Source organism: Streptomyces sp. NPDC051921 (assembly GCF_040680975.1).
Classification (GTDB): Bacteria; Actinomycetota; Actinomycetes; order Streptomycetales; family Streptomycetaceae; genus Streptomyces.
The window spans coordinates 1-57,025 of record NZ_JBFAXU010000036.1 but is presented as its reverse complement, the minus strand read 5'-3'; the positions used below and the strand labels follow the sequence as shown (position 1 = coordinate 57,025).

Sequence of the window (57,025 nt, the reverse complement as noted above, 5' to 3'; positions counted from 1 at the left end):
TTGCTGGGGGGTTAATGCTCGAGAGCTTCAAGCGGTGCAGTCGGTGCGGGGAGGCGAAGCCGCGAGAGGCTTTCGCGAGCAACCGGGCCATGCGGGACGGTCTGCAGTGCTACTGCAGGCCGTGCGCGGCCGAGTACCACCAAGAGCGCCAGAAGGCCAGAGGTAAGAACGTTCGCCCCAGGGTCGAGGTGCCGGCGGGGCACAAGTACTGCCGCCGCTGCGGAGAGATCAAGCCTCACTCCCTGTGGGACCGCAACAGGACCGCCTCGGACGGCCTCTCCACCCGCTGCAAAGTGCCGTGCCACGCAGGCGCGGGCCGACCATCTCAAGCGTCAATACGGACTCACCGAGGCCGAGCGTGACCAGATGATCGCCGCCCAGGGTGGTGTCTGCGTGATCTGCCAGGAGGGTCCTGCGGAACATGTGGATCACGATCATCGGACGGGTAAGGTCCGAGGCGTGCTGTGTTTCAGTTGCAACGCGGCGCTGGGGCAACTCAAGGATCGGCCGGACGCCATAAGGCGTGCAGCCGCATACGTGGAAGGAAACCTGTGGAACCCAACACTCGTAGCACAGGGCGTCTACCGGCAGCCTTCCTGACGCCGGGCTCGTCCTCCTTCATGGACTTCCTTGCCGACCACTCGCCGGAGATGCTCCCCGGCCACCGGAAGCTGCCGGAGGGGGTCGTCGAGGCGCCGCACGGCACCACCATCGTGGCCGCCACCTTCCCCGGCGGGGTCGTGCTCGCCGGTGACCGGCGGGCGACCATGGGGAACATGATCGCGCAGCGCGACATCGAGAAGGTGTTCCCGGCCGACGAGTACTCCGCGGTCGGCATCGCCGGCACGGCCGGCCTCGCCGTGGAGATGGTGAAGCTGTTCCAGCTGGAGCTGGAGCACTTCGAGAAGGTGGAGGGCGCGACGCTCTCCCTGGAGGGCAAGGCCAACCGCCTGTCCACGATGATCCGCAGCAACCTCGGCATGGCCATGCAGGGCCTGGCCGTCGTCCCGCTCTTCGCGGGCTGGGACGAGGGCAAGGAGAAGGGCCGGATCTTCTCCTACGACGTCACCGGCGGCCGCTCCGAGGAGCACGGCTACGCCGCCACCGGCTCGGGCTCGATCTTCGCGCGCGGGTCGATGAAGAAGCTCTACCGGGACGACCTGACCGAGCAGCAGGCCACCACGCTCGTCGTCCAGGCGCTGTACGACGCGGCCGACGACGACTCGGCGACCGGCGGTCCGGACCTGGCCCGGCGGATCTTCCCGATCGTCACCGTCATCACCGACGAGGGCTTCCGCAGGCTCACGGAGGCGGAGTCCTCCGAGCTGGCGCGGTCGGTCACCGAGCGGCGTCTGGAGCAGCCCGACGGGCCGCGCGCCGCCCTGCTCTGACCACGCGTCGACCCAAGAAGCCACTCCAGAGCCCTCCAGAGCCCTCCAGAGCCCTTCAGACCGGAAGAAAGGGACGGTAGCCGGTGTCCACGCCGTTCTATGTCTCACCTCAGCAGGCCATGGCGGACCGGGCCGAGTACGCCCGCAAGGGCATCGCCCGCGGCCGCAGCCTGGTCGTCCTCCAGTACGCCGACGGCATCGTCTTCGTCGGCGAGAACCCGTCCCGTGCGCTGCACAAGTTCAGCGAGATCTACGACCGGATCGGCTTCGCCGCCGCCGGCAAGTACAACGAGTACGAGAACCTGCGGATCGGCGGCGTGCGCTACGCCGATCTGCGCGGCTACACCTACGACCGTGACGACGTCACGGCCCGTGGTCTGGCCAATGTGTACGCCCAGACGCTGGGCACCATCTTCTCCAGCGCGGGCGAGAAGCCGTACGAGGTGGAGCTGGTCGTCGCCGAGGTGGGCGCGGAGCCCGAGGGCGACCAGATCTACCGGCTGCCGCACGACGGGTCGATCGTCGACGAGCACGGCTCCGTCGCGGTCGGCGGCAACGCGGAGCAGATCAGCTCCTTCCTGGACCAGCGGCACCGTGACGGGATGTCGCTGGCGGAGGCGCTGAAGCTGGCCGTGCAGGGGTTGTCGCGGGACACCAACGGCACGGAGCGGGAGATCCCCGCGGACCGGCTCGAGGTGGCGGTCCTGGACCGTACGCGTCCGCAGCAGCGCAAGTTCAAGCGGATCGTCGGGCGGCAGCTGAAGCGCCTTCTGGAGGCGGACGACGCCGCCGTGGCCAAGACGGACGATCCGTCGGACGAGGCCGCCGAGGAGTAGGGCGCGCAGGAGGCCGTGGCGAGGCCGGAGGGCCCCGGGACCGCAGTGGTGCGGTTCCGGGGCCCTCCCGTGTCGTGCGGGGGTGTCAGGCGGCGGGTGCCGGGCCCGAGGAGCCGCGGGGGACGAGGGTGACGGGGAGGTCGCCGCGTTCCGGCTCGCGGCCGTCGAGCACGGCGAGGAGGGCGGCCATGCCGCGCTCGCCGATGCGTTCGGCGGGCAGGCCGACGGTGGTGAGTTCGGGTTCGACGGCGGTGGCGAGGGCCAGGTCGTCGAAGCCGGTGACGGACAGGTCCTCGGGGATGCGCAGTCCGAGCCGGCGCGCGGCCTTGCAGGCTCCGGCGGCCAGGATGTCGTCGTCGCAGACGATGGCGGTGGGCCGGGGCCCGGGCCCGGTGAGGGCCCGCTCGGCGGCCTCGCGGGCGCTCTGGACGTCGAGGGGTGCGCGTACGGTCGTGACGTCGGCGGTGCGGAGGGCGCCGGTGAGGGCGGCGGCCCGGACGTCGAAGGTCCAGGAGGGCACGGCCGAGGCGAAGTGCAGGAAGCGCCGGTGGCCGAGGGCCAGGAGGTGGCCGGTGACCTGGCGCATGCCGTCGGCGATGTCGAGGTTGACGTGGGCGGCGGCGCCGGTGTCGGCGGGGTCGCTGTCGAGCATGACGAGCGGCAGGTCGGTGCCGCGGAAGGCCTTGAGGGCGTCGGAGGCCATGGAGGAGGCGATGACGCCGTCGAGGGCGGCGCGGGCGGAGGCGAAGGGGTCCTTGGCGGGGCCGACGCCGTCGGGGGAGGGGTAGAGCACGACGCCGAAGCCGTGCCGGGCGGCGACGGCGGCGGCGCCGGTGTAGACCCGGGCGAAGAATTCGTTGGTGAGTGCCGGGACGACGAGGAGTGCGGTGCGGGTGCGGCCGAGGCGCAGGTTGCGGGCGGCGAGGTTGGGGCGGTAGCCGAGTTCGGCGGCGGCCTCGCGGACGGAGGCGGCGGTGCGCTCGGAGACCCGGCCGCGCCACTTGTCGCCGAGGACGAGGGAGACCGTGGCCTGGGAGACCCCGGCCGCCTTGGCGACGTCCCTGCTGGTGGGGCGGCTTCCGCCGATGGGTTCCGGGCTGTGCACTCGTACCTCCGCGGCGGTTTGCTGCAGGACCGTTCCGACGCGCGGGGTGGACCGGCGCCTTGCGGTCATGGTACGTATGACTCCAGTAGTTATACGTAAAACCTCGGGCGCATGCCCCGGGAGGGGAGACGACATGGCCGGCGGGGCCACGCCCAAGGGCGGCTATCTGGACATTCTGCGCGCGCCCCACGCGGCGCGCCTGTTGGTCGGCACCCTCGTCGGGCGGCTCCCCAACGGCACCGGTCCCGTCGCCATCACCGTCTTCACCCGGGCCGAGGGCGGCAGCTACAGCCTCGCGGGCGGCCTCATCGCCGCGTACGGCCTGGCCACCGCCGTCGGCCAGCCCCTCCTCGGCCGCGCCGTCGACCTCAAGGGCCAGCCCCGCGTGCAGCTCCCCGCCGCCGTGGTCTCCGCCCTCGGCATGGCCGCCCTGGCCGTCACGGGCATCGGGAACCTGTTCCTCGCCTACGCCGCCGTCCTGGTCGCCGGCCTCTTCACCCCGCCCCTCGAAGGCGGCCTGCGCGCCCTGTGGCCGAGCGTTCTCGGCCGGGAGGACCGGGTGCACCGGGCGTACGCCCTGGACGCGGTCGCCCAGGAGGTCATGTTCACCGTCGGGCCGTTGCTGCTGACCCTGGTCGTGGCCCTCTGGTCGCCCGCCGCCGCCCTGGTCGTCATCAACGCGCTCGGCGTCCTCGGCGCGCTGTCCGTGGTCGTCTCCCAGCCCTCCCGGACCTGGCGCTCGGCGCCCCGTGAGGCCCATTGGCTGGGCGCGCTGCGCTCGCCCGGGCTGCTGGCCCTGCTCGCCTCGTTCTTCTTCGTGGGCCTGGCCCTGGGCTCCATCACGGTCGCCGCCGTCGCCTACGCCGACGACCGCGGCAACGAGGCCGTCTACGGCTGGCTGATGGCCGCCCTCGGCCTCGGCGCGCTCGTCGGCGGCGTCGCCTACGGCGCCCGCCAGTGGGCCGGCGCGCCCGAGCGGCGGCTGCGCGTCCTGGTGCTGCTGCTCGCCCTCGGCTACCTGCCTCTGATGCTGGTGCCCGGGCCGGCCGCCATGACCGCCCTCGCGGCTCTCGCGGGCGTGTTCCTGGCACCGGCGATCGCCTGTGCCTTCATCGTGGTCGACCGGCACGCGCCCGGTGGCACGGTCACCGAGGCGTTCTCCTGGCTCGTGACCACCTTCGGCGTCGGTGCCGCCCTGGGCTCCGCCGTCTCCGGACCGGCCGTCGAACTCGCCGGGACCCCCGCCGGTTTCGCGGTGGCCGGTGTCGGTGGCTTCGTCGCCTTCCTGGTCCTGCTCGGCACCGGCCGGGTCCTCGGGCCGGTGCCGCCGGTGCGACACGCCGTCGGTGGGGGCGCCGAAACCACCGGGCCCGCCACCGGGCAGGCCGAAAAGAACCCACGCTCATCGGAAAATGATCGAAACGGGGCCGCCGAACCCGGTTTCAGCGCAGGGCTTCAGGCGTAATGTTCAGACATGGACCGCCGCATTTTCGGGCTGGAGAACGAGTACGGCGTCACGTGCACGTTCAGGGGACAGCGCCGACTGTCTCCTGACGAAGTGGCGCGCTACCTCTTCCGCCGTGTCGTGTCATGGGGCCGCAGCAGCAATGTCTTCCTGCGGAACGGAGCCCGCCTGTACCTGGACGTGGGTTCGCATCCGGAATACGCAACTCCCGAATGCGACAACGTGGTCGAACTGGTCACGCACGACAAGGCAGGCGAGCGCATTCTCGAAGGACTGCTCGTCGACGCGGAACGCCGCCTGCACGAGGAGGGAATCGCGGGCGACGTCTATCTCTTCAAGAACAACACCGACTCCGCCGGAAACTCCTACGGTTGCCACGAGAACTATCTGGTGGCCCGCCACGGGGAGTTCTCCCGGCTCGCGGACATCCTCATTCCGTTCCTCGTCACCCGTCAGCTCATCTGCGGCGCCGGAAAGGTGCTGCAGACTCCGCGCGGCGCCGTCTACTGCGTCTCCCAGCGGGCCGAGCACATCTGGGAGGGCGTCAGCTCCGCCACGACCCGTTCGCGTCCCATCATCAACACCCGCGACGAGCCGCACGCGGACGCCGAGCGTTACCGCCGGCTCCATGTCATCGTCGGCGACTCCAACATGTCCGAGACGACCATGCTCCTCAAGGTCGGTGCCACCGACCTCGTGCTGCGCATGATCGAGGCGGGCACCGTGATGCGCGACCTCACCCTGGAGAACCCGATCCGGGCCATCCGCGAGGTCAGCCACGACATCACCGGCCAGCGCAAGGTCCGGCTCGCCAGCGGCCGTGAGGCCTCCGCCCTGGAGGTCCAGCGGGAGTACTACGAGAAGGCCGCCGACTTCGTCGACCGCCGTGGCATCCGCAGCGGCATCGTCGCCCAGGTCCTCGAACTGTGGGGCCGCACCCTCGACGCCATCGAGGAGGAGCAGCTCGACCGGATCGAGACCGAGATCGACTGGGTCATGAAGTACAAGCTCATCGAGCGGTACCGGGCCAAGCACAACATGACCATGTCGCACCCGAGGGTCGCTCAGATAGACCTCGCGTACCACGACATCCACCGCCGCCGCGGTCTGTACTACCTGCTCCAGAAGAACGGCCAGGCGGCCCGGGTGTGCAACGACGTGAAGATCTTCGAGGGCAAGTCCGTGCCCCCGCAGACCACCCGGGCCCGGCTCCGCGGCGACTTCATCCGCCGTGCCCAGGAGCAGCGCAGGGACTTCACCGTCGACTGGGTCCACCTCAAGCTCAACGACCAGGCGCAGCGCACCGTGTTGTGCAAGGACCCGTTCCGTTCGGTCGACGACCGGGTGGAGAAGCTGATCGCCGGTATGTAGGACCGGTACAGCGGCGGTGCAGAAGGTCCGGTCGGCCCCGCACGTTTCACGTGCGGGGCCGACGGCATCTCAGGGTGGTCCCCTAGAGTGTCCGGACAACTACTGTGCCGTCTGAGATCTGAGGAACTAGTGCGCCGACTTGCCGGCCTGCTCGTCGTCCCGCTGCTGCTGCTCACCACAGCGGCCTGCGGCGGCGATGACAAGGGCTCCGATTCCGGTTCGATGAAGAACGGTCTTCCCGCCATCACCGCAGGCGAGAAGTTCGGGGAGAAGCCGACCCTCGCCAAGGGTGTGGGCGACCCGCCGAAGGACCTCAAGGTCAACGTCATCAGCGAGGGCGACGGCGCGGTCACCAAGAAGGGCGACGCCCTCTCGGTGAACTACCTGGGTCAGGAGTGGGACGAGACCACCCCCTTCGACAACAGCTTCGACCGGAAGCAGCCCTTCTCGCTGACCCTGGGCGAGGGCCAGGTCATCCAGGGCTGGGAGAAGGGCCTGGAGGGGCAGAAGGTCGGCAGCCGCGTCGAGATCGGCATCCCGCCGGCGCTCGGTTACGGCGCGCAGGGCCAGGGCGACATCAAGCCGAACGCGACCCTGGTGTTCGTGGTCGACATCCTGAAGGCCGTCACCATCCCGAAGTCCGCCGAAGGCACCCCGGTCGCCCAGGACAACAAGGACCTGCCGAAGGTCGGCACCAACACCGACGGCAAGCAGCCCTCGCTGACCGTTCCCAAGGTCGACCCGCCGACGAAGCTGGTCTCCAACTACATCCTGGAGTCCAAGGGTGAGGTCGTGGCGGCCACCGACACGGTCGTCGTGAACTACGTCGCCGCCCTGTGGAAGGACGGCAAGGTCTTCGACTCGACCTACACCACCGGCAAGCCGGCCAACTTCCCGCTGTCCCAGCTGACCCTGAAGGGTCTGAAGGACGGCATCGCCGGCAAGAAGGTCGGCAGCCGCGTCCTCATCGTCGCCCCGCCGTCCGAGGCTTTCGGCGACAAGGAGCAGCAGGGAATTCCGAAGAACTCGACCCTCGTGTTCTCCGTCGACATCCTGGCGAAGGTGTAAGACTGTCCTGGTCGCGCAGACCATCGTCTGGGCGGTTCATAGTTTTTTGAGGAGCGCACTGCAGTGAGCATCGAGAAGCCCGAGGTCGACTTCCCCGGTGGCGAGCCGCCGAAGGACCTGGAGATCAAGGACATCTGGCAGGGCGACGGCGCGGTCGCCGAGGCCGGCGACATGGTCAAGGTCCACTACGTGGGTGTGTCCTTCGACTCCGGCGAGGAGTTCGACGCGTCCTGGAACCGCGGCGCCCCGCTGGACTTCCAGCTCGGTGTCGGCATGGTCATCCAGGGCTGGGACAAGGGTGTCCAGGGTATGAAGGTCGGCGGTCGTCGCCAGCTGGTCATCCCCGCGGACCTCGCCTACGGCGACCGCGGTGCCGGCGGCAAGATCGGCCCCGGCGAGACGCTGATCTTCGTCTGCGACCTGGTGGACGTCACCAAGCGCTGACCCGGCCCGTTCGTGCCCCCGAGGGCCCCCGCCTCCCCGGCGGGGGCCCTCGGCGTTCGTCCCGGCTTTTGTCCGGACACCCCGGGGCGGTACGGTCGGACGTCTCAAGAAGTCAATCCGGCAGAAGAGGGTGCGGGGCGTCGATGGCGATTGCCAAGGCCGAGCGGCTGATGAATCTTGCGCTGTGCCTGCTCGGAACCCGCCGTCCGTTGAGCAAGCGAGAGCTCCGCGGCTCCATCGAGGCCTATATGGAGGCGACCGGCGAGGACGCCTTCAACCGGATGTTCGAGCGCGACAAGGACGATCTGCGCGAGCTCGGCCTGGTGATCGAGACGGTCGAGAACCTCGACGGCGAGATCGGCTACCTGGCCCGGCGCGACTCCAACCGCCTGCCGCCCATCACGCTCGACGCGGAGGAGGCCGCCGCCCTCGGGCTGGCCGCCAAGGTCTGGCAGCAGGCCCGGCTCGCCGGTGCCGCGAGCGGTGCCCTGCAGAAGCTGCGCGCCGCCGGGATGCCCGAGGCGGAGGACTCGTACGACGCCCAGCACAGCGCCCTGGAACCGCGCATCCCGGTGCACGAGGCCGCCTTCGAGCCGCTGATGCTGGCCTGCCGTGACCGGCGGCCGGTCGTCTTCGACTACCGCAAGGCCAACGCCGCCCGCCCCGAGCCACGGCACGTCGAGCCGTGGACCCTGGAGTGCTGGCGCGGCCACTGGTACCTGGCGGGCTGGGACCGGGACCGCGGCGCCGAGCGGGTCTTCCGGCTGTCCCGTATCACCGGCAAGGTCCGGTCCCGGGCGGGTGCCTTCACCGCGCCCGTCCCGGACGTGGTCACCGTCCGGGAGACCGTCGAGAGCTGGGCCGGCGAGACCGCCACCCGCTCGGCCCGGATCCGGCTGCGGGCGGGCTGCGGCTATCCGCTGCGCGCCCGCGCCCAGTCGGTGGCCGAGGGCGCCGACGGCTGGGACGAGCTGGAGATCCCGTACGGGCACGGCCTGGACGCCTGGCTCGTGGAGTTCGGCCCCGACGTGGTCGTGCTCGAGCCCGCCGATCTGCGGGCCGACGTGGTGGAGCGGCTGCGCGCCGTGGCCAAGGGCTGAGGGGGAGAGGAACGACCATGGCTGCCAACGCCATCGACCAGACGAGGCGGATGCTCTCCCTCGTCACCTACCTCCGCGAGCGCCCGGGCGCGCACGTCGCCGACGTCGCCCGCGCCTTCGGGATCACCGAGGACGAGCTGATCTCGGACCTCGACGTGCTGCCGATGTGCGGCACAAGCTTCCGCGGCGGCGACCTGCTCGACATCGACACCGACGGCGACCGGATCTGGTGGCACAACCCGGACGATGTCGCGGCGCCGCTGCGGCTCGCCGCCGACGAGGCCACCGCCCTCCTGGTGGCCGCCCGCGCGGTGGCGACCCTGCCGGGGCTGCGCGAGAGCGACCGCGAGGCGCTGCTGCGGGCCACCGCCAAGCTGGAGGCGGCGGCCGGTGAGGCGGCCGGGGCCAGCTCCCGCCTGTCGGTGACCTTCGAGTCCGAGGGCGGGGTCTTCGCCGAGGTCGACCGGGCGATCTCCGAGCGCCGGCGGCTGTGGCTGCGCTACTACTCGCCCGCCCGGGACGAGCTCACCGAGCGCGAGGTGGACCCGATCCGCCTGTTCGCCGTGGGGCACACGTACATGGAGGCGTGGTGCCGGCTCTCCGAGGCGCGCCGCACCTTCCGGCTCGACCGGGTCGCCGAGATCCGGCTCCTCGACGCACCCGCCGCGCCGCCGGAGATCGAGCTGCGGGACCTGTCGGAGGGGCTCGTGCAGCCGTCCGCCGAGGACCCGGAGGTCGTGGTGGAGGTCGGGCCCGGCGGTCGCTGGGTCGCCGAGTACTACCCGCACGACCGGGCGGAGGAGCTGCCCGACGGGGGCCTGCGGATCACGCTGCGCACCCCGGCGCCCGCCTCGCTGCGCCGGCTCGCGCTGCGGCTCGGCAGCGACGGGCGGATCGTCGCCCCGCAGGAGCTCGCGGACAGCGCCCGGGAGGCCGCCGCCGCGGCGCTCGCCGCCTACGAGGGCTGAGGGCGCAGGCCGAGGTGGGCCGAGCGGCGCCGCCCGGGGTCCGGGCGGCGGCGCAGCAGGGGGGAACGTGACGTTCCGGGAGACCGGGCGCCGTTCCCGGTGACGTACCGAACCGCAGTGGGGAGAGTTGAGGGAAATGTCCGTGATGCCCGGTCTGACGGCGTCGGTCGCCCCGGTCCACTTCAAGGCCGCCTGCCCCGACTGCCGCTCCCGCTTCGAACTCTCCGCGGGCGCCCTCCGTCTCGCCATCGGAGCCAGCCGCCGCACCACCTTCTACTCCTTCACCTGCCCCGAGTGCGGCAGCGCCGTCCGCAAGCCCGCGGGAGAGCGGATCGTCGAACTCCTCACCGGCGGCGGCGTCCGCACCCTGCGCCTGCACACCACCGGCTGACGTCCCCGCCCCCGGAAACGTCTAGGCTCGCTCCATGTTCTGGCCCATGCTCGCCATCGCCCTCGGCTTCCTCGGCATCGCCGTCCTCGGCGTCCTCGGCATCAAGGTCTTCCTGGAGGCCCAGCGCCTCGGCCGTCAAGTGGCCCGCACCACACAGCGCATCAACCAGGCCGCGGAGGAGCTCGAGAAGGCCGCCGGAGACCTGGCGCGAACGGGCGAGACGCTGCGCTGAATTCGGGCCCTACGCTGCAAGGAGACCGGACGGCACACGCGTGCCGGACGAAATCGTGAGTATGCACGGCCATTGCCGCCCGTTTACTCCTGCGGGTTACGATCGCTGCTAGCGCGGTGGCCGGACGCATGTCCGACCGGCCGGGCACGCACTCCAATGTCGCCTCGGTGAAGAAGGTAAACAGCTATGGGTAGGCTCGGCCCCACCGAGATCATTCTGATCCTCGTCGTGATCATCCTGCTGTTCGGCGCCAAGAAGCTCCCGGACATGGCTCGTTCGCTGGGCAAGTCCGCCCGCATCCTCAAGAGCGAGGCCAAGGCGATGAAGAGCGACGACCAGCAGAGCGCGCCCGCCGACCCGCCGCACGCCGGCCAGCAGGACCAGGCCGCGCCGCGGACCATCCAGGCCGCTCCGGGTGACGTGACGAGCTCGCGTCCCGTGACCGAGCCCACCGACACCACCAAGCGCTGACCCGGTCCGCCGCGGCCGTCGCACAGGGCGGCGGCCGCCGCACGAGATGAGGACGTGGGTTGCCCAAGTCTGCCCGCAAGCAGGAGAAGGATCCCGAGGGTCGGATGCCCCTCGTGGAGCACCTGCGTGAGCTCCGCAACCGCCTGGCGAAGGGCCTCATGGCCATCGCCGCGGTCACCGTCGTGGCCCTCGTGTACAGCGAGCAGCTGATGGTGTTCCTGACGAAGTCGGTGCCCAAGTGCGAGCCCGGCATCACGAGCGACGGCGGAAACTGCGCCATCGTCTCCTTCAACACCCTGATGGCGCCCTTCAGCACGACGATCCAGCTCTCGCTGACGGCGGGTCTGGTCGTCGCGAGCCCCGTCTGGCTGTACCAGCTCTGGGCCTTCATCGCGCCCGGACTGCACAAGCACGAGAAGAAGTACACGTACGCCTTCGTCGGCGCCGCGGTCCCGCTCTTCGCGGCCGGCGCCTACCTCGCGTACCTCATCCTCCCCATCAGCGTGCAGGTGCTCATCAGCCTCACGCCGGAGGGCTCCGCCAACATCCTCTCGCTCAACGACGTCCTCGACTTCACCCTGCGCATGGTGCTGGTCTTCGGCCTCGCCTTCGAGCTCCCGCTCGTCCTGGTGATGCTGAACCTCACCGGAGTGCTGAGCGGCAGGCGGATGGCCCGCTGGTGGCGCGGCGTGATCATGGGCGTCTTCGTCTTCGGCGCCGTCATCACCCCCACCACCGACCCGGTGGGCATGCTCGCCCTGGCCGGACCGATCACCATCCTCTACCTGGGTGCCGTCGGCTTCGCGCTCCTCAACGACAAGCGGCGCCGACGCCGCAACCCGGACGCCGAGCTGGACGACGACGAGGCGTCGAGCCTCGACCTCACCCCGGAGGCCGTCGGCCCCGTCGAGACCGTCGGCGCCGCCCGGGCCCTGCCCGAGCAGGCCACCGGAGAGGCGGACGCCAGGTCGCACCGGCTCAACGGTTACGACGACGTCACCTGATCTTGTAGGGTCCCCCCAGACTCCGTCCGGGGGGACCCGCCATGACCAGCGAGATCACTCTCTTCGTCAATCCCACCGCGGGACGCGGCCGGGGCGCGCACGCCGCGCAGCCGGCCGTTCGCGCTTTCCGGGAGGCCGGATTCTCCGTCCGTACCGTCCTCGGCCGTGACGCCGACGACGCCCTGCGCCAGGCCCGAGAGGCCGTGCGGGGCGGCACCGGGGCCCTCGTCGTCGTCGGCGGCGACGGCATGGTCTCGCTCGCCCTCCAGGCCGTCGCCGGGACCGGCACCCCGCTCGGCCTGATCCCCGTCGGTACGGGCAACGACTTCGCCCGCTGCCTCGGACTGCCCCTCCGTGACCCGGCGGCGGCCGCCCGGACCGCGGTCGAGGCGCTCACGGGGGACGGGGGCCGGGCCATCGACCTCGGGCGGGTCGAGTGGGGCGGGGGTGACGGCGGTGGCGGTGGCTCCGCGCAAGGGCGGGAGCCCGGTGGGGCAGGGGGATCCCGTCGTAGGGCCGCGGACCCGGCGCGGGCCGGAGCCTCCGGCGCCTCCGTGGACGCGGGCGGGGCGGTGGAAGCGGACGGGGCAGCGTGCTCCGGCCGGGCCGTGGACTCCGGCGGGGCCGTCGACTCCGGCGGGACCGTGGACGCCTACGGGGCCTTGGACTCCGGCGGGACCGTGGACGCCTACGGGGCCTTCGACTCCGGCGGGACCGTGGACGCCGGCCGGGCGGCCGGCGGGCCGGGGGCCGGCCGCGCGCACCGCTGGTTCGGGACCGTGCTCGCCTCCGGCTTCGACTCCCGCGTCAACGACCGCGGCAACCGCATGCGGCTGCCCGCCGGACGCTTCACGTACGACCTCGCGATCCTCGCCGAGCTCGCCGCCTTCCGGCCCGTCCCGTACCGGCTCACCCTCGACGAAGGCGCCGAGACCCGGATCGAGGCCACCCTCGTCGCCGTCGGCAACGGCACCTCGTACGGCGGCGGCATGCGCATCTGCGCCGACGCCCGTCTCGACGACGGGCTCTTCGACGTCACCGTCGTCGGCGACTGCTCCCGTACCGAGCTCGTCAGAGTCTTCCCGAGGGTCTACCGGGGCACCCACCTCGACCACCCCAAGGTCACCGTCCACCGGGTCCGCTCCCTCACCGTCGAGGCGCCCGGCATCACCGCCTACGCCGACGGCGAGCCCCTCGGCCCCCTGCCCCTCACCACCCGCTGCGTCCCCGGCGCACTCCGGGTGCTCGCCCCGGAGGCGCCGCCCCAGGCACCCCGATAAAGATCGCGTCAGTGTCAGAGGTGGCGGGTAGGCTCGACAACAAGATGACAGAGGACCTCACACCAGCCGAAGCGTACGCAGCCGCCCGCGCCCGCAACGCGGAGCAGGCCACGGCGCTGGCCCCCTTCCGCGAGATGTACGACTTCGGTCTGGACCCCTTCCAGATCGAGGCATGCCAGGCCCTCGAAGCGGGCAAGGGTGTGCTCGTCGCCGCGCCCACGGGCTCCGGCAAGACGATCGTCGGCGAGTTCGCCGTGCACCTCGCGCTCCGGCAGGGCCGCAAGTGCTTCTACACCACGCCCATCAAGGCGCTCTCCAACCAGAAGTACGCCGACCTCGTCAAGCGGTACGGCCACGACAAGGTCGGCCTGCTCACCGGCGACAACAGCGTCAACGGCGACGCGCCGGTCGTCGTCATGACCACCGAGGTCCTCCGCAACATGCTCTACGCGGGGTCCCAGGCGCTCTCCGGCCTCGGCTACGTCGTCATGGACGAGGTGCACTACCTCTCCGACCGCTTCCGCGGCGCCGTCTGGGAGGAAGTGATCATCCACCTCCCCGAGTCCGTGACCCTCGTGTCGCTCTCCGCGACCGTGTCGAACGCCGAGGAGTTCGGCGACTGGCTCGACACCGTCCGCGGCGACACCGAGGTGATCGTCTCCGAGAGCAGGCCCGTGCCGCTGTGGCAGCACGTCCTGGCCGGCCGCCGGATGTACGACCTCTTCGAAGAGGAGACCGACCACGGCGGCCGCGGCGCCTCCCGCCGCGAGGTCAACCCCGACCTGCTCCGCCTCGCCCGCACCGAGAACTCGCGCACGTACAACCCGCGCGAGCGGCGCCGCGGCAAGATGGTCCGCGAGGCCGACCGCGAGCGCGAGCGCCGCCAGCGCTCCCGCATCTGGACCCCCGGACGGCCCGAGGTCATCGAGCGGCTCGACGCCGAGGGGCTGCTCCCCGCCATCACCTTCATCTTCAGCCGCGCCGGCTGCGAGTCCGCCGTCCAGCAGTGCCTCTACGCGGGCCTGCGGCTCAACGACGACGAGGGACGCCGCCGCGTCCGCGAGATCGTCGAGGAGCGCACGGCCGCCATCCCCGACGAGGACCTCCACGTCCTCGGCTACTACGAGTGGCTCGAAGCCCTGGAGCGGGGCATCGCCGCGCACCACGCCGGCATGCTCCCGACCTTCAAGGAGGTCGTCGAGGAGCTCTTCGTCCGCGGCCTCGTCAAGGCCGTGTTCGCCACCGAGACCCTCGCCCTCGGCATCAACATGCCCGCCAGGTCGGTGATCCTGGAGAAGCTCGTCAAGTGGAACGGCGAGCAGCACGCCGACATCACGCCCGGCGAGTACACCCAGCTCACCGGTCGGGCCGGCCGCCGTGGCATCGACGTCGAGGGACACGCCGTCGTGCTGTGGCAGCGCGGCATGGACCCCGGCCACCTCGCCGGCCTGGCCGGCACCCGCACGTATCCGCTGCGCTCCAGCTTCAAGCCGTCGTACAACATGGCGGTCAACCTGGTCGACCAGTTCGGCCGGCACCGCTCGCGCGAGCTCCTGGAGACCTCCTTCGCCCAGTTCCAGGCCGACCGCTCGGTCGTCGGGATCTCCCGGCAGGTCCAGAAGAACGAAGAGGGCCTGCAGGGCTACCGCGAGGGCATGACCTGCCACCTCGGCGACTTCGAGGAGTACGCGCGGCTCCGCCGCGACCTCAAGGACCGCGAGACCGAACTGGCCCGGCAGGGCGCCGCCCACCGCCGCGCCGAGGCAGCGGCCTCCCTGGAGCGCCTCAAGCCCGGCGACGTCATCCACGTGCCGACGGGCAAGTTCGCCGGTCTCGCCCTCGTCCTCGACCCGGGCGTCCCGGCCGGCCGCACCAACGGCCACCGCGGCTTCGAGTACCACGACGGGCCGCGCCCGCTGGTGCTCACCGCCGAGCGGCAGGTCAAGCGGCTCGCCTCCATCGACTTCCCGGTGCCGGTCGAGCCGCTGGAGCGGATGCGGATCCCGCGCTCCTTCAACCCGAAGTCCCCGCAGTCCCGCCGCGACCTGGCCTCCGCGCTGCGCAGCAAGGCCGGGCACATCAACCCGGAGCGGCACCGCAGGCAGCGCTCGGCCGCGGCCGACGACCGTGAGATCGCCCGGCTGCGCACCGAGATCAGGGCCCACCCCTGCCACGGCTGCGACGAGCGGGAGGACCACGCCCGCTGGGCCGAGCGCTTCCACCGGCTGCAGCGCGACACCAAGCAGCTGGAGCGGCGCATCGAGGGCCGGACGAACACCATCGCCCGCACCTTCGACCGGATCGTCGCGCTCCTCACCGAGCTCGACTACCTGCGCGGGAACGAGGTCACCGCCAACGGCAAGCGGCTCGCCCGGCTCTACGGCGAACTCGACCTGCTCGCCAGCGAGTGCCTGCGCGAAGGCGTGTGGGAGGGGCTGAACCCCGCCGAACTGGCCGCCTGCGTCTCCGCGCTCGTCTTCGAGGCCCGGCAGTCGGACGACGCCGTCGCACCGAAGCTGCCCACCGGCCGGGCCAAGGCCGCGATGGGCGAGATGGTGCGGATCTGGGGCCGCCTGGACGCGCTGGAGGAGGAGTTCAAGCTCCATCAGACGGAGGGCGTCGGCCAGCGCGAGCCGGACCTCGGTTTCGCCTGGGCCGCCTACCAGTGGGCCTCCGACAAGGGACTCGACGAGGTGCTGCGCGAGGCGGAGATGCCGGCCGGCGACTTCGTCCGCTGGTGCAAGCAGGTCATCGACGTGCTCGGCCAGATCGCGGCCGCCGCGCCGAGGGAGGACAGCACGGTCGCGAAGAACGCCCGCAAGGCGGTGGACGCGCTGCTGAGGGGTGTCGTGGCCTACAGCTCGGTGGGCTGACGTACAGCCCCGGTGGGGCGGACGTACAGCTCGGGGGCTGACGGCTTCGGAGGGCGCGCATCCCGGCGCGTCCTCCGAGATCTTGTCCACAGGGGGTTTTCCACAGGGGTGGCGGAGTGTCGGTTCCTTCCGCTTCCATGAACTCGTACAGCAGAACGAGTACTTGGGGCGCTCGGCACTGGGGCCAACACCACGCACCTCCTGCGGAAGGAAACGCACGTGACCACGCAAGCCGGTCCGTCCGCCGTCGGCAGCACGACGGCGGACGGGCGGAAGACCGTACCGGGACCCCGGGGTGTCCCGGGGCTGGGGAATCTGCCGGAGTTCGGCAAGGACCCGCTCGCCTTCTTCGAACGGCTGCGTGAGCGCGGGGACTTCGTCCGCTGGCGCTTCGGCCGCAGCCCCGCGCTCTTCATCGCCCACCCCGAGACCATCGGCGAACTCCTCACCGAGGTCGAGCGGACCTTCGACCAGCCGGACCTCGGCATCGCCTTCCGGACCCTGCTCGGCGACGGCGTCGTGGTCTCCAAAGGCGCCGACTGGCGGCGCAAGCGCTCCCTGGTGCAGCCCTCGGTCCGGCCCCGGCAGGTCAAGTCCTACGCCGCCACGATGACCGAGTGCGCGGTCGACCTGGCCGGGCGGTGGGCCGACGGCGATCGGGTCGACGTCAAGAAGGAGATGGCCGCACTCACCCAACTCATCGCGGTCCGCACCATTTTCGGCGTCGACACGGCGGCCGACGCCGAGGCCATCGGCCGCGCCATGGACGTCGCCCAGCACGAGATCGGCGCCGAGTTCAGCGGCATCGGCGCGATCCTGCCCGACTGGATCCCCACCCCCGGACGTGCCCGCATCAAACGGGCCACGGCCGTCATCGACGCCGAGGTCTCCCGGGTCGTCGCCCGTCACCGCGACGGCGACGGCGAGCGGCCCGACCTCCTCAGCCGCCTCCTCGCCGCCCAGGACGAGACCGGCACCCACCTGTCCGACCGGGAGATCCGTGACGAGACCGTCACGCTCTACATCGGCGGGCACGAGACGACGAGTTCCACCCTCGTCTGGGCCTGGTATCTCCTCTCGCACCATCCACGCGTCGCCGACGCGCTCGGGGCCGAGCTCGACCGGGTGCTCGGCGAGCGCGACCCCGGATTCGACGACTACGCCGAACTGGCCTACACCCAGGCCGTGGTGAAGGAGACGCTGCGCCTCTATCCGACGATCTGGCTGCTCACCGGCATAGCGAAGGAGGGTGCCACGCTCGGTGGTGCCCCCGTCCCGCCGGGCACGCGGGTCTGGAGCAGCCAGTGGGCCACCCACCGGGACGGGCGCTGGTACCGGGACCCGCTGGAGTTCCGCCCGGAGCGCTGGCTCTCGGCGAAGGACGGGGGGACGGAGGGCGAGGCCGAGGAGATACCGGAGTACGCGTGGTACCCCTTCGGCGGCGGCCCCCGGGTGTGCCTGGGCACCCGTTTCGCCATGGTGGAGGCGGTGCTGATCCTGGCGGTCGTCGCCCGGCGCTTCCGTCTCGACCTCGACGCGGAGGAGATACGCCCGGTCCCGGGCCTGACGCTGCAGCCGGACCGGGACGTCCTGGCGACGGTGCGGGCGCGGTAACCGGGGCGACCGGCCGGGCGGTCGCGGCCTCCTTCCCGCCGCCCTGGGGGAAACCCCGGAGTGGTGAGGGAGGGGCCCGGGAGGGGCCCGGGAAAGGTGGGGCAGGGACGGGCAAGGGACGGGCCCAGCCCGCTCGGTCGACCGGCCGCCTGTGGCTCGCCCGTGCCGGTCAGACGTTTCTCCTTCAGCCTTCCGCGGCGGCGTCCTGGCCCGACCGGGCCAGGGCCAGCGCGAGCCGGCGCAGGTCGTCGGCCCGCAGCACCCGGCCGTCGAAGCCCGGCAGCGGCACGTGCAGGGCGGCCGTCCAGCGGGCCGGGATCGCGCCGCGGCCGTGGACGGCCCCGGCGAGGATGCCCGCGACGGCGGCGACGGTATCGGTGTCGCCGCCCAGGTCGATCGCGGCGGCGAGGGCCGCCTCGAAGGAGGAAGTGGTGCGCAGCGCCCACAGGGCGGAGCCGAGGCACGGCCAGACGGCGCCGTTGAACTCGGTGGCGTCCTCCGGGCGCCAGTCGGGCGCGAGGACGACGGCCCACCGCTCCCGGTGTGCCGCCGCCCCCTCGCCGAGCACGGCGGGAACGGCGGCGAGCGGGTCGTCGCGGAGCAGGGCGACACGTACGAGCTCGTGGAGGACGGCCGTGCCCTCCCAGGCGGCGGCGTCCCCGTGGGTGAGCGCGGCGATCCGCCGGGCCGCGGCCATGGTGGCCACGCGGCCGACGGGGGCGTAGTACACGGCCGAGGTGGCAGCCCGCATCAGCGAACCGTTCCCCGCGCCGCGGCCGTTGAGCTGGAAGTGCAAGGCGGAGGCCAGGTTCCAGGGGTCGCCGCCGAGCAGCACGGCCTCGGTCGTGAGCCCGATGTCCTTGGGGTCCGCCGCGGCCCAGCGCCGGAACCGGGCGAAGACGTCCGGCAGATCGAGCCCGCCGCGTTCGAGGAGCGACTCCCCGACGAGCACACCCATCTGCGTGTCGTCCGTGGCCTCACCGGGATCCCACCCGCCGCCCCCGCACATCTCGCCGGCCCCGTCCGCGAACCGCTCCCGGAACGCCCCCGGCAGCCCGAACTCGAACGGCGCCCCGAGCGCGTCCCCGACGGCGGATCCCAGCACGGCACCGACGGCGCGGTCTTCGAAGGGGCTCAGCACTTTCCGTCCACCCGTCGCTCGAAGGATTCCCTGCCCATGGTCCGGCCGTCGGCCCGGGCGGGCCCGGGCCGGGCCGGGCCGAGAAGGGAAGGCTCCCCCTTCGCGACCCTAGGACTCGACCGGTGCGGGACGCACGCCCTTTGCGGAGCGGGCCGCGCGGATCGGCAGGAACACGAGCAGGGCGAAGGGGGAGAGGAGGATCGTGAGGACGAGCAGGGGGCCCATGAGGAAGGGGGAGAGGGCCAGGCGGCGGGACTCGCGGTACATCCACTGGCCGAGCAGCAGGTCCCAGGCGATGACTTGGGCCCAGACCGCCCCCGCGCCGTTCGCGAGCGCGGTGAGGTCGCGGAAGGTGTCGATGTCCGGAGCGCTGACGGCCGTCCAGAGTTCCGGCAGGACCGGGACCGCGAGGACCAGGTAGACCGCCAGGACCGGCAGGACGGTCAGGGGCGAGGCGGCCACGCGGTCCGTGATGCCGCGACCCGGCGCGAAGATCATCAGGAGCCAGACCGGCGCCGCGAGGAAGAAGGTGAACTCGAAGAGGAAGCCGGTCATGCGGCGAGCTCCTGTCGTGCGGTGGGTGCGGGGGTGCGGAGGGCCAGCGCCGTGGCCGTGACCGTGACGATCGCGAGGGCACCGGCGGCGGCGAGGGTGAGGGCGTCCGGGGAGAGGAGCGGCTGGCCGCGCAGGGCCTGCCAGGCGACGAGGACGAAGGTCGCGGCGTACGAGGCGGACGCGGTCAGGACCAGGCGGAGCCGGACGCGGTCGTCGGCGAGCCGGGCGTAGCGCGGGGCGAGGGCGGCGAGGACGAGCAGGAGCAGCGGGACGAGCTGGAGCGCGTGCATGCCGAAGAAGTGCGCGATGCGCAGGTCGCCGCCGGTCGTGGACCAGCCGAGGAGCGGGATGCCCGGCCCGCCGTCGGGGACGCCGACGCTGTGTGCGCCGACCACGGCCGGGTCCTCCACCGCGAGCTGCTCCGGGGTGGGCGGCACCATGACGAAACCGACCGCCGCGCCGGCCAGTGCGATGACCGACGAGAGCCGTACCGCCCAGGCCGTCGCCCGGTCCAGGATGCGGGCCCGCAGCAGCAGGACGGCGATCGCCAGGGCCGCCAGCCAGAGGACGACGACCGTCGCACCCATGACCTGGAAGACGGCCGCGTCGAAGGGCGTCCCGTTGTTGAAGTGGCTCTGCTCGCCCCGGATCACCTGCAGGGTGATCAGCGCCATCTCGATGAGGCTGGCCACCGTGAGGATCGTTCCGGCCCACCAGCCGACGCGGCGGCCGCGGGCGGTCGGGAGCAGGGAGAGCATCCAGGCGAGCGTGAGCCCGTACGCGATGAACGAGACCGAGAACTTGAAGGGCTTGGCCCAGATCGGCGCGCCGACCAGGATCCGGTCGTCGAGGACGAGCCCGCCGATGGAGACGAGCGCCAGGGCCCCCATCGAGGCGACGAACCAGACCAGGGGCCGGTGGAGCGTGCGGAGCTGTGGTGCCGAGAGCGCCGCGGGCACCGAGGCCGTGGAGGGCGCTGAGGGTGCCGTGTGTGCCGAGGACATGAGTGATCCCCCCGTGGGATGCGCATGAGCGCGGAATGGATAGTGGCACTTCCTGCTATCTGATAGTGCCACTATCTATGATGGAGGGGCGGTCGGCAAGACCGAAGCGAGGTCGGATGGTGACCGGGAAGGTGAACAAGCGGTGCGCATCGGAGAGTTGAGTCGCAGGACCGGAGTGTCCGTGCCGACGATCAAGTACTACGTACGCGAAGGGCTGCTGCCGGCAGGCCGGTTGACGAGCCCGAACCAGGCCTCGTACGAGGAGGCGCACGTACGGCGGCTCCGCCTCATCCGCGCCCTGCTCGATGTCGGCGGCCTCTCCGTCGCGGGCCTCCGCGAGGTCGTCGCGGCGGTCGACGACAGCGAGCGCCCGCTGCACGGCATGCTCGGCGCGGTCGCCGACAACGTGGTGCCGCGCTACGAGGGTGCGGGCGACGAGCCGGGGGAGGCCCTCGTCGCCGCCCGCGCGGCGGTCGCCGACCTGATCGACCGCCGCGGCTGGCACACCGACTCCCGCGGCCCGGCCGCCGAGGCCCTCGCGGTCGCCCTCTCCGCCCTGGAGAACGTCGGCCACGGCGGCTTCGTCGAGGTGCTGGACGCCTACGCCGAAGCGGCGGAGAGCGTGGCGCGCACAGACCTCGAGTACGTGGCCCGCAATGTCGTCCGCGAGGAGCTCGTCGAGAGCGTCGTCGTCGGCATCGTCCTCGGCGACGCGATGCTCGGCGCCCTCCGCCGCCTCGCCCACGCCGACGCCTCGGTCAAGATCTTCGGCGAGGAGCGCTGACCCCGGATCGCCCTTGACCGTCGAGGCGCTGCCCTGGAACGCGCAAGACCGAGGCGCGGACCTGGTGGTGCGCCGGGCCGTTGCCGGGCCCTCGGTGCGACGGACCGTTGCCGGGGCGGTGGTGTGCCGGACCGCTGGGGCGGTGGTGCGCCGGGCGGTCGGTGCGCCGGACCGCCGGGGCGGCGGACCGTCAGGGCGGCGACGTGCCCGGCCGTCAGGGCGTCGAGGGCGTGGGCGGCGTGGTGGGTGTGTGCCGGGACGGCGGCGCGCCCAGGGCGGCGGTGGATGCGGGGGCAGGGGGGTGTCGAGCCGTCAGGCGTCTGGGGGCGGGCCTGCTCTGGAGCGGGGCCCGGGAGCCGCTGGGTGCCGGGGGCCGGACGTCTGAGTTCGGGGCGGCGGCGCTCCGGCAGGTCGACGGTGGGCCGGTCGGTCGGGCGTCACGGGCCGGGTTTGGTCGCCGTGCGGCGGCGCTCCGGCAGGTCGACGGTGGCCCGGTCGGGCGGGCGCCACGGGCCTTGGCCCGCCTCCGTGCGGCGGGGCGGCGGGGGAGTCGGGTGGCCGGTTGTCGGGTCGTCAGGTCGGGGGTGGTCCCGCGTGACGGGGTCCGTGGTCCCGGGGGCCGGAACGCCCGAGGGGCGGGAGTCGGTCGGCTCCCGCCCCTCGGCGTCGTCGTGCTGCGCGCGTCAGGCCTCCTGCTCGCGCTCCACCTGCTCGTTCCACTCGCGCTTGATCGCGCGCCAGGCCTCGTCCGTCTTGCCCAGGCGCCAGTAGCCCGAGATCGAGAGGCGCTCGCGCGGGATCGCGCGGTCCAGGCGCAGGTGGCTGCGGAGCTCCTTCACGAAGCCGGCCTCGCCGTGGACGAAGGCGTGCACGTCCCCGGCCGGGAAGTCGAGGGCGCGGACCGCCTCGACCAGCGCCTCGCCCACCGGGCGGGCGCCGCGGTGCAGCCAGGTGACGTCCACCCCGGGCGCCGTCGCGAACTTCTGCTCCTCGGACGTGTCCGGGACCTCCACGAAGGCGCGCACCGTCGCGCCCGCCGGCAGCCGCTCCAGCGCGGCCGCGACGGCCGGCAGCGCGCTCTCGTCGCCGACCAGGAGGTGCCAGTCCGCGGCCTCGTCCGGGGCGTAGCCGCCACCCGGGCCGAGGAAGCGCACGGTGTCGCCCGCCTGCGCCCGCGCCGCCCACGGGCCGGCCAGGCCCTCGTCGCCGTGGACCACGAAGTCGACCGTCAGCTCGCGGTGCACCGGGTCCCAGGCGCGCACCGTGTACGTCCGGGTCGTCGGCCACTGCTCGCGCGGGAACTCGGCCCGGATCCGCTCCATGTCGAAGGGCTCCGGATAGCTCACGCCCTCCGCCGCGAAGAGCAGCTTCACGTAGTGGTCGGTGTACGTGCCGACCTCGAAGGCGTCGAGCCCGGGGCCGCCGAGCACCAGACGCACCATGTGCGGGGTGATCCGCTCCGTGCGTACCACCTGGGCCTCGTGGGCCCTCGGTGCCTTGCGTGCGGGCTGTTCTGCCACGACGGTCTCCCGTTCCGGGTGATTACTTAGGTTTGCCTAAGTTAGCATCCCCGAAGGTCCCGGGCCCAGAGGGATCGTGGACGCACAGGGACCGTGTACGCACAGGGACGTCGGGGCCGGAGGGAGCGTCGGCCCAGAGGGACCTTCGGCCCGGAGGAGGGACCGTGGGGTCCGGACGGCAGGGCGGCCCGGCCGCCCCGCCCTCGGCCCCGCCTCAGCCCCGCAGCACCGGCAGCAGTCGTCCCACCGCTCCGCCCAGGCCCCACCGCTCCACCAGGCCCGCCAGCGCCTCCGGGTCCCGCGGTGCCGACGGCAGCGCTGCGGAGAAGTCCGGCAGCGGCGCGTCCCGGGCCACCCGCACCACCGTCGGCGCCACGTCCAGGTACTCCGCCGCCTCCACGATCCCGCGCCGCTTGGCCGGGGTCAGCTTCGACGTCCGGTCGACCGCCGCCGCCCGCACGCCCGCCAGGTCCCCGTACTCCGTGATCAGCTGCGCCGCCGTCTTCTCGCCGATGCCCTTCACGCCGGGCAGCCCGTCGCTCGTGTCCCCGCGCAGCGCCGCGAAGTCCGCGTACTGGTCGGCCCGCACCCCGTACTTCTCCCGGATCAGCTTCTCGTCCACCAGGTCGCAGTCGCCCACGCCCTTGCGCGGATACAGCACCCGCACCCCGCGCCCGTCGTCCACCAGCTGGAAGAGGTCCCGGTCGCCGGTGACGATGTCCACCGGACCCGCCGCCCGCTCCGTCAGCGTGCCGATCACGTCGTCCGCCTCGAACCCGGCCGCCCCGACGCGGGCGACCCCCAGCGCGTCCAGCACCTCCACGATCACCGGGACCTGCGGCGACAGCGTGTCCGGGACCTCCTCCACGTCCGGACCCACCGGCGTCTCCACGGCCACCCGGTGCGCCTTGTACGAGGGGATCAGGTCCACCCGCCACTGCGGGCGCCAGTCGTCGTCCCAGCAGGCCACCAGGTCGTCCGGCCGGTGGTCCTGGACCAGCCGGCCGATGAAGTCGAGCAGCCCGCGCACGGCGTTCACCGGCGTCCCGTCCGGCGCCCGGACCGAGTCCGGCACGCCGAAGTACGCGCGGAAGTAGAGGCTGGCGGTGTCGAGGAGCATCAGGCGTCGCGTCACACCCCGATCATGCCGCACCGCACCGACAACACCCCCCACCAGGCGTGACACCGGTCACCTTCGCGTTTGCACCCCAGGGGCCAGGGCAGGCGCGAGCCCGGAGCGGACCCGGTACGGGATCCGACGGGCCGGGCGCAGATCCGGACCCCGACGGGTCACGTACGCGACGGGCGCGCGGGCAGATCCCGCCCCGCTCCACGGCCCGGCTGCTGCGGGGGTGGCGGGCCGTTTTTCGTTGCTACCCGTGAGGTGTATGTGTCCAGGCTCCAGGCCGACCACTTGTACAAGGTGTTCGGCAGACGACCCGACGAAGCAGTCCGTGAACTCGCCGCGGAGGGCGAGAACGCGGTCGACCGCGAGGCCCTGCGCGCCGAAGGCACCACGGCGGCCGTGATCGACGCGTCCTTCACCGTCGAACCCGGCCAGATCTTCGTCGTCATGGGTCTGTCCGGGTCGGGCAAGTCCACCCTCCTGCGCATGCTCAACGGCCTCCTCGCCCCCACCGCGGGCCGGGTCCTCTTCGACGGCCGCGACCTCACCGCCCTCGCCCCGCGCGAGCTGCGCGACGTCCGGTCGAAGAAGATCAGCATGGTCTTCCAGCACTTCGCGCTCTTCCCGCACCGCAGCGTCCTCGAGAACGCCGCCTACGGCCTGGAGGTCCAGGGCGTCCCGCGCGCCGAGCGCGAGCAGCGCGCCGCCGAGGCCCTGGAGCTGTGCGGGCTCGCCGGCTGGGAGAAGTCCTGGCCGGACGAGCTCTCCGGTGGCATGCAGCAGCGCGTCGGCCTCGCCCGCGCGCTCGCCACCGACGCCGACCTGCTCCTCATGGACGAGTCGTTCAGCGCACTCGACCCGCTGATCCGCCGTGACATGCAGGACCAGCTGCTCGTGCTGCAGCAGAAGCTGAAGAAGACCATCGTCTTCATCACCCACGACCTCAACGAGGCCATGCGCCTCGGCGACCGCATCGCCGTCATGCGCGACGGCCGGATCGTCCAGCTCGGCACCGCCGAGGACATCCTGGTGCGCCCCGCCAACGACTACGTCGCCTCCTTCATCCAGGACGTCGACCGCACCCGGGTGCTCACCGCCGAGGCCGTCATGACGGCCGGCGCGGTCGCCCCCGAGGACTGCCCGCCGGGCTGCGGCTGCGAGACCGTCGCTCCGCAGACGCCGCTGGCCGAGCTGTGCGCCGTCTCCGCGCGCTCCCTCCATCCGGTGACCGTCGCCGATGCCGCCGGCCGGGTCCTGGGCGTCGTCGCCCAGGACCGCCTGCTCGGCGTCATGGGCGGACTCGACGCGGACGTCAGCCCGGGCGGGAAGAGCCGTGCCGTCGCCCCCGGCGAGAGGGCCGGAGCCGTCGCCCCCGGCGAGAAGGCCGAAGCCGTCGCCCCCGGCGAGAGGGCCGGAGCCGTCGCCCCCGGCGAGAAGGCCGAAGTCGTCGCTCGCGGCGAGAAGGCCGGAACCGTCGGCGCGGAAGGCGAGGCCGGGGCCGTCGCCCCGAACGAGAACGACGGGACCGCCGCGGCCGTCGGTGACGACCGCTCCGGTGCCGAGGAGGTGACCGCCCGTGCCTAGGATCCCCCTCGGCCAGTGGGTCGACAGCAGCGTCGACTGGCTGCAGAGCGAGCTGTCGTGGCTCTTCGACGCCGTCAGCACCGTCGTCACCGGCCTCTACGACGGCATCGACGCCGTCCTCTCCGCTCCGCAGCCGCTGCTCTTCGCCGGCATCCTCGCCGTGCTCGCCTGGTGGCTGCGCGGCCTCGCCACCGGCGTCGTCGCCTTCGCCGCGTTCGCGCTGGTCGACTCCGTCGAACTGTGGGACGAGGCCATGGCGACCCTGTCGCTGGTGCTGGTCGCCACCCTCGTCACGCTCGTGATCGCCGTACCGCTCGGCATCTGGGCGGCCCGCTCCAAGACCGTCAGCGCCGTGCTGCGACCGGTCCTGGACTTCATGCAGACCATGCCGGCGATGGTCTACCTCATCCCCGGCATCATCTTCTTCGGCGTGGGCGTGGTCCCCGGCATCATCGCGACCATCGTCTTCGCCCTGCCGCCCGGCGTCCGCATGACCGAGCTCGGCATCCGGCAGGTCGACGGCGAACTCGTCGAGGCCGCCGAGGCCTTCGGCACCACCCCGCGCAACACCCTGCTGCGCGTCCAGCTGCCGCTCGCCCTGCCCACGATCATGGCCGGCGTCAACCAGGTGATCATGCTCGGCCTGTCCATGGTCGTCATCGCCGGCATGGTCGGCGGCGGCGGGCTCGGCGGCGCCGTCTACCGTGCCATCGGCAACGTCGACATCGGCCTCGGCTTCGAGGCGGGCATCTCCATCGTCATCCTCGCCATGTACCTCGACCGGATGACCGGTGCCCTGGGCCGTCAGGTCTCGCCGCTCGGCCGCCGCGCCGCCGCCAAGGCGCGCGCCGCGAGCGTCGCGCGAACCGGCGCGAAGATCTGGGGCCACCGCCCGCAGCCCGTCACCGCGCTCGTCGGCGTTGTCGTCCTGGCGCTGGTCGCCGGCGGCATGGGTTTCCTCGGCGGCACCGGCGGCGCCTCCACCACGGCCTCCGGGCCGAACACCGGCCACGGCAAGAAGATCAGCCTCGGCTACATCCCGTGGGACGAGGGCATCGCCTCCACCTTCCTCTGGAAGGAGCTCCTGGAGCGCCGCGGCTACGAGGTCGACACCAAGCAGCTGGAGGCCGGCGCCCTCTACACCGGACTCGCCGGCGGCCAGATCGACTTCCAGACGGATTCCTGGCTGCCCGTCACCCACGCCCAGTACTGGGAGAAGTACCGCAACAAGCTGGAGGACCTCGGTTCCTGGTACGGCCCCACCTCCCTGGAGCTCTCCGTCCCGTCCTACATGAAGGACGTGAACACCCTCGCCGACCTCAAGGGGAAGGCGGGGAAGGTCAAGGGCCGCATCGTCGGCATCGAGCCGAGCGCCGGAATGATGGGCATCCTCAAGGACAAGGTCCTCAAGGACTACGGCCTGGAGGGCGAGTACCAGGTCGTCGACGGCTCCACGCCCGGCATGCTGGCCGAACTCAAGCGCGCGTACGACAAGAAGGAGCCGATCGTCGTCACCCTCTGGTCGCCGCACTGGGCCTACTCCACGTACGACCTCAAGAAGCTCCAGGACCCGAAGGGCAGCTGGGGCAAGGGCGACGGCGTGCACACGCTGGCCCGCAAGGGCTTCGCCGCGGAGAACCCCGAGGTCGGCGCCTGGCTGAAGAACTTCAAGCTGAGCGAGCAGGAGCTCACCGGCCTGGAGGCGGTCATCCAGGAGACCGGAAAGGGCAAGGAGCAGGAGGCCGTCCGCACCTGGCTCGACCGGAACCCGGGCGTCGCGGAGCGGCTCGCCCCGCAGTAGACCCGTGTGCGGAGCCGCGGCGGTCCGTCGCCGGCTCCGCGGGGCGATCGACGCCCCGCACATCGACTGCTGTCCGAAAAGGGGTGGTCGCCGAACGTGTTCGGCGACCACCCCTTTTCGCCACGACGCGAAACCCCGACCCAAAGCTGCGTAAGGTTCAGGTAACCGACCAGTACGAGACCGCGAGTGACACGAGGGAGGGGGCCGACATGGACGACAAGGAGTCGCTGCGCGTGGGCGCGGCCGTCAAGAGGCGCCGCCGGGCGCTGCAGCTCACCCTGGCCGTCGTCGCCCAGCGCAGCGGCCTGTCCGTGCCCTTCCTCAGCCAGATCGAGAACGAGCGGGCCCGCCCCAGCGACCGCTCCCTCCAGCTCGTCGCCGGAGCCCTGGAGACCACCGCCGCCGAGCTGCTCGCCGCGGCCGAGGCCGCACGGACCGTCGACGTCGTGCGCTCCGACGAGGAGCTGTGGGACATGCCCCCGGGCGTACGGCCGCTGGTCCGCGGCCGGCACCAGCTGCAGGCCCTGGAGGCCACCGGCGAGCAGGACGCCGGACGGGAATTCCTGCACCGCAACGACGAGTTGCTGTACGTCGCCGACGGCGCCGCCGAGGTCGAGGCCGAGGGGCGCGCCTACCGTCTCGAACGCGGCGACACGCTGTACCTCTCCGGTGGGGTGCGGCACCGCTGGCGGGCCACCGCGGCCGGGACACGGCTCGTGTTCGTGTCCGTCGCGGACCACATCGAGGCCGCCGAGACGTGAGGGCGGCGGCATGAGGGTCGTCTCGCTGGTGCCGTCGCTGACCGAGGCCGTCGCCGTCACCGCCCCCGGTGTGCTGGTCGGGGTCACCGACTGGTGCACCCACCCCGCCGATCCCGGCGAGGTCGTACGGATCGGCGGGACCAAGAACCCCGACGTCGACGCCGTGGCCGGGCTGTGCCCCGATCTGGTGATCGCCAATGAGGAGGAGAACCGGGGGCCCGACCTGGACGCGCTGCGGGCCGCCGGACTCGACGTGCTCGTCACCGAGATCCGCACCCTCGACCAGGCCTTCGCCGAGCTCGACCGGGTCCTCGCGGCCTGCGGCGTACGGAGCCGGCCGGCGTGGCTCGACGCGGCCGAGGCCGCGTGGGGCGCGGTGAGCACCGACGGGCCGCCGCGCACCGCCGTCGTCCCGATCTGGCGCCGCCCCTGGATGGTGCTCGGGCGCGACACCTTCGCCGGCGACCTGCTCGCGAGGCTCGGGGTGCGCAACGTGTACGCCGCCCACCCCGAGCGCTACCCGCGCATCCCGCTCGACGAGCTCCGGGCCGCCGGGCCCGACCTGGTCGTGCTGCCGGACGAGCCGTACCGCTTCACGCCCGACGACGGCCCCGAGGCGTTCCCCGGGGCCGCCGTGGCGCTCGTCGACGGACGTCACCTCACCTGGTACGGGCCGTCCCTGGCCGAGGCGCCCCGGGTGCTGCGAGCAGCACTCCGCTGAACAGTCCGCGCAGTGTGTGACCGGCCGCCACCAGCCAGGCCGCGACGAGCAGCGCGTACAGCCCGACCGCCAGCCAGCGGAAGGCCGTGAGACCGGTGTGCTGGGCCAGGCCCTCGGCGCCGGTGACGCAGGTGCCGACCGGGAAGGTGAAGGCCCAGAAGGTCATCGCGAAGCCCATGCCCCGGCGGCGCGCCCGGACGACGAGGGCGCCGGCGAACGCCAGCCACAGGAGGGCGAAGCCGATCACGGGGACCCCGTAGAGCACCGCGAAGGCGGCGAAGGCATGGGCGTACGGGGCCGGCAGCACACCAGGTGCGGCGTCGGCGAACTTGTTCGCGGCGGTCGTCGACTGGCCGAGCGGGCCGAGCACCAGGAACAGGGTGGGAGTGAGGGCCAGGGGCAACGGGCCGTGGGTGACCAGGCGGCCGAAGACCAGGGGCAGCATCACCAGGGTCGCGAGCAGGCTGACGCCGAACATCGCGTAGCAGGCGATCAGGAGGGTCTCCTGGGGCTGGCCCGCGGGGAGATGGGGGACGAGCAGCGGGCCCAGCGCGGCGGAGACCATCGGAGCGACGACCGGCAGCAGCCAGACGGGGGTCGCGCCCTCGATGCGGTGGCGGGCCACCATCAGGTACGGGATCGCCACCGCGGCCGTCAGACCGATCAGCGTGCCGGCGGTGAACAGGACGGTGTCGAGGGCGAGCGCGGCGGGGAGGCCGATCCAGTCCTGGCCGACCACCAGCGCGCCGCCGCCCACGGCGAGCAGGGCCATGGACAGGCAGCCGTAGAAGGGGGCGACCGCGGGGTCGAGGAGGTGGGCACGGGCCTGGTCGCGGTGGTGCGTCCAGTGCAGGGCGCGGGCGGTGAGCAGCGCCAGCAGCATCGCGAGGGACAGGACCCAGAGGACGGTGCAGGCGGCGCGCAGCCCCGGGACGTCGACCGGGAGCGTCGCACCCGCGGTGCCGACGATCGCGGTGCCCATCACCGACGCGTACCAGTTGGGTCCGAGGTGTCGGACCGAGGTCCACCGGGCGTCGGGGGTGGTGACGCCGGGGACCGACCGAGAAGGTGCGAGGGTTGCCATGACCTCAGAGTCGCGCGCGATCAGTGCCCCCACCAGGGACGACGTTGCTATGAGGTCATAAGCTGGCGTTATGAGTTCTCGTCCGACCGAGCTTCCCGGCCTGCTCTCGCACCGGGTCCCCGACCTCGGCGCGCTCGAACTGCTCCTCGCCGTCGCCCGGCACGGCAGTCTCGGCCGCGCCGCACGCGAGGTCGGCATCACCCAGCCCGCCGCGAGCAGCCGCATCCGCTCCATGGAACGCCAGCTGGGGGTGGCCCTGGTGGACCGGTCCCCGCGCGGGTCCCGGCTCACCGACGCGGGGGCGCTCGTCACCGACTGGGCGCGGCGGATCGTGGAGGCGGCGGAGGCCTTCGACGCCGGTGTGCAGGCGCTGCGCGGACGGCGGGACTCCCGGCTGCGGGTGGCGGCTTCCATGACGATCGCCGAGTACCTGCTGCCCGGGTGGCTCATCGCGCTGCGCGCGGAGCGCCCCGACACCGCCGTCTCCCTCCAGGCCGGCAACTCCGCGGCCGTCGCCGAGCGGCTGCTCGCGGGCGAGGCGGACCTGGGCTTCGTGGAGGGCCTCGCCGTCCCGGACGGCCTCGACGGGGCGGTCGTCGCCCACGACCGCCTCGCGGTCGTCACCGCCCCCTCGCACCCGTGGGCCCGGCGCGGCCGCCCGGTCGACCCGGCTGAGCTCGCGGTCACGCCGCTGGTCCTGCGCGAGCGGGGGTCGGGCACCCGCCAGGTGCTCGACGCGGCGCTGGCGGCCTACGGCGGACTGGCCCGCCCCCTCCTCGAACTCGCCTCCACCACGGCCGTGAAGGCGGCCGCGGTCAGCGGCGCCGGCCCGGCGGTCCTGAGCGAGCTCGCCGTCGCCGAGGAACTCGCCTCGCGACGGCTGGTCGCCGTCCCGGTGGACGGCGTACCGCTCCGCCGGGACCTGCGAGCCGTCTGGCCGACGGGCCACCGTCCGACCGGCCCCGCACGCGACCTGCTGACGCTGACCCGGGCGCGGCCGACGGGGTGAGGGGGCGCTCCCTTCCGGCGTGAGTCCCCCGCCCGGCACCGGGCCCGCGGGGCCCCGGCACCGGGCCCCGATACCGGCCCGGCACCGGTCGAGGGCCCCCGGCGCCCGGCCTCAGGCGCCGACCCGCGATGCCTGGTCTCCGGCCTTCGCCCTGCGATGCCCGGTATCCAGTCTCAGCCCTGCGACGCCCGGTATCCGGTCTCGCCCTGCGGCCTGCGTTGCGGGACCCCCGAAGTACGGTCTTCGGCTTTCGATCTGCCGTCTGCGTCGCCGGACCCCCGAAACACGCCCTTCGGCTTTCGGCCCGTGGCCCCCGGCCGTCGGCCCTCGGCCCCGCCCGCGCCCGGTGGGCAGGGGCCCGCTCCGCCCCGGAGTGTCGTGCCCCTCGCCGGTCCCGGGGCCCGGTCGCCGGGCGGGCCGTCAGCCGGTCTGCGTGCTCCGGAACGTCACGCGCCCGTCGACCGTCGTCAGGACCACCGGCAGGTGCGGCAGGTCCGTCGCGGAGGTGGTGAGCGGGTCGTCCGCCAGGACCGTGAGGTCCGCGCGGTGGCCGCTCGCGAGGCGGCCCGCCTCGCGCTCCTCGGCCGCCGCGTAGGCCGCGTTGACCGTCATGCCGCGCAGCGCCTCCAGTGCGGTCAGGGCCTGCTCGGGGCCGTGCGGGGGCTGGGTCAGGTCGCGGGTGGGGCGGCGGTGCCGGGCGCCCGCCATGACGCCGAGCGGCGGGAAGGGGGCGATCGGCCAGTCGGAGCCCAGGACGACGGTGGCGCCCGAGTCCCACAGGTCCCGACAGCGCCAGGCCCGCGAGGCGCGCTCCTCGCCGAGGCGGCGCGACCAGTTGTCGGTGTGGTCGGCGCGCGTGAAGTCGCAGCAGTGGGTGGGCTGCATGGAGGCGACGACGCCGAGCTCCGAGAAGCGGTGCAGGGTGTCGTCGGGGACCGTCTCGATGTGCTCGATCCGGTGGCGGACCCCGTGGCCGGCCTTCTCGATCGCGTCCAGGGCGTGCCGTACGGCCGCGTCGCCGATGGCGTGGGTGGCGGTGGGCACTCCGGCCCGGTGCAGTTCGCCGATGACGTGGGTGTAGGCCGCCGGGTCGGGCCAGAAGGCGTGCGTGGACTCGCCGTGGCAGTCCGGCCGCTCCAGCCACGCCGTGCCGTTGTCGATGGTCCCGTCCATGAACAGCTTCACGCCGTCGACCCGCCACAGGGCGCCGCCGCGGCGCTGCAGGTCGATCAGCTCGCGAACGCCCTCACCGTCGGTGCCCGGCTGGCACCAGGGCGCGACCCGCAGCCGGAGGGGGAGTTCGCCGTCCGCGTCGAGTTCGGCGAGCAGGTCGAGGCTCTCGCCGTTGGCGTCCATGACGTGGCCGCCGGTGAGGCCGACCGCGGCCATGGAGCGGAGGGCGGCGGCGAGCCGCTCACGGCGTTCCGCGTGGGTGGGCCGGGGGGCGACGCGCTCGACGAGTTCGCAGGCGGCGTCCTCCTGGAGCAGGCCGGTGGGGCGCCCGTGCGCGTCGCAGACGACCTCGGCCGAAGCCTGGTCGAAAGTGCGGGGGCCGTCGACGCCCGCGAGTTCGAGGGCTCGGCGGCTGGCCAGCGCCGAGTGGGCGTCGAAGAGCAGCAGGAAAGCCGGGACGTCGGTGAGGACCGTGTCGAAGGGAGCGATGCCCACGGGCTGGTCACCGAAGACGTTCGGGTCGAGGCCCCAGCCGAACAGCCAGTCGCCGCGCCGGAGTTCGCGCACGGCGTCGGCCAGCGCCGCGCGCACGTCGGCGACGTCGGCGCAGTGGGAGAGGTCGAGGCCGTGGGTGAGCTCGGCGCCGGTGACGGGGTGGAGGTGCCCGTCGACGAGTCCCGAGGTCACCACGGCGCCCTTGAGATCGATCACCTCGGTCCGGGCGTCGGCCAGGGCGCGGATCTCCCGGTCGTCGCCGAGCGCGGCGATCCGCCCGCTCTCGGACACGGCGAGCGCGGTCTCCGGCAGGAAGGAGCCGGTGCCGGGGTCGAGCAGCCGGGCGGAGGACAGGACGAGTCGGGTACGCACACGAGCTCCAGGAAGGAACGAGGGATACGGGGGAGGGGTGACGTGAATCAGGGCTGCGGGCTGACGTGAGTCAGGGCGGTGGGGGATGAGCGTTCTCGGAGGCCTCGGCGCTCCGAGGTCTCAGCGCTCTCAGCCGTCTCGGAGCGCCCGGGTCTCGGCACACTCGACGAGCTCGGAGCGCCCAGGTCTCGGAGCGCCCAGGCACCCGAGCGCCCGGGCATCGGAGCGCCCGGGCATCGGAGCGCCCGGGCATCGGAGCGCCTAGGCACCCGAGCGCCCAGGCATCGGAGCGCTCGGCGAGCTCGGAGCCCCAGGCCTCGGAGCGCGAGGTCCCGGAGACCTCAGGCCTCGGAGGCCCGAGCGGGTCCCGGCGGCTCCGACGGGGATTCGGCCGCCTCGGGCGCCGCGGTCGTGGGCGCGGCGGCGGGCAGCGTCGCCGGCAGCGCCGTCGCCTCGCGTTCGAGCGTGCCCGGCGTCAGTCCGAGCTCGCGTTCGGCGGTGGTCACGGCCATCCGCGCCACCGGCTCCGGGCGGTCGGCGCGGTCGGTGTTGGCATGGGCGCCGAGGCCGTCGAGGACGACGAGGATCTGGATCGCGGTGGCCCGGGGGTCGGGGGTCCGGAACTCCCCGCGGGCGATGCCGTCGCGGATCACGCCTTCGAGCCGTTCGTCGTTGGCGAGCTCCTGCTCCTCGACCCGTTCGCGCAGGACGGGGCGGTAGCGGCTGAGATGGCGGGCGTTGATCCACAGGCGGCTGATGTCGTCGTACGCGTCCCCCGAGGAGAGCGCGAAGTAGCGCGCGAGGTACTGGGTGGGGGTCCCGTCCGGACGGTCGGCGGGCAGCAGGGCGTCGAGCTCGCCGGTGGCCGCGGTGCCGAAGGCCTCGGCGACGAGGTTCTCCGCCGAGGGGAAGTAGTGGCTGATCAGTCCCGGGCGTACGTCGAGCTCCTCGGCGATCCGCCGGAGGGTCACGCACTCCAGGCCCTCGGTCAGGGCGACGGCCGCGGCGGCGTCGACGATCTCCGCGCGCCGGGCCTCGGGGGACTTGCGAACTCGTTTGCGCTGGACGCTTGACGTCATACGGGTGATGCTATTGAGTGTGCGACCAATAAGCAACCAGGTGGGCAACGACACATGACCGGAGGGTCGCCCCATGGCTTCCAGCACCCCTGCCCCGAGCACGTCTGGGCACCCCGCCACCGATCGGCCCACGCGGATCGAGTCGCACGGCATCGACCACATTCCCGACGAGGAGCGGCACGGCCGGCCGCGCGAGCTGTTCTCGATCTGGGCGGCCGCGAACGTCAACTACCTCAGCCTCGTCGTCGGCGGCGCGCTCGTGCTCATGGGCCTCGGGCTCGCGCAGGCGATCGCGGTGATCGTCGTGGGGAACCTGTTCTGGCTGCTCACGGGCGTGCTCGCGGTGTCGGGGCCCGCGGCCGGAGCGCCGAGCGAGGTGATCACCCGGGCGATGTACGGCGTGCTCGGGAACCGCGTGAACAACGCGGTGACCGGGTGGGTCATCTCGGTCTGCTACTTCGCGCTCAACCTGGCGGCGGCGGCCGGCGCCGCCTTCACCCTGGTGGAGAAGGCCGGCCTGACCGCGTCCACCGCGGTGAAGGTCGTCGTCGTCCTCCTCATCGCCGGGATCACGCTCACCATCGGCGTGTACGGGCACGCCCTGATCGTCCGGCTCTACCTGCCGATCACGATCGCGCTCACCGCGGCTTTCGGTGTCGTCGCGTACACGGTCCTGCTGCACGCGGACTTCCAGTACGCCCCGGACCGCCCGCTCACCGGCACCGACCTCTGGGCGACCCTGATCGCGGGCGTCACCCTCATCGCGGCCGGCCCGCTCTCGTACACCACCAGCGCCGACTTCTCGCGCTACCTGCCCGCGACGGCCTCCCCGAAGGCGGTCGCCGGGTGGACCGCCCTGGGCGGCTTCGTGCCGAGCGTCGTGGTCTGCTCGCTCGGCGCCCTCGCGGCCACCGTCGTCGACATGACCGATCCGCAGGCCGCCCTGGAGTCGATGCTGCCGGGCTGGTTCACGCCGGTCTTCCTGCTCGCGCTCGTCCTCGGCACGATCGCGATCAACGCGATGACCGCCTACAGCGCCGGCCTCGCCCTCCAGGCCGTGGGCATCCGGATCCGCCGCTCGCGCAGCGTCCTCGTCGACGGCACGGTCGCCGTCGCCCTCACGCTCTACGCGCTGCTCGTCTCCAACTTCCTGGACACCGTGAGCAACGTCCTCCAGCTCACCGTCGTCCTGCTCGGCCCGGCCATGACCGTCTACGCGGTCGACATCCTGCTGCGCCGCAACGCCTACGACGGCCGCGCCCTCATGGACGAGACCCCGGCCGGCCCCTTCTGGTACACGGCCGGCGTCAACCCGGCCGGCGCCGCCGCCGTCCTCGTCGGCGCCGCCCTGGCCGCCCTCTGCGTGAACACCGCCTACACCGGGCCCCTCGCCCACGCGCTGGGCGGCCTGGACCTCGCCCTCCCTGTCGGCATGGGCGTGTCGGGCCTGCTGTACGCCCTCCTGATGCGCGGGCGGGTCACCCGCTAGCGCGCCCCGCGGCCGCCTCCACCAACCCGCGCATCACCCGCAGGTCCTCGCCCATCTCCGGGTGCCACTGGACGCCGAGGGCCCAGGTGGGGGAGGGGAGTTCGACGGCCTCGATCGTGCCGTCGTCCGCGTGGGCGGAGGCGAGGAGGTTCTTGCCGAGGACGTCGACGCACTGGTGGTGGTAGGTCGGGACCCGGGTGCGCTCCGGGGCGAGCGCGGCGTAGCGCGTGCCCGGGACCGGCGTGACCGGGTGGCGGCCCATGACGCCGACCGCTTCCGTGTGGCCGTCGAGGTGCTGGACGAGGGTGCCGCCGAGGGCCACGTTCAGGAGTTGCATGCCGCGGCAGATGCCGAGGAGCGGGGTGTCGCTGTCGAGGGCGGCCTCGATCAGGGCCAGTTCCCAGCTGTCCCGGGCCCGGGCCGGCGGTCCGGTACGGGGGTCGGGCTCGGCCCCGTACCGGACCGGCTCGACGTCCGCGCCGCCCGCGACGACCAGACCGTCCAGCCGGGCGAGGGTCTGCGCCGCCGCGGACGGGTCGTCCGGGGGCAGCATGACCGCGAGCCCGCCGCTCGCCCGGACCAGGCGCGGGTAGGCCGCCGGCAGCAGCGCCGCGGGCAGGTCCCACACCCCCCAGCGGGCCTGGTCCAGGTAGGTCGTCACGCCGATGAGCGGCTTGGGCACGGGGTCCTCCGGGGTCGGGATCGGGTGGGTCGGTCAGCGTTCGAGTTCCGCCTCGGCCGCGGCCAGCGCCGCGAACTCCTCCTCCGGCGCCTTCGCCACCAGATGGTGGCGACTGTAGAACGCGAAGTACGCCAGGGCGACCACGTACACCCCGAGCGCGATGAAGGCGGCGTCCTTGTCCACCAGGAAGGTCGCCACGAGGGCCGAGAGGGCGAGCACGAAGGCGATCGAGGAGGTGACCACGCCGCCGGGGGTGCGGTACGGGCGGGCGAGGCCCGGTTCGCGGCGCCGCAGGACGATGTGCGAGAGCGCCATGAGGGCGTACGAGATGGTGGCGCCGAACACCGCGATGTTCAGCATCCGGGCGCCGTTGCCCGTGCCCGCGGCGAGCGCGAAGCCGAGGGCGCCCGGGATCAGCAGGCCCAGGTACGGCGACTTGCGGCGGCTGGTGAGGGAGAGGAAGCGCGGCAGGTAGCCGGCCCGGGACAGCGCGAAGAGCTGGCGCGAGCCCGCGTAGATCAGCGAGAAGAAGGAGGCGACCAGGCCCGCGAGGCCCGCGTAGTTGACGAAGCGGCTCAGCACGGTCGGCTCCCCGTCGCCCTGGAGCGCCACCACGAGCGGGTTGCCGGCCTCCTGGATGGCCGCCGAGCCGCGGGCACCGGTCGCCGCGAAGAAGGTCACCACCGCGAGCACCACCAGGATGCCCATGGACAGCGCGAGCGCCCGCGGCATCGAGCGCACCGGGTCCTTCGCCTCCTCGGCCGCGAGCGGCACGCCCTCGACGCCCAGGAAGAACCACATGCCGAAGGGGAACGCCGCCCAGATGCCGAGCAGACCGAACGGCAGCCAGGAGTTGGAGCCCAGCGCGCTCCTGTCGACCGGGATGTCGTCCAGGCCGTTCACGTGGAAGTCGCTGAGCGCGCCGAGCGCGAAGACCAGCAGGGCGGCCACCGCGACAGCGGTGACGATCAGACTGAAGCGCAGGGCCTCGCCCACGCCCCACAGGTGGATGCCGAGGAAGAGCGCGAAGCAGACCAGGTAGACCGGCCAGCCCGATTCCAGGCCGAACAGGCCGAGGGACTCCACGTAGTCGCCGATGAAGATGGAGATCGCGGCGGGCGCGAGCACGTACTCGATCAGGATCGCGGTTCCGGTGAGGAAACCGCCCCAGGTGCCGAGCGCCCGCCGGGCGAAGCCGTAGCCGCCGCCCGCGGTGGGCAGGATCGCGGACAGTTCGGCCAGCGAGAAGACCAGGCACGCGTACATCGCGCCCATGAGGACCGTCGCGATGGCCAGGCCGCCGAAGCCGCCCTTGGACAGGCCGATGTTCCAGCCGGAGAAGTCGCCGGAGACGACGTACGCGACGCCGAGCCCGGTGAGCAGCAGCCAGCCGGCGCTGCCCCGGCGCAGGGTGCGCCGTTCCAGATAGTCGTCTGCGGCGACCGTGTTTCCTGTGGTGCCTGAGGTGTCTTCCAGCGTCATGGCTGCGCTCAGCTCCCCGCAACGGGCCCAATGGATTGGTGCCATACCTTTGCGTCGGGCATACGGGGAGCGCAAGTCCCCTGCGTTACTTTCGGGTTACGCCACGGCGCGCCCCGCCCTCAGGCCGGTCCGCCCTCAGGCCGGTCCGCCCCTCAGGCCGCCCTGCCCCTCAGGCCGGTTCGCCCCTCAGCCGCCCCGCCCCCTCAGGCCGGTCCGCCCCTCAGGTCAGGAAGCCGCGCAGCAGCGCGGCCGTCCCCGCGCAGTGCTCCCGCATCACCTCGCGCGCCGCGTCCGCGTCCCCGTCGAGCACCGCCTCCACCAGTGCCGTGTGCTGGTGCTGCGAGTGCTCCAGGTTGCGCACCAGCAGGGGGATGCAGTCCAGCAGGTCGTTGACGGTGGCCCGGACGGCCGCGTACTGCGCGGTCAGCGTCGCCGAACCGGACAGCTCCGCCAGCGTGAGGTGCAGCAGCGTGTCCTGCCGCCGGTAGTCGCCCAGCGGCGCGTCGTGCGTCGCCGCGAGCGCCGCCCGCAACCGCTCCGCGCCCTCCTCGTCCAGGCCGTGAGCGGCGCACAGCCCGGCCGCGCCGACCTCCAGGACCTCGCGGAAGCGCAGCGTGTCCTCCATGTCGACGGCCGCGATCCGGCGCCGCAACTCCGCCTCGTCCGCGGTCTGCGGACGCTGCAGGACGAACGTCCCGCCGTACCGTCCGCGCCGGCTCTCCACCAGGCCCTGCTCCTGCAGCACCTTCAGGACCTCGCGCAGCGTGACCCGGCTGATCCCCATCCGGTCGGCGAGCTCCCGCTCGGCCGGCAGGCGGTCCCCGCCGGGCACCAGCCCGAGCCGTACGACCTGCAGGATCTGCTCCAGGGCCTCCTCGAAACCGTTGCCCGCGCGCACCGGCCGCAGCACGGGCGTCAGCCGGTCCGGCGATTCACTCGAACTGGCCACCTCGTCGTTTCCCCTTCCCAAGCAATGGTCCTGAGCAATACCTTATGGCTCCCGGCAGGCCGAAGGAGGAGTAATCCCGTGGCAGACCGCACACCCCCGCTCACCGTCGACGAGCTCCGTGCGCTCGTCGCGAGCGGCGAGATCGACACCGTCGTCCTGGCCTTCCCCGACATGCAGGGCCGGCTCCAGGGCAAGCGGTTCGCCGCCCCGTTCTTCCTGGACGACGTACTCGACCACGGCACCGAGGGCTGCAACTATCTTCTGGCCGTCGACACCGAGATGAACACCGTCGACGGCTACGAGATGTCCTCGTGGGACCGTGGCTACGGCGACTTCGCCATGCATCCCGACCTCTCCACCCTGCGCCGCCTCCCCTGGAACGAGGCCACCGCCATGGTGATGGCCGACCTCGCCTGGAACGACCGCACCCCCGTCGTCGCCGCCCCCCGCCAGATCCTCCGCCGCCAGCTCGACCGGCTCGCCGCCCACGGCTTCACCGCCCACGTCGGCACGGAGCTGGAGTTCATCGTCTTCAAGGACACCTACGAGCAGGCGTGGGACGCCAACTACCGGGGACTGACCCCGGCCAACCAGTACAACATCGACTACTCGGTGCTCGGAACGGGCCGGATCGAGCCCCTGCTCCGCCGCATCCGCAACGAGATGGCCGGTGCCGGGCTCACCGTCGAGTCCGCCAAGGGCGAGTGCAACCCCGGCCAGCACGAGATCGCCTTCAAGTACGACGAGGCCCTCGTCACCTGCGACCAGCACGCCGTCTACAAGACGGGCGCCAAGGAGATCGCCGCCCAGGAGGGCTGCTCGCTCACCTTCATGGCGAAGTACAACGAGCGCGAGGGCAACTCCTGTCACATCCACCTCTCACTGCAGAACGCCGACGGCGCCAACGTGATGGCCGGTGAGGGACCCGACGGGATGTCGGACGTCATGCGGCACTTCCTCGCCGGGCAGCTCGCCGCCATGCGGGACTTCTCCCTGCTCTACGCCCCCAACATCAACTCGTACAAGCGATTCCAGCCCGGCTCCTTCGCCCCCACGGCGGTCGCCTGGGGCCACGACAACCGGACCTGCGCGCTGCGGATCGTCGGCCACGGGCGCTCCACCCGCTTCGAGAACCGGCTGCCCGGCGGAGACGTGAACCCCTACCTCGCCGTCGCCGGCCTCGTCGCCGCCGGCCTGTACGGCATCGAGCAGGGCCTCGAACTCCCGCCCGCGTGCACCGGCAACGCGTACGCCGGCGAATACGAGCACGTCCCCACCACCCTCCGCGAGGCCGCCGAGCTCTGGGAGAACAGCGAGATCGCCAAGGCCGCCTTCGGCCCCGAGGTCGTCGCCCACTACCGCAACATGGCCCGCGTCGAACTCGACGCCTACGACGCCGCCGTCACCGACTGGGAACTGCGCCGCTCCTTCGAACGCATGTGAGGAACGACTTGCCGCACGAACTGCACGTCCTGAACCCGGCGACCGAGGAGGTCGTCGCCACCGTCCCCGCCGCCACCGCGGCCGACGTCGACGCCGCCGTCGTACGGGCCGGCGCCGCCCAGCGGTCCTGGGCCGCCGCCGCGCCCGCCGACCGGGCCCGGGCCCTGCGCCGCTTCGCCGCCGTCGTCGACGCCCACGTCGAGGAACTGGCCCTCCTGGAGGTCCGCGAGGCCGGCCACACCATCGGCAACGCCCGCTGGGAGGCCGGGAACGTCCGCGACCTGCTCGACTACGCGGCCGGCGGAGCCGAACGCCTCAACGGGCGCCAGATCCCCGTCCCCGGCGGCCTCGACATCACCATCCTCGAACCCCTCGGCGTGGTCGGCGTCATCGCGCCCTGGAACTTCCCCATGCCGATCGCCGCCTGGGCCACCGCCCCGGCGCTCGCCGCCGGCAACGCCGTGGTCCTGAAGCCCGCCGAGACCACCCCGCTGACCGCCCTGCGGCTCGCCGAGCTCGCCCTGGAGGCCGGCCTCCCCGAAGGCCTGTTCCAGGTCCTCCCCGGCGAGGGACCGGTCGCCGGCAACGCGCTCGTCGAGCACCCCGGCATCGCCAAGGTCGTCTTCACCGGCTCCACCCGGGTCGGCAAGCAGATCATGGCCAAGGCCGCCGACCAGGTGAAGCGGGTGACCCTCGAACTCGGCGGCAAGAGCCCCAACATCGTCTTCGCCGACGCCGACCTGGAAGCCGCCGCCGCAGCGGCGCCCATGGCCTTCCTCGACAACAGCGGCCAGGACTGCTGCGCCCGCACCCGCATCCTGGTGCAGCGCGAGGTGTACGACCGCTTCCTGGAGCTCCTCACCCCCGCGATCGAGGAGATCGTCGTCGGCGACCCCCTCGACGAGCGCACCCAGATGGGCCCGCTGATCTCCCGCGCCCAGCTCGACCGCGTCCGCTCCTACGTCACCGAGGACCTGACCGCCGTCCGCGGCAAGGCCCCCGAGGGACCCGGCTTCTGGTACCCGCCGACCCTCCTCACCGGCGTCCCCGAGGACGCGCCCTGCGCCGTCGAAGAGGTCTTCGGCCCCGTCGCCGTCGTCCTCCCCTTCGACGACGAGGCCGACGCGATCCGGCTCGCCAACGCCACCCCGTACGGCCTGTCCGGCTCCCTCTGGACCCGCGACGTCGGCCGTGCGCTGCGCACCTCCCGCGCCGTCCGGGCCGGCAACCTCTCCGTCAACTCCCACTCCAGCGTCCGCTACTGGACCCCGTTCGGCGGCTTCGGCCAGTCCGGCCTCGGCCGGGAGCTGGGCCCCGACGCCCTCACCGCCTTCACCGAAACCAAGAACGTCTTCATCAGCACGGAGGCCTGACCGCATGACCACCGAAGAGATCATCTGCCGCCGCCTCGTCGGCCGTACCGCCGTCATCACCGGCGCCGGCAGCGGCATCGGCCTCGCCACCGCCCGCCGCCTCGCCTCCGAAGGCGCCCACGTGGTGTGCGGCGACATCGACGAGCGGGCCGGCAAGGCCGCCGCCGAGGAGGTCGGCGGCACCTTCGTGAAGGTCGACGTCACGGACCCGGAGGAGGTCGAGAACCTCTTCAAGGTCGCCTTCGACACCTACGGCTCCGTCGACATCGCCTTCAACAACGCGGGCATCTCGCCGCCGGACGACGACTCCATCCTGGAGACCGGCCTGGAGGCCTGGAAGCGCGTCCAGGACGTCAACCTGACCTCCGTCTACCTGTGCTGCAAGGCCGCCCTGCCGTACATGCGGCGCCAGGGCCGGGGCTCCATCATCAACACCGCCTCCTTCGTCGCCATCATGGGCGCGGCCACCAGCCAGATCTCGTACACCGCCTCCAAGGGCGGCGTGCTCGCCATGTCCCGCGAGCTCGGCGTGCAGTTCGCCCGCGAGGGCATCCGCGTCAACGCGCTCTGCCCGGGGCCCGTCAACACCCCGCTCCTCCAGGAGCTGTTCGCCAAGGACCCCGAGCGGGCCGCCCGCCGCCTGGTGCACATCCCGGTCGGCCGGTTCGCCGAGGCCGAGGAGATCGCCGCGGCCGTCGCCTTCCTCGCCAGCGACGACTCCTCCTTCATCAACGCCACCGACTTCCTCGTCGACGGCGGCATCTCCGGCGCGTACGTGACCCCCCTCTAGACCTCACCACCGCCGCCACCCCATCCCCACCCCCACACCCCCACCCGCGCAGCCGGGCGTCGCAAGGCGCCCGGCTGTCGCGCGTACGGACAGGAGAGCGCTCATGAAACGCCCGCTCCGCACCGCCGCCGCCGCGGCCTCCCTGGCCCTCGCCGCGACCGGCCTGCTCCCCACCGCGAGCGCCGCCGCCCGGCCCGCCGGACCCCCGCGCTGCCCGAGCCTCACCGTCTCGGAGGGCTGGTACGGGGACAACAAGGCCCGCATAGAGGACCTGCTGGCCGCCCGGTGCGCGACGAAGGCGCCCAGGGGCGAGAAGCCGGTCGCCGTCTTCGACTGGGACAACACCGTCATCAAGAACGACGTCGGCGACGCCACCTTCTACTGGCTGCTCCGCAACGACCGCATCAGGCCCCCGCGCCACGGCGACTGGACCACCACCAGCCGCTACCTCACCGCCGAGGCCGCCGACGCCCTCGGCGCCGCCTGCCCCACCGGCGTCCGCACCCTGCCCACCTCCAGCGACACGCCCTGCGCCGACGAGCTCCTCTCGGTGTACGGCACGGGCGCCACCACCGGAGGCAGGACCGCCTTCGCCGGCCACGACCACCGCCGCATGGAACCCCAGTACGCCTGGCTCGCCCAGCTCGTGCGCGGCTGGACCGCGAGCGAGGTCCGCTCCTTCGCCGCCGCGGCGCGCGCCGAGAACCTCGCCGCCGCGCAGGGCGCCACCCAGCAGGTCGGCAGCAAGCAGGTCACCGGCTGGGTCCGCTACTACGCCCAGCAGCGCGACCTGATCCACGCCCTCCAGGGCGCCGGCTTCGACGTGTGGATCGTCTCGGCGTCCCCCGAGCCCGTCGTGGACGTCTGGGCCCGAGGCGTGGGCGTCGACCCCTCCCACGCCATCGGCATCCGCAACACCACCGAACACGGCCGCCTCACCAGCCACCTCAAGGGCTGCGGCAGCGTCCGCGACGGCGAGGACCGGATGATCACCTACATCGACGGCAAGCGCTGCTGGATCAACCAGGAGATCTTCGGCGTCCACGGCCCCGCCGCCGAGCGCGTCCAGCCCGCCGCCCGCCGCCAGGTCTTCGCCGCCGGCGACTCCGACACCGACGTCTCCTTCCTGCGCGACGCGACCGGCCTGCGCCTCGTCCTCAACCGCAACAAGAACGAACTGATGTGCCGCGCCTACGACAACAGCGACGGCCGCTGGATCGTGAACCCCATGTTCATCGACCCGAAGAAGCCCAAGCCCACCCCGTACCCCTGCGCCACCGCCGGCTACACCGCCGCCGACGGCACGGCGGAACCGGTCCGGCGGGCCGACGGCAGCGTGGTGCCGGACCAGCAGGACCGGGTGTACTGAGCCCTGACGCGGTCAACCGTCCCCACGGAGTTCGCGCCGCCCCGCCCCCCGAGCGAATCCCGCCGCGCCCACCGCGCCCACCCGCGGTCCCCACGCGGTGACGCGCGAGGGGCCGGCCGTCGCCGACCACGGTCACCGCGCGCGCCGGGCGGGCCGCCCCGCTCCCGGACGGGCCGCGCCCGCATGTGCCGGAGGGCGACTAGAGGAAGGTCCGCCCCTCGCCCCGGTACGTCGGGACCGTGGCCGTCACCCGGTCGCCCTCCACCAGCTGCAGCGAGTCGAAGCGCTCGCACAGCTCGCCCGCCTTCGCGTGGCGGAACCACACCTTGTCGCCGATCCGGAGGTCGTCGGCGGGGGAGCCGAGCAGGGGGGTCTGGACCTCGCCCGGGCCCTCCTGCGGGTCGTAGCGCAGGCCTTCCGGCAGGTACGGGACGGGGAGCCGGTCCGGACCCGCGGCGCCCGAGGCGGGGTAGCCGCCGCCGAGCACCGTCACCACGCCCACGCCCGGGCGGCGCACCACCGGCTGGGCGAACAGCGCCGCCGGACGTCCGGAGAAGGACGTGTAGTTGTCGAAGAGCCGTGGCACGAAGAGCCCCGAGCCCGCGGCGATCTCCGTCACCGCGTCCTCGGCAGCCGTGTGCTGCACGCTGCCCGTACCGCCGCCGTTCACGAACTCCAGGTCCGGCGCCACCGCCCGCACCGCCCGCACCACCGCCGCCCGGCGGGCCGCCAGCTCCCTGCGGGCCGCGGACTGCATCAGCCGGATCGCCCGAGAACGCAGCGGCCGGCCCGCCACCGCGTCCCCCACGCCGGCCACGTGTCCCTCGTACGCCATGATCCCCACCAGGCGGAAGCCCGGGCGGCGCGCCACCGAGCGGGCCAGCTCGGCCAGCTCGGCGGGCTCGCGCAGCGGCGAGCGCCGGGCCCCGATCCGTACCCGGCCGCCGAGCAGGTGCAGCGAGGTGTCCAGCTCCAGACAGACCCGGACCTCCTCCGTCCCGCCCGCGCGCGACGCCTCGATCAGGTCCAGCTGCGCCACGTCGTCGACCATCACCGTCACGGCGCCGGCCAGCTTCGCGTCCCCCGCGAGCTCCGCGAACCCGGCCCGGTCGGCGGACGGGTAGGCGAGCAGCACGTCCTCGAACCCGGCCCGGGCCAGCCACAGGGACTCCGCGAGCGTGAAGGACATCACTCCCGCGAATCCGTCCCGGGCCAGCACCCGCTCCAGCAGTGCCCGGCAGCGCACCGACTTGCTCGCGACCCGGACCGGCTTGCCGCCGGCCCTGCGGACCAGGTCGTCGGCGTTCGCGTCGAAGGCCTCCAGGTCGACTACGGCGACGGGCGCGTCGAGATGGGCGGTGGCCCGGTCGTACCGGGCGCGGTCGGCGGCACGGGGAGTCATGGGCCGAGCTTGCCAGACGGGTTTACGCGTGGGTAGCCCCTGGGTTCCCGCACCGCGGGGAACAGCCCGTAGAGTGGCCGCCATTGCTTTCGCAGATCGACCAGGGGGACGGGGATGAGCACCGAGCCGCAGCGCCCCACGTCCCGCATCACCGAGGCCCTGCTCCCGCAGGAGCGCCCCACGGCCCCCGCACCACCGCTCCCGTCGGCACCGACGGCGCCGGCCGCGGCTCCGTCGGCCGGCGCGCCCGCGGCCCCGTCGGCCCCCGCGCCGCGGGCTGCCGAGCACCCCGCCTCCCGTCCGCCGCGCTCGGCGACCACGCAGGTTCCTCCGGCACCCGCGGCACCCGCGCCCCGGGCCGAGCACGCCACCTCCCGCATCACCGAGGCACTGCTGCCGCCGGAGCGCCCCGCCGCGCCCTCGTCGGGGCGCCCCGCCGCGCAGCCCCTGCCGCCGGAGCAGCCCCCGCCGGGCGCCGAAGCACCCGTCGAGACCACCACCCGGCTCCGTCCCGTGCGCGACGACCGCCCGGCGCCGGCCCCCCGGGCCGTAGGCGCCCACCGGTCCGCCCCGGCCGCCCGGCCCGGCCACGACGCCCAGCCGGTCGCGGGCGCCCAGCCCGCCGCAGGCATACGCCCCGCCCCGCACCCCGCCCCGTCCGGCGCACACGGCTACGTCTACGACGCCTGGGCCCTCTCCACCGAGACGCCCGTCGAGACCACCACGCGGCTGCGGCCCATCCGGGAGCGCAGTACCGGTCGGGTCGTGGGCGCCGTGGCCTGCGCCGTGCTCGCGCTCGGGCTCGTCGGCGGAGCGCTCACCGGCGCGGTGCTGGCCGGCAACGGTGCCGGGGAGCCCGCAGAGCCGGCCGGCTACACCCCGGCGAAGGCGCTCTGGCACAACGCGCCCGTCGACGCCCTCTTCCCGCGCACGCTCTCCGGCGCGTCCGCCGGCCCCGGTGGTTCCGCCCGTACGTGGACGCGGATCGTCGTCGCGCCCGACGCGCCCTGCACCGCCGCCGCCCTGCCCAGGGAGCTGAACACCGCCCTCGGCACCATCGGCTGCGACCGCGTCCTGCGCGCCACCTACACCGACGCCACGTCCTCCCACGTCGTCACCGTCGCGCTCGTCTTCACCCAGGCCGACCCCGCCACCATGCGCACCCTCGGCTCCCGCGCCGCCGACGAGGCGCCGCCGGCCCTGGCGGCTCCCGGGACCGTCGCGGCCGGGTTCGGCGCCCGGCAGCGGGCCAGCTGGTGGCGGCACATCCTGCCCGACCTGCCCGTCGTCGTGACCGCGGTGTCCGGCTTCGCCGACGGCCGGGCCGTCACCGAACCCGAGCCCGCGGACCGCGCCATGACGCCCAAGCGGACCACCGCCGTCGCCCAGGCCGGCCTCGGACACGAGGCGAAGGGCGTCGCCGAGGCCGTCGAGCGCACCCTGCGCCGCACCGTCGCCGCCACCGTCGAGGAGGACCAGCGGTGACCCCGCGCCGTACCGCCGCCGCCCTGCTCGCCGCCGCCTTCGCCGTCCTCCCCGCGACCACCACGCCCGCGTACGCCGACACCATCCGCGCCCGCCAGTGGGGCCTCGACGCCCTGCACACCACCAAGGCCTGGCGCACCACCCGCGGCGAGGGCGTCACCGTCGCCGTCCTCGACACCGGCGTCGACGCCACCCACCCCGACCTCGAAGGATCCGTCCTGCCCGGCACCGACCTGGTCGGCTTCGGCGCCTCCCGCGGCGACCGCGCCTGGGCCCGGCACGGCACCGCGATGGCCGGGATCATCGCCGGGCACGGCCACGGCGCCGGCGATCAGGACGGCGTCCTCGGCGTCGCCCCCGAGGTCCGCATCCTGCCCGTGCGCGTCATCCTCGAAGGCACCGACAAGCAGCGCGACAAGGCCCGCAAGACCCGCGGCACCGCCCTCGCCGAGGGCATCCGCTGGGCCGCCGACCACGGCGCCGACGTCATCAACCTCTCCCTCGGCGACGACTCCGAGTCCGCCCACCCCGACGCAGGCGAGGACGCCGCCGTCCAGTACGCCCTCGGCAAGGGCGTCTCCGTCGTCGCCTCCGCCGGCAACGGCGGAGAGAAGGGCGACCACATCTCCTTCCCCGCCGCCTACCCCGGCGTCATCGCCGTCGCCGCCGTCGACCGCTGGGGCACCCACGCCTCGTTCTCCACCAGCCGCTGGTACGCCACGGTCAGCGCGCCCGGCGTCGACATCGTCATCGCCGACCCGGACCGGCGCTACTACGAGGGCTGGGGCACCAGTGCCGCCGCCGCGTTCGTCTCCGGGGCCGTCGCCCTCGTGCGGTCCGCCCACCCCGATCTGACCCCCGCGCAGATCAAGCGCCTCCTCGTCGACACCGCGCGCAGCCGCCCCAAGGGCGGGCGCAGCGACGAGAAGGGCTACGGAACGGTCGACCCGGCCGCCGCGATCGAGGCGGGCGACGCGCTCAAGGCCGCCGACCCCAAGGCCGCCGTGGCCGGCTACCGGGGCCGGTACTTCGGGCCGGGGCCGCAGGCCGCGCCCGAGGAGAGCCACCCGATCGGGCTGCTCGCCCCGCTGGCCGGCGGCGTCGGCGTGCTCTTCCTCGCCGCCGCGGTCGCCCTCTGGCGGGGCAGCCGCAGCCGCTGAACCCCCGACGGTTAGGCTCGGGGCGTGGCGCTCAAGAACATCCCCGACCCCGGTTTCTCCGACGACGACGGCACCGCCGACCCGCGGCTCGCCGCGGCCCTGGCGGCCTGGGCGGAGGACAGAACCGCCCACGGTGCCGTCCTCGCGGCCCTGCGGGACGCCCGGCTGCTCGTGCCGGTCGTCGCCGTCCTCGGCGAGGTCGAGGTGGACCCGGTGACGGGGCTCAAGCAGGAGAAGACGAGCGACATGGCGGTCCCCACCCTGACCGCGGGGGACCGGCGGGCGCTGCCCGCGTTCACCTCGATCGCCTCGCTCGCCCTGTGGGACCCGGCCGCCCGGCCCGTCGCCGTCCCGCTGCAGCAGGCGCTCGCCGCCCTCGTCCACGAGAAGGCCGACACCCTGGTGCTCGACCTGGCCGGCCCGGTGGCGTACCAGGTGACCGGCTCCGCGCTCCTCGCGCTCGCCGAGGGCCGCACCAGTACGGACCCCCTGGACGACCCGGCGGTACGGGACGCGGTCCGGGCCGCCGTCGCGGCCGAGCCGGCCGTCCTGCGCGCCCACCTGGGCCCCGGCGCCGCCGACGGCACCCTGGCGCTGGTCCTCGCGGACGACGCGCCCGCGGCCGAGGCCGCCCAGCGTGTGGCCCGCGCCCTGGCGGCCGACGAAACACTGAGGGCCCGCCTGGTGCGCGGCCTCGACCTGGCACTCCTGCCGGCCTCGGCCACGCCTCCGGGCGAGCCCTTCTACGTAAAGAACTGACGGAGAACCGACGCGCTCGAACCCGTCCACGGCCAGGTCCGGGCCGTGGACCGGCCCGTTGGGCCGTGGACCAGACCGTTGGGCCGTGGACCAGACCGGCGGCCGCGTTCTCCCGGGGGGCGACCCCCGTACCCCCGCGGCCCTGTCGGGCCAGGGGCCGGCCCGGCTAGTCGTGGACCGGACCCGTGGCCGCGTTCTCCCGGGGGGCGACCCCCGTACCCCCGCGGCCCTGTCGGGCCAGGGGCCGGCCGGCTAGCCGTAGACCGGACCCGTGGCCGCGTTCTCCCGGGGGGCGACCCCCGTACCCCCGCGGCCCTGTCGGGCCCGGGGCCGGCCGGCTAGCCGTAGACCGGACCCGTGTACTTCTCGCCCGGGCCCTGGCCCGGCTCGTCCGGGACGAAGGAGGCCTCGCGGAAGGCGAGCTGGAGGGACTTCAGGCCGTCCCGCAGCGGGGCCGCGTGGAAGGAGGAGATCTCCGTCGCGCCGGCGTCGAGCAGACCGGCGAGGGCGTGGATCAGCTTGCGGGCCTCGTCGAGGTCCTTGTGCTCGTCGCCCTCCTCCGTGAGGCCGAGCTTCACCGCCGCGGCGCTCATCAGGTTGACGGCGACCGTCACGATCACCTCGACCGCGGGGACCTCGGCGATGTCGCGGGTCATGGCCTCGAAGTCGGGGGTGTCGGGGGTGTCGGTGGACTCGTGCTGGGGCGTCTCGCTCATGCCCCACACGATAAGCGGCCCGACGGTTCGCGCCGACCGGCGGGTCCTGCTAACCTTGTGTAACGACCGGCCGGACACGTGCGTGCCCGGCCCACAAGTGGAGGCTCCGACTTCCCACCTGGCCGCCCTCTAGGGCGGCGGGTCACCGGTCAGGCGGCGCCCATCGTTCCGTACGGACGATGGAGCCGCCCGATGTGCGCCCCGCGGTTCACCGCGGCGGTGCTCCGGTTTTCCGTGGAGCCCCGCCTGTGTACCGTCCGGGGCATTTTTCGTGCTCCCGCTCGGTTGGTCTCGACAGTTCTACCGTGACGTGTCCGTCCGCCAAGGCGGTCGCGTGGTGCTACCGAGGAGGATCCATCAGCGCCGAGCCCCGCATCAACGAGCGGATTCGCGTTCCCGAGGTGCGTCTTGTCGGCCCCAGCGGCGAGCAGGTGGGCATTGTTCCGCTTGCCAAGGCCCTGGAGCTCGCGCAGGAGTACGACCTCGATCTGGTTGAGGTCGCGGCGAACGCCCGTCCGCCCGTGTGCAAGCTCATGGACTACGGGAAGTTCAAGTACGAGTCGGCCATGAAGGCCCGTGAGGCGCGCAAGAACCAGGCGCACACGGTCATCAAGGAGATGAAGCTCCGGCCGAAGATCGACCCGCACGACTACGACACCAAGAAGGGTCACGTCGTCCGGTTCCTCAAGCAGGGTGACAAGGTCAAGATCACGATCATGTTCCGTGGTCGTGAGCAGTCCCGGCCGGAGCTCGGTTACCGACTGCTGCAGCGCCTCGCGGAGGACGTTCAGGAGCTCGGCTTCATCGAGTCCAACCCGAAGCAGGACGGCCGGAACATGATCATGGTTCTCGGTCCTCACAAGAAGAAGACCGAGGCCATGGCCGAGGCTCGCGAGGCCCAGGCCGCGCGCAAGGCCGAGCGCCAGGGCGGTTCGTCCGAGGCGGTCCAGGCCGAGGCGCCCGCCGCCGAGGAGGCCCCGGCCGAGCAGGCTTCGGCCGACACGTCGGCCGAGAACGCCGAGGCGTGATCCCGCGGGGCTGCCGCACCGGCAGCCCCAGGGTTCCGCCCGGAACCACCAAACGAAGATTGACGCTCCCGGTTGTCCGGTGCCCGCACCGGGGGAGCGCCACTGACGAGGAGATAACGGCGCTATGCCGAAGAACAAGACGCACTCCGGTGCCAAGAAGCGCTTCAAGGTCACCGGCTCCGGCAAGATCCTGCGCGAGCGCGCCGGCAAGCGCCACCTGCTCGAGCACAAGTCGTCCAAGCTGACGCGTCGCCTCACCGGCAACGCCGAGATGGCCCCGGGTGACTCCGCCAAGATCAAGAAGATGCTGGGCATCTGATCTGATCTCCCGCCCTCGGCGACGAGGGCATCCGGCACCGTCCGGGACCCATCCGTTTTCCGGGTCGTGTGAGGACCACCACGACCCCGCTACAAGGAGTTAAGAAGTGGCACGCGTCAAGCGGGCAGTCAACGCCCACAAGAAGCGCCGGGCGATCCTCGAGCAGGCTTCCGGCTACCGCGGTCAGCGTTCGCGCCTCTACCGCAAGGCCAAGGAGCAGGTCACCCACTCGCTGGTCTACAACTACAACGACCGCAAGAAGCGCAAGGGCGACTTCCGTCAGCTGTGGATCCAGCGCATCAACGCTGCCGCCCGTCTGAACGGCATGACGTACAACCGCCTCATCCAGGGTCTGAAGGCCGCCAACATCGAGGTGGACCGCAAGATCCTCGCCGAGCTGGCCGTCAACGACTCCAACGCGTTCGCCGCGCTGGTCGAGGTCGCGCAGAAGGCCCTCCCGGCCGACGTCAACGCCCCGAAGGCCGCCGCCTGATCTTCCAGGCCGCAGTACTTCTGCCCGGACCCGCAGGCCTCGCGCCTGCGGGTCCGGCGCGTTGGGCGCCGCATCGCCCCACCGCTGCCGTCCACGAGCCGTCGTCGAGTCAGAGAGCCGCAGGCACATGTCCACCCCCGAGCTGATCTCCCCGCGTTCGCCGCGCGTCGTCGCCGCCCGGCGGCTGGCCAAGCGCAATTTCCGGGGCAAGGACCGCCTCTTCATCGCCGAGGGCCCGCAGGCCGTCCGTGAGGCCGTGCACCACCGCGGCAGCACCGGTGAGCCCACCCTCGTCGAGCTCTTCACGACCGTCGAGGCCGCCGAGCGCTACGCCACGATCGTCGACGCGGCCCGCGCCGCCGGTGCCCGCGTCCACCACGCCTCCGACGCCGTCCTCGCCGAGGTCTCCCAGACCGTCACCCCGCAGGGCCTCGTGGGCGTCTGCCGCTTCCTCGACTCGCCGTTCGAGGAGATCATCGCCGCCCGCCCCAAGCTGGTCGCCGTCCTCGCCCACGTCCGCGACCCCGGGAACGCCGGCACGGTGCTGCGCTGCGCCGACGCCGCCGGCGCCGACGCCGTGATCCTCACCGACGCGTCCGTCGACCTCTACAACCCCAAGTCCGTCCGCGCCTCGGTCGGCTCCCTCTTCCACCTCCCGGTCGCCGTCGGCGTCCCGGTCGAGCAGGCCGTCGCCGGCCTCAAGAGCGCCGGCGTGCGCATCCTCGCGGCCGACGGGGCCGGCGACGACGACCTCGACGACGAGCTGGACGCCGGCACCATGGGCGGCCCCACCGCCTGGGTCTTCGGCAACGAGGCCTGGGGGCTGCCCGAGGAGACCCGGGCGCTCGCCGACGCCGTCGTCCGCGTCCCGATCCACGGCAAGGCCGAGAGCCTCAACCTCGCGACGGCCGCCGCCGTGTGCCTGTACGCCTCCGCGCGCGCCCAGCGCCCCCGAACCACCGTCTGAGGACTCCACCGGACCCCCGTCGCCTAGTAGGGTGACGCACTCGGGGCCCACTGCGGTACACGGAGGGGTGGGATTACGGGGATGACGGCCGGCACGGGCAGTCCCGAACAGGCACGGAGCACCGGGCCGGGTGCGCCGGGACCGCCGCCCGTAGCGGAGCAGGGCTCCGCGTCGGGCCTGTCCCTCGTACCGGAGCAGGAGACCGCGCGGCCGGAGCCCGCCCGGGGCCCCGTTCCTTACGCACCGGCCTCCGGGACCGAGCCGGCCGGCGATCCCGGACCCGGCGACGCCCTCGGAACCGGCGACAGGCTCGGGATCGACCCCGACGACCTCCCGGACGGTCTCGTCGTCGCCGACGAGACCGGCCGGATCATCTGCTTCAACGCCGCCGCCGGCCGGATCACCGCCGTCCCGCCCGCCGACGCCCTCGGGCGGTCGCTCGACGAGGCACTGCCCCTGGAGGACCTCAAGGGCAGCCGCTGGTGGCAGCTGACCGACCCGTACGGCGGACTCGCCACCCGCCGCGGCCAGCCCGAGCGGAACCTGCTGCTGCCCGGCGGGCGCGAGGTGCTCGTCTCCGCGCGCTACGTCCGCGCCCACCCCACCGGCCCGGTGCGGCGGGTCGTCGTCTCGCTGCGCGGCACCGAGGCCCGGCGCCGCACCGAGCGCAGCCACGCCGAGCTCATCGCGACCGTCGCCCACGAGCTCCGCTCGCCGCTCACCTCCGTCAAGGGATTCACCGCCACCCTCCTCGACAAGTGGGAGCGGTTCACCGACGACCAGAAGCGCCTCATGCTGGAGACCGTCGACGCCGACGCCGGCCGCATCAAGCGCCTGATCGCCGAGCTCCTCGACATCTCACGGATCGATTCCGGCCGCCTGGAGGTGCGCCGCCAGCCCGTCGACATCGCCGCGGCCGTCGGCCGGCACGTCCACGCGCACACCACCGGCGGCCAGTCACCGGACCGCTTCTTCGTCCGGGTCAGGCCCGACCTGCCCGAGCTGTGGGCCGACCCCGACAAGATCGACCAGATCCTCGGCAACCTCCTCGAAAATGCGGTGCGCCACGGCGAGGGAACCGTCACCATCGAGGTGGCACCCACCACGGCCACCAGCGACGGAGAGAAGGGGACGGAGGTCACCGTGAGCGACGAAGGCCCCGGCATCCCCGAGGAGTCCATGGGCCGTGTCTTCACCCGCTTCTGGCGGGGCAGCAAGCGCGGCGGCACCGGTCTCGGCCTCTACATCGTCAAGGGCGTCGTCGAGGCCCACGGCGGCACGATCACCGTCGGACGCGGTCCCCGTGGCGGGGCCGAATTCCGATTTATCCTGCCCGTCGGCACCCCGGCGCACCTCCTCTGACGTCACCCACGACGTCGCCTCCCCGTCTCGACTGACGAGACCGCGCGAGGTCGGGAGCCGCCCGGGCCGCCCACGGGCTCAAACGCGTCCCCTCACCCCGTTAGACTCGTCCTTTGGCACGTTTGCGCCCTTGACGTCGAGCGGGGCCGCCCAGCCAGCCAACGGAAGCACGGGAAGAGATGTCGGCACCCAATAAGTCGTACGACCCGGTCGAGGTCGAGGCCTTGAAACCGGAAGAGATCGAGCGCATGCGGGACGAGGCGCTCGCCGCCTTCGCCGCCGCAGGCGACCTCGACGCGCTCGCCCACGCGAAGACCGCGCACACCGGCGGCACCTCGCCGCTGGCGCTCGCCAACCGCGAGATCGGCGCCCTGCCCCCGCAGGCCAAGGCCGCCGCCGGCAAGCTCGTGGGCCAGGCCCGCGGCGTCGTCTCCAAGGCCCTGGCCGCCCGCCAGGCCGAGCTGGAGGCCGAGCGCGACGCGCGCGTCCTCGTCGAGGAGGCCGTCGACGTCACCCTGCCGTACGACCGGATCCCGGCCGGGGCCCGCCACCCGCTGACCACCCTCATGGAGCGCGTCGCCGACGTCTTCGTGTCGATGGGCTACGAGGTCGCCGAGGGCCCCGAGGTCGAGGCCGAGTGGTTCAACTTCGACGCCCTGAACTTCGTGCCGGACCACCCGGCGCGCCAGATGCAGGACACCTTCTTCGTCCAGGGCCCCGAGGGCACCACGGGCGACGAGTCCGGTGTCGTGCTGCGCACGCACACCTCGCCGGTCCAGGCCCGCACCCTCATCGACCGGGAGCCCCCGGTCTACGTGGTGTGCCCCGGCCGCGTCTACCGCACCGACGAGCTCGACGCCACGCACACCCCGGTCTTCCACCAGATCGAGCTGCTGGCCGTCGACGAGGGCCTCACCATGGCCGACCTCAAGGGCACCCTCGACCACATGGTCCAGGCGCTCTTCGGGCCCGACATGAAGACCCGGCTCCGCCCGAACTTCTTCCCGTTCACCGAGCCGTCCGCCGAGATGGACATGCTCTGCTACGTCTGCCGCGGCGAGTCCGTCGGCAACCCCGACCGGCCCTGCCGCACCTGCGGCAGCGAGGGCTGGATCGAGCTCGGCGGCTGCGGCATGGTCAACCCGAAGGTGCTCGTCGCCTGCGGTGTGGACCCCGAGAAGTACAGCGGATTCGCCTTCGGGTTCGGCATCGAGCGGATGCTGATGTTCCGCCACAACGTGGAAGACATGCGAGACATGGTCGAGGGTGACGTCCGGTTCACCCGGCCGTTCGGGATGGAGATCTGATGCGGGTCCCGCTTTCTTGGCTGCGGGAGTACGTCGACCTGCCGGCGACGGAGACCGGCCGTGACGTGCAGGCCAAGCTCATTTCGGCCGGACTCGAGGTCGAGACCGTCGAGCAGCTCGGCGCGGGCCTCACCGGCCCGCTGGTGGTCGGCAAGGTCCTCACGATCGAGGAGCTGACGGAGTTCAAGAAGCCGATCCGCTTCTGCACCGTCGACGTCGGTCAGGCCAACGGCACCGGCGAGCCCCAGGAGATCATCTGCGGCGCCCGCAACTTCGCCGAGGGCGACAAGGTCGTCGTGGCGCTGCCCGGCGCCGTGCTGCCCGGCGACTTCCGGATCGCCGAGCGCAAGACGTACGGCCGGGTCTCCCGCGGCATGATCTGCTCGGGCGACGAGCTCGGCATGGGCGACGACGGCACGCACGGCATCATCGTGCTGCCGCCGGAGCACGAGGTCGGCATCGACGCGACCGCGCTCCTGGAGCTGTACGACGAGGTCCTCGACATCGCCGTCACCCCGGACCGCGGCTACTGCCTCTCGATGCGCGGCGTCGCCCGCGAGACCGCCATCGCGTACGGCCTGCCGCTGCGCGACCCGGCGCTGCTCGACGTGCCCGCGCCCAACGCGTACGGCTACCCGGTCCAGATCGCCGACCCGATGGGCTGCGACCGCTTCACGGCCCGCACGGTCGTCGGCCTCGACCCCGAGGCCCTCAGCCCGATCTGGCTCAAGCGCCGCCTCCAGAAGGCCGGCATGCGCCCGATCTCGCTCGCCGTCGACATCACCAACTACGTGATGCTCGAGCTCGGCCAGCCGCTGCACGCCTACGACCGCACCCGTGTCGACGGCCCCATCGGGGTCCGCCGCGCCGCCGCCGGCGAGAAGATCACCACGCTCGACGGCACCGTGCGCGTCCTCGACTCCGGGGACCTGGTCATCACCGACAACAGCGGTCCGATCGGCCTCGCGGGCGTCATGGGCGGTGCCGACACGGAGATCGCCGATCCGGTGACCGACCCGGAGACCGGCATCGTCACCGGCACCACCGAGGTCGTGATCGAGGCCGCGCACTTCGACGCGATCTCGATCGCCCGTACGGCCCGTCGCCACAAGCTGTCCTCCGAGGCGTCCAAGCGCTTCGAGCGCGGCGTGGACCCGCAGGCCGCCGCCGCGGCGGCGCAGCGCACGGTCGACCTGCTCGTGCTCCTCGCGGGCGGCACCGCCGAGGCGGGCGTCACCGAGGTCGTCGCACCCTCCGCGCCGCACTCGATCACCATGCCGGCGAACCACCCGGACCGGGTCGCGGGCGTGGCCTACGGCCGCGAGACCGTCGTCCGCCGCCTCCAGGAGATCGGCTGCGACGTCTACGGGCAGGACGAGCTCGTCGTCACCGTCCCGTCGTGGCGTCCCGACCTGTACGTGCCGAACGACCTCGCCGAGGAGGTCATCCGGCTGGAGGGCTACGAGAACCTGCCCTCCACGCTGCCCAAGCCTCCGGCCGGCCGCGGCCTCACCGAGCGCCAGCGCGTCCACCGCCGGGTGGGCCGCACGCTCGCCGGCGCCGGCTACGTCGAGGCGCTGAACTACCCCTTCATCGGCGAGCAGGTCTTCGACCAGCTCGGCCTGGACGCGGACGACGCCCGCCGCCGGGTCGTGAAGCTGGTCAACCCGCTCTCCGACGAGGAGCCCGCGCTCCGTACGACGCTGCTGCCGGGCCTGCTCGGCGCGCTGCGCCGCAACGACGGGCGCGGCAGCCACGACCTGGCTCTGTTCGAGACGGGCCTGGTCTTCCGGCCGTCCGAGGGCCAGCCGGGCGTGGCCGTCCGTCTGCCCGTCGACCACCGCCCCAGCGACGAGGAGATCGCCCGCGTCAACGCCGTGCTGCCCGCGCAGCCGCGCCGTGCGGCCGTCGTCCTCTCCGGCGCGCGCGAGCAGGCCGGCTGGTGGGACAAGGGCCGTCCGTCCGTCTGGGCCGACGCGATCCAGGCCGCCCGCCTGGTGGCCGCCGAGGCCGGCGCGGAGCTGCTGATCGACGCCGACCAGCACGCCCCGTGGCACCCGGGCCGCTGCGCGGCGTTCCACGTGGTGATCGACGGCGTGAAGACCCTCGCGGGTCACGGCGGCGAACTGCACCCCCGCGTGGTCAAGGCCCTCGGCCTGCCGGCCCGCACCTGCGCGATGGAACTGGACCTGGACGTCCTGGAGCGCGCGAGCGCGGGCCCCGTCAAGGCCCCGCGCATCTCCGCCTTCCCGGTCGCCACCCAGGACGTCGCCCTGGTCGTGGACAAGGACGTCCCGTCCGCGACGGTGGAGTACCACCTGGCCGGCGGCGCGGGTGAACTCCTGGAGTCCATCCGCCTGTTCGACGTCTACACCGGCGACCAGATCGACGAGGGCAAGAAGTCCCTGGCCTACGCCCTGCGCTTCCGCGCCCCCGACCGCACCCTGACGGTCGAGGAGGCCACGTCCGCCCGCGACGCCGCGGTCGCCATGGCCGCGGAGCACACGGGCGCGGTCCTGCGCGGCGCCTGATCGAGGCAGCGGCCCCGGAGGGGGGGGGGGCGCGGGGGGGGCCCCCGCCCCCCCCCCCCCCCGCGGGGGCCCCCGGGGGGCCGCGCCGGGCCGCCCC

49 protein-coding genes and 2 pseudogenes are annotated in these 57,025 nt (G+C 73.1%); 37 read left to right on the top strand and 14 right to left on the bottom strand.

Going from position 1 to position 57,025, the window contains the following annotated elements; translation table 11 throughout:
* The first annotated feature begins 14 nt into the window (after positions 1 to 14).
* From AB0M16_RS33935 to prcA, 3 genes and pseudogenes are all read left to right on the top strand, one after another.
* Positions 15 to 600, top strand: a pseudogene (locus AB0M16_RS33935) (endonuclease VII domain-containing protein).
* On the top strand, positions 552 to 1,391 hold the full coding sequence (prcB, locus tag AB0M16_RS33930) for a proteasome subunit beta (protein ID WP_365349943.1): 840 nt from the start codon (positions 552 to 554) through the stop codon (positions 1,389 to 1,391). The pseudogene AB0M16_RS33935 and the gene prcB overlap by 49 nt, the downstream one beginning before the upstream one ends.
* Positions 1,392 to 1,474: 83 nt before the next feature.
* Positions 1,475 to 2,227 carry a proteasome subunit alpha gene (prcA, locus tag AB0M16_RS33925; RefSeq protein WP_365349941.1) on the top strand — a complete coding sequence of 251 codons (753 nt, stop codon included), beginning with the start codon at positions 1,475 to 1,477 and terminating at the stop codon, positions 2,225 to 2,227.
* An 85-nt stretch (positions 2,228 to 2,312) separates the two neighbouring features.
* On the opposite strand, the gene AB0M16_RS33920 is transcribed toward prcA, so the two are convergent.
* On the bottom strand, positions 2,313 to 3,332 hold the full coding sequence (locus AB0M16_RS33920) for a LacI family DNA-binding transcriptional regulator (protein WP_365349939.1): 1,020 nt from the start codon (positions 3,330 to 3,332) through the stop codon (positions 2,313 to 2,315).
* Positions 3,333 to 3,465: 133 nt separating this feature from the next.
* On the opposite strand from AB0M16_RS33920, the gene AB0M16_RS33915 reads away from it, so the two are divergent.
* The 13 genes from AB0M16_RS33915 to AB0M16_RS33855 all read left to right on the top strand — a co-directional run bounded on the left by AB0M16_RS33915 (position 3,466) and on the right by AB0M16_RS33855 (position 17,613).
* The gene (locus tag AB0M16_RS33915) at positions 3,466 to 4,797 is read left to right on the top strand and encodes an MFS transporter (protein ID WP_365349937.1); all 1,332 of its coding nucleotides are present in this window, start codon (positions 3,466 to 3,468) and stop codon (positions 4,795 to 4,797) included.
* Positions 4,798 to 4,806: 9 nt separating this feature from the next.
* On the top strand, positions 4,807 to 6,168 hold the full coding sequence (gene pafA / locus AB0M16_RS33910; protein WP_365349935.1) for a Pup--protein ligase: 1,362 nt from the start codon (positions 4,807 to 4,809) through the stop codon (positions 6,166 to 6,168).
* A gap of 129 nt (positions 6,169 to 6,297) precedes the next feature.
* Complete coding sequence (locus AB0M16_RS33905) at positions 6,298 to 7,236, top strand: FKBP-type peptidyl-prolyl cis-trans isomerase (RefSeq protein WP_365349932.1); 939 nt, start codon at positions 6,298 to 6,300, stop codon at positions 7,234 to 7,236.
* 63 nt (positions 7,237 to 7,299) lie between these two features.
* The gene (locus AB0M16_RS33900; RefSeq protein WP_365349930.1) at positions 7,300 to 7,680 is read left to right on the top strand and encodes an FKBP-type peptidyl-prolyl cis-trans isomerase; all 381 of its coding nucleotides are present in this window, start codon (positions 7,300 to 7,302) and stop codon (positions 7,678 to 7,680) included.
* Positions 7,681 to 7,823: 143 nt separating this feature from the next.
* Positions 7,824 to 8,780 carry a WYL domain-containing protein gene (locus tag AB0M16_RS33895; protein ID WP_365349928.1) on the top strand — a complete coding sequence of 319 codons (957 nt, stop codon included), beginning with the start codon at positions 7,824 to 7,826 and terminating at the stop codon, positions 8,778 to 8,780.
* A gap of 17 nt (positions 8,781 to 8,797) precedes the next feature.
* On the top strand, positions 8,798 to 9,748 hold the full coding sequence (locus AB0M16_RS33890; RefSeq protein WP_365349926.1) for a WYL domain-containing protein: 951 nt from the start codon (positions 8,798 to 8,800) through the stop codon (positions 9,746 to 9,748).
* 136 nt (positions 9,749 to 9,884) lie between these two features.
* Complete coding sequence (locus tag AB0M16_RS33885) at positions 9,885 to 10,139, top strand: hypothetical protein (protein WP_365349924.1); 255 nt, start codon at positions 9,885 to 9,887, stop codon at positions 10,137 to 10,139.
* Between the two features lie 34 nt (positions 10,140 to 10,173).
* Positions 10,174 to 10,371, top strand: a complete 198-nt coding sequence (locus AB0M16_RS33880; RefSeq protein WP_365349922.1) for a hypothetical protein — start codon at positions 10,174 to 10,176, stop codon at positions 10,369 to 10,371.
* A 186-nt stretch (positions 10,372 to 10,557) separates the two neighbouring features.
* A complete protein-coding gene (gene tatA / locus AB0M16_RS33875; RefSeq protein WP_365349920.1) occupies positions 10,558 to 10,842 on the top strand; it encodes a Sec-independent protein translocase subunit TatA in 285 nt (94 codons plus the stop codon).
* Between the two features lie 104 nt (positions 10,843 to 10,946).
* Positions 10,947 to 11,846, top strand: coding sequence for a twin-arginine translocase subunit TatC (tatC, locus tag AB0M16_RS33870; protein WP_365349968.1), 900 nt, complete (start codon positions 10,947 to 10,949; stop codon positions 11,844 to 11,846).
* Positions 11,847 to 11,887: 41 nt separating this feature from the next.
* Entirely contained in the window at positions 11,888 to 13,126 is a 1,239-nt protein-coding gene (locus AB0M16_RS33865; protein WP_365349918.1) for a diacylglycerol kinase family protein, read from the top strand.
* A 44-nt stretch (positions 13,127 to 13,170) separates the two neighbouring features.
* A complete protein-coding gene (locus tag AB0M16_RS33860) occupies positions 13,171 to 15,999 on the top strand; it encodes a DEAD/DEAH box helicase (protein ID WP_365349916.1) in 2,829 nt (942 codons plus the stop codon).
* A gap of 219 nt (positions 16,000 to 16,218) precedes the next feature.
* On the top strand, positions 16,219 to 17,613 hold the full coding sequence (locus AB0M16_RS33855; RefSeq protein ID WP_365349914.1) for a cytochrome P450: 1,395 nt from the start codon (positions 16,219 to 16,221) through the stop codon (positions 17,611 to 17,613).
* 184 nt (positions 17,614 to 17,797) lie between these two features.
* Here AB0M16_RS33855 and AB0M16_RS33850 read toward each other — a convergent pair whose 3' ends face one another.
* From AB0M16_RS33850 to AB0M16_RS33840, 3 genes are all read right to left on the bottom strand, one after another.
* Entirely contained in the window at positions 17,798 to 18,754 is a 957-nt protein-coding gene (locus AB0M16_RS33850) for an ADP-ribosylglycohydrolase family protein (protein ID WP_365349912.1), read from the bottom strand.
* 108 nt (positions 18,755 to 18,862) lie between these two features.
* Positions 18,863 to 19,309 (bottom strand): ABA4-like family protein, encoded by a 447-nt coding sequence (locus tag AB0M16_RS33845; protein WP_365349910.1) that lies wholly within the window; start codon positions 19,307 to 19,309, stop codon positions 18,863 to 18,865.
* Positions 19,306 to 20,199 (bottom strand): hypothetical protein, encoded by an 894-nt coding sequence (locus AB0M16_RS33840; protein WP_365349966.1) that lies wholly within the window; start codon positions 20,197 to 20,199, stop codon positions 19,306 to 19,308. Before AB0M16_RS33840 ends, AB0M16_RS33845 begins: the two co-directional genes overlap by 4 nt.
* A 256-nt stretch (positions 20,200 to 20,455) precedes the next feature.
* Here AB0M16_RS33840 and AB0M16_RS33835 point away from each other — a divergent pair, with 256 nt between their 5' ends.
* Positions 20,456 to 21,097, top strand: coding sequence for a MerR family transcriptional regulator (locus AB0M16_RS33835; RefSeq protein WP_365349908.1), 642 nt, complete (start codon positions 20,456 to 20,458; stop codon positions 21,095 to 21,097).
* A gap of 683 nt (positions 21,098 to 21,780) precedes the next feature.
* On the opposite strand, the gene AB0M16_RS33830 is transcribed toward AB0M16_RS33835, so the two are convergent.
* Positions 21,781 to 22,617, bottom strand: coding sequence for a siderophore-interacting protein (locus AB0M16_RS33830; protein ID WP_365349906.1), 837 nt, complete (start codon positions 22,615 to 22,617; stop codon positions 21,781 to 21,783).
* Positions 22,618 to 22,831: 214 nt separating this feature from the next.
* Positions 22,832 to 23,737 (bottom strand): 5'-3' exonuclease, encoded by a 906-nt coding sequence (locus AB0M16_RS33825; protein WP_365349964.1) that lies wholly within the window; start codon positions 23,735 to 23,737, stop codon positions 22,832 to 22,834.
* Between the two features lie 270 nt (positions 23,738 to 24,007).
* On the opposite strand from AB0M16_RS33825, the pseudogene AB0M16_RS33820 reads away from it, so the two are divergent.
* The 4 genes and pseudogenes from AB0M16_RS33820 to AB0M16_RS33805 all read left to right on the top strand — a co-directional run.
* A pseudogene (locus AB0M16_RS33820) lies at positions 24,008 to 25,039 on the top strand (betaine/proline/choline family ABC transporter ATP-binding protein); the annotation flags it as partial.
* Between the two features lie 280 nt (positions 25,040 to 25,319).
* Positions 25,320 to 27,128 carry an ABC transporter permease/substrate binding protein gene (locus tag AB0M16_RS33815; protein ID WP_365349904.1) on the top strand — a complete coding sequence of 603 codons (1,809 nt, stop codon included), beginning with the start codon at positions 25,320 to 25,322 and terminating at the stop codon, positions 27,126 to 27,128.
* Between the two features lie 209 nt (positions 27,129 to 27,337).
* On the top strand, positions 27,338 to 27,889 hold the full coding sequence (locus AB0M16_RS33810) for a helix-turn-helix domain-containing protein (RefSeq protein WP_365349902.1): 552 nt from the start codon (positions 27,338 to 27,340) through the stop codon (positions 27,887 to 27,889).
* Between the two features lie 10 nt (positions 27,890 to 27,899).
* Positions 27,900 to 28,610: a helical backbone metal receptor gene (locus AB0M16_RS33805; RefSeq protein ID WP_365349900.1), complete on the top strand. Its 711-nt coding sequence runs from the start codon at positions 27,900 to 27,902 to the stop codon at positions 28,608 to 28,610.
* Here the strand turns inward: AB0M16_RS33805 and AB0M16_RS33800 are convergent.
* Positions 28,549 to 29,694, bottom strand: coding sequence for a TDT family transporter (locus tag AB0M16_RS33800; RefSeq protein ID WP_365349898.1), 1,146 nt, complete (start codon positions 29,692 to 29,694; stop codon positions 28,549 to 28,551). The genes AB0M16_RS33805 and AB0M16_RS33800 overlap by 62 nt on opposite strands.
* A gap of 70 nt (positions 29,695 to 29,764) precedes the next feature.
* Here AB0M16_RS33800 and AB0M16_RS33795 point away from each other — a divergent pair, with 70 nt between their 5' ends.
* Positions 29,765 to 30,703: a LysR family transcriptional regulator gene (locus AB0M16_RS33795; protein ID WP_365349896.1), complete on the top strand. Its 939-nt coding sequence runs from the start codon at positions 29,765 to 29,767 to the stop codon at positions 30,701 to 30,703.
* Positions 30,704 to 31,123: 420 nt separating this feature from the next.
* Here the strand turns inward: AB0M16_RS33795 and AB0M16_RS33790 are convergent, their stop codons facing one another.
* Positions 31,124 to 32,743, bottom strand: a complete 1,620-nt coding sequence (locus AB0M16_RS33790) for an amidohydrolase (protein WP_365349894.1) — start codon at positions 32,741 to 32,743, stop codon at positions 31,124 to 31,126.
* A gap of 341 nt (positions 32,744 to 33,084) precedes the next feature.
* The gene (locus tag AB0M16_RS33785; RefSeq protein ID WP_365349892.1) at positions 33,085 to 33,822 is read right to left on the bottom strand and encodes a TetR family transcriptional regulator; all 738 of its coding nucleotides are present in this window, start codon (positions 33,820 to 33,822) and stop codon (positions 33,085 to 33,087) included.
* Positions 33,823 to 33,895: 73 nt separating this feature from the next.
* Here AB0M16_RS33785 and AB0M16_RS33780 point away from each other — a divergent pair, with 73 nt between their 5' ends.
* Positions 33,896 to 35,311, top strand: coding sequence for a cytosine permease (locus tag AB0M16_RS33780; RefSeq protein ID WP_365349890.1), 1,416 nt, complete (start codon positions 33,896 to 33,898; stop codon positions 35,309 to 35,311).
* Here AB0M16_RS33780 and AB0M16_RS33775 read toward each other — a convergent pair.
* The 3 genes from AB0M16_RS33775 to AB0M16_RS33765 all read right to left on the bottom strand — a co-directional run bounded on the left by AB0M16_RS33775 (position 35,301) and on the right by AB0M16_RS33765 (position 38,424).
* Positions 35,301 to 35,993 carry a gamma-glutamyl-gamma-aminobutyrate hydrolase family protein gene (locus AB0M16_RS33775; protein ID WP_365349888.1) on the bottom strand — a complete coding sequence of 231 codons (693 nt, stop codon included), beginning with the start codon at positions 35,991 to 35,993 and terminating at the stop codon, positions 35,301 to 35,303. The two genes, AB0M16_RS33780 and AB0M16_RS33775, sit on opposite strands and share 11 nt — an antisense overlap.
* Positions 35,994 to 36,026: 33 nt before the next feature.
* A complete protein-coding gene (gene eat, locus AB0M16_RS33770; RefSeq protein WP_365349886.1) occupies positions 36,027 to 37,475 on the bottom strand; it encodes an ethanolamine permease in 1,449 nt (482 codons plus the stop codon).
* Between the two features lie 220 nt (positions 37,476 to 37,695).
* Positions 37,696 to 38,424, bottom strand: coding sequence for an FCD domain-containing protein (locus tag AB0M16_RS33765; RefSeq protein ID WP_365349884.1), 729 nt, complete (start codon positions 38,422 to 38,424; stop codon positions 37,696 to 37,698).
* A gap of 78 nt (positions 38,425 to 38,502) precedes the next feature.
* Here AB0M16_RS33765 and AB0M16_RS33760 point away from each other — a divergent pair, with 78 nt between their 5' ends.
* From AB0M16_RS33760 to AB0M16_RS33745, 4 genes are all read left to right on the top strand, one after another.
* Positions 38,503 to 39,867: a glutamine synthetase family protein gene (locus tag AB0M16_RS33760; protein WP_365349882.1), complete on the top strand. Its 1,365-nt coding sequence runs from the start codon at positions 38,503 to 38,505 to the stop codon at positions 39,865 to 39,867.
* A gap of 8 nt (positions 39,868 to 39,875) precedes the next feature.
* Complete coding sequence (locus tag AB0M16_RS33755; RefSeq protein WP_365349880.1) at positions 39,876 to 41,240, top strand: aldehyde dehydrogenase family protein; 1,365 nt, start codon at positions 39,876 to 39,878, stop codon at positions 41,238 to 41,240.
* A 4-nt stretch (positions 41,241 to 41,244) separates the two neighbouring features.
* Positions 41,245 to 42,030, top strand: coding sequence for a 3-oxoacyl-ACP reductase (locus AB0M16_RS33750; protein WP_365349878.1), 786 nt, complete (start codon positions 41,245 to 41,247; stop codon positions 42,028 to 42,030).
* A gap of 103 nt (positions 42,031 to 42,133) precedes the next feature.
* Positions 42,134 to 43,399 (top strand): haloacid dehalogenase-like hydrolase, encoded by a 1,266-nt coding sequence (locus AB0M16_RS33745; RefSeq protein ID WP_365349876.1) that lies wholly within the window; start codon positions 42,134 to 42,136, stop codon positions 43,397 to 43,399.
* Positions 43,400 to 43,598: 199 nt separating this feature from the next.
* Here the strand turns inward: AB0M16_RS33745 and AB0M16_RS33740 are convergent, their stop codons facing one another.
* Positions 43,599 to 44,801 carry an amino acid deaminase/aldolase gene (locus tag AB0M16_RS33740; protein WP_365349874.1) on the bottom strand — a complete coding sequence of 401 codons (1,203 nt, stop codon included), beginning with the start codon at positions 44,799 to 44,801 and terminating at the stop codon, positions 43,599 to 43,601.
* Between the two features lie 114 nt (positions 44,802 to 44,915).
* On the opposite strand from AB0M16_RS33740, the gene AB0M16_RS33735 reads away from it, so the two are divergent.
* The 3 genes from AB0M16_RS33735 to AB0M16_RS33725 are packed head-to-tail and all read left to right on the top strand — an operon-like array spanning position 44,916 to position 48,205.
* On the top strand, positions 44,916 to 46,286 hold the full coding sequence (locus AB0M16_RS33735) for a hypothetical protein (RefSeq protein WP_365349872.1): 1,371 nt from the start codon (positions 44,916 to 44,918) through the stop codon (positions 46,284 to 46,286).
* Positions 46,283 to 47,446, top strand: coding sequence for a type VII secretion-associated serine protease mycosin (mycP, locus tag AB0M16_RS33730; protein WP_365349870.1), 1,164 nt, complete (start codon positions 46,283 to 46,285; stop codon positions 47,444 to 47,446). The genes AB0M16_RS33735 and mycP overlap by 4 nt, the downstream gene beginning before the upstream one ends.
* A gap of 24 nt (positions 47,447 to 47,470) precedes the next feature.
* Positions 47,471 to 48,205, top strand: coding sequence for an SseB family protein (locus AB0M16_RS33725; protein ID WP_365349868.1), 735 nt, complete (start codon positions 47,471 to 47,473; stop codon positions 48,203 to 48,205).
* Between the two features lie 338 nt (positions 48,206 to 48,543).
* Here AB0M16_RS33725 and AB0M16_RS33720 read toward each other — a convergent pair whose 3' ends face one another.
* Positions 48,544 to 48,921: a DUF1844 domain-containing protein gene (locus tag AB0M16_RS33720; RefSeq protein WP_365349866.1), complete on the bottom strand. Its 378-nt coding sequence runs from the start codon at positions 48,919 to 48,921 to the stop codon at positions 48,544 to 48,546.
* A gap of 305 nt (positions 48,922 to 49,226) precedes the next feature.
* Between AB0M16_RS33720 and infC the strand changes: the two genes are divergently transcribed.
* The 7 genes from infC to pheT all read left to right on the top strand — a co-directional run bounded on the left by infC (position 49,227) and on the right by pheT (position 56,928).
* Positions 49,227 to 49,949: a translation initiation factor IF-3 gene (gene infC / locus AB0M16_RS33715; RefSeq protein WP_365349864.1), complete on the top strand. Its 723-nt coding sequence runs from the start codon at positions 49,227 to 49,229 to the stop codon at positions 49,947 to 49,949.
* Between the two features lie 124 nt (positions 49,950 to 50,073).
* A complete protein-coding gene (gene rpmI / locus AB0M16_RS33710; RefSeq protein ID WP_041128339.1) occupies positions 50,074 to 50,268 on the top strand; it encodes a 50S ribosomal protein L35 in 195 nt (64 codons plus the stop codon).
* Positions 50,269 to 50,374: 106 nt separating this feature from the next.
* Positions 50,375 to 50,761, top strand: a complete 387-nt coding sequence (gene rplT, locus AB0M16_RS33705) for a 50S ribosomal protein L20 (RefSeq protein ID WP_225799578.1) — start codon at positions 50,375 to 50,377, stop codon at positions 50,759 to 50,761.
* 127 nt (positions 50,762 to 50,888) lie between these two features.
* Positions 50,889 to 51,728 (top strand): RNA methyltransferase, encoded by an 840-nt coding sequence (locus tag AB0M16_RS33700; RefSeq protein WP_365349861.1) that lies wholly within the window; start codon positions 50,889 to 50,891, stop codon positions 51,726 to 51,728.
* Between the two features lie 81 nt (positions 51,729 to 51,809).
* Complete coding sequence (locus tag AB0M16_RS33695; RefSeq protein WP_365349859.1) at positions 51,810 to 53,090, top strand: ATP-binding protein; 1,281 nt, start codon at positions 51,810 to 51,812, stop codon at positions 53,088 to 53,090.
* A gap of 179 nt (positions 53,091 to 53,269) precedes the next feature.
* Positions 53,270 to 54,397 carry a phenylalanine--tRNA ligase subunit alpha gene (gene pheS, locus AB0M16_RS33690; RefSeq protein ID WP_365349857.1) on the top strand — a complete coding sequence of 376 codons (1,128 nt, stop codon included), beginning with the start codon at positions 53,270 to 53,272 and terminating at the stop codon, positions 54,395 to 54,397.
* Positions 54,397 to 56,928, top strand: coding sequence for a phenylalanine--tRNA ligase subunit beta (pheT, locus tag AB0M16_RS33685; RefSeq protein WP_365349855.1), 2,532 nt, complete (start codon positions 54,397 to 54,399; stop codon positions 56,926 to 56,928). The genes pheS and pheT overlap by 1 nt, the downstream gene beginning before the upstream one ends.
* Positions 56,929 to 57,025 lie beyond the last annotated feature (97 nt).

Excerpts from the sequence above, each read along its gene's own strand:
- AB0M16_RS33915 (WP_365349937.1), top strand. The coding sequence starts at position 3,466 with ATGGCCGGCGGGGCCACGCCCAAGGGCGGCTATCTGGACATTCTGCGC.
- pafA (WP_365349935.1), top strand. The coding sequence starts at position 4,807 with ATGGACCGCCGCATTTTCGGGCTGGAGAACGAGTACGGCGTCACGTGC.
- AB0M16_RS33895 (WP_365349928.1), top strand. The coding sequence starts at position 7,824 with ATGGCGATTGCCAAGGCCGAGCGGCTGATGAATCTTGCGCTGTGCCTG.
- AB0M16_RS33890 (WP_365349926.1), top strand. The coding sequence starts at position 8,798 with ATGGCTGCCAACGCCATCGACCAGACGAGGCGGATGCTCTCCCTCGTC.
- AB0M16_RS33885 (WP_365349924.1), top strand. The coding sequence starts at position 9,885 with ATGTCCGTGATGCCCGGTCTGACGGCGTCGGTCGCCCCGGTCCACTTC.
- AB0M16_RS33880 (WP_365349922.1), top strand. The coding sequence starts at position 10,174 with ATGTTCTGGCCCATGCTCGCCATCGCCCTCGGCTTCCTCGGCATCGCC.
- tatA (WP_365349920.1), top strand. The coding sequence starts at position 10,558 with ATGGGTAGGCTCGGCCCCACCGAGATCATTCTGATCCTCGTCGTGATC.
- tatC (WP_365349968.1), top strand. The coding sequence starts at position 10,947 with ATGCCCCTCGTGGAGCACCTGCGTGAGCTCCGCAACCGCCTGGCGAAG.
- AB0M16_RS33865 (WP_365349918.1), top strand. The coding sequence starts at position 11,888 with ATGACCAGCGAGATCACTCTCTTCGTCAATCCCACCGCGGGACGCGGC.
- AB0M16_RS33860 (WP_365349916.1), top strand. The coding sequence starts at position 13,171 with ATGACAGAGGACCTCACACCAGCCGAAGCGTACGCAGCCGCCCGCGCC.
- AB0M16_RS33845 (WP_365349910.1), bottom strand. The coding sequence starts at position 19,309 with ATGACCGGCTTCCTCTTCGAGTTCACCTTCTTCCTCGCGGCGCCGGTC.
- AB0M16_RS33840 (WP_365349966.1), bottom strand. The coding sequence starts at position 20,199 with ATGGGGGCCCTGGCGCTCGTCTCCATCGGCGGGCTCGTCCTCGACGAC.
- AB0M16_RS33825 (WP_365349964.1), bottom strand. The coding sequence starts at position 23,737 with ATGCTCCTCGACACCGCCAGCCTCTACTTCCGCGCGTACTTCGGCGTG.
- AB0M16_RS33810 (WP_365349902.1), top strand. The coding sequence starts at position 27,338 with ATGGACGACAAGGAGTCGCTGCGCGTGGGCGCGGCCGTCAAGAGGCGC.
- AB0M16_RS33805 (WP_365349900.1), top strand. The coding sequence starts at position 27,900 with ATGAGGGTCGTCTCGCTGGTGCCGTCGCTGACCGAGGCCGTCGCCGTC.
- AB0M16_RS33800 (WP_365349898.1), bottom strand. The coding sequence starts at position 29,694 with ATGGCAACCCTCGCACCTTCTCGGTCGGTCCCCGGCGTCACCACCCCC.
- AB0M16_RS33795 (WP_365349896.1), top strand. The coding sequence starts at position 29,765 with ATGAGTTCTCGTCCGACCGAGCTTCCCGGCCTGCTCTCGCACCGGGTC.
- AB0M16_RS33785 (WP_365349892.1), bottom strand. The coding sequence starts at position 33,822 with ATGACGTCAAGCGTCCAGCGCAAACGAGTTCGCAAGTCCCCCGAGGCC.
- AB0M16_RS33780 (WP_365349890.1), top strand. The coding sequence starts at position 33,896 with ATGGCTTCCAGCACCCCTGCCCCGAGCACGTCTGGGCACCCCGCCACC.
- eat (WP_365349886.1), bottom strand. The coding sequence starts at position 37,475 with ATGACGCTGGAAGACACCTCAGGCACCACAGGAAACACGGTCGCCGCA.
- AB0M16_RS33750 (WP_365349878.1), top strand. The coding sequence starts at position 41,245 with ATGACCACCGAAGAGATCATCTGCCGCCGCCTCGTCGGCCGTACCGCC.
- AB0M16_RS33745 (WP_365349876.1), top strand. The coding sequence starts at position 42,134 with ATGAAACGCCCGCTCCGCACCGCCGCCGCCGCGGCCTCCCTGGCCCTC.
- AB0M16_RS33740 (WP_365349874.1), bottom strand. The coding sequence starts at position 44,801 with ATGACTCCCCGTGCCGCCGACCGCGCCCGGTACGACCGGGCCACCGCC.
- AB0M16_RS33735 (WP_365349872.1), top strand. The coding sequence starts at position 44,916 with ATGAGCACCGAGCCGCAGCGCCCCACGTCCCGCATCACCGAGGCCCTG.
- AB0M16_RS33720 (WP_365349866.1), bottom strand. The coding sequence starts at position 48,921 with ATGAGCGAGACGCCCCAGCACGAGTCCACCGACACCCCCGACACCCCC.
- rpmI (WP_041128339.1), top strand. The coding sequence starts at position 50,074 with ATGCCGAAGAACAAGACGCACTCCGGTGCCAAGAAGCGCTTCAAGGTC.
- AB0M16_RS33700 (WP_365349861.1), top strand. The coding sequence starts at position 50,889 with ATGTCCACCCCCGAGCTGATCTCCCCGCGTTCGCCGCGCGTCGTCGCC.
- AB0M16_RS33695 (WP_365349859.1), top strand. The coding sequence starts at position 51,810 with ATGACGGCCGGCACGGGCAGTCCCGAACAGGCACGGAGCACCGGGCCG.
- pheS (WP_365349857.1), top strand. The coding sequence starts at position 53,270 with ATGTCGGCACCCAATAAGTCGTACGACCCGGTCGAGGTCGAGGCCTTG.
- pheT (WP_365349855.1), top strand. The coding sequence starts at position 54,397 with ATGCGGGTCCCGCTTTCTTGGCTGCGGGAGTACGTCGACCTGCCGGCG.